The sequence below is a fragment of the Mesorhizobium sp. M0189 genome (assembly GCF_040322135.1).
GTDB lineage: Bacteria > Pseudomonadota > Alphaproteobacteria > Rhizobiales > Rhizobiaceae > Mesorhizobium.
The window spans coordinates 1-57008 of the sequence record NZ_JAMYSW010000023.1; the positions used below are offsets into that span (position 1 = coordinate 1).

Annotated in this window: 48 protein-coding genes, 10 pseudogenes and 2 riboswitches (1 of these 60 running past the window's edge); of the genes and pseudogenes, 38 read left to right on the top strand and 20 right to left on the bottom strand. The window is 60.0% G+C overall.

From position 1 onward, the window contains the following. From NKJ09_RS28245 to NKJ09_RS28260, 4 genes and pseudogenes are all read left to right on the top strand, one after another. Positions 1–473, top strand: a 473-nt coding sequence (locus tag NKJ09_RS28245) for a TCP-1/cpn60 chaperonin family protein (RefSeq protein WP_352764172.1), incomplete at its 5' end; no start/stop codon positions are given. 167 nt (positions 474–640) lie between these two features. Continuing rightward, positions 641–916, top strand: a pseudogene (locus tag NKJ09_RS28250) (ABC transporter permease subunit); the annotation flags it as partial. Beyond that, the gene (locus NKJ09_RS28255) at positions 913–1173 is read left to right on the top strand and encodes a hypothetical protein (protein ID WP_023721400.1); all 261 of its coding nucleotides are present in this window, start codon (positions 913–915) and stop codon (positions 1171–1173) included. The pseudogene NKJ09_RS28250 and the gene NKJ09_RS28255, both read left to right, overlap by 4 nt. Before the next feature lie 724 nt (positions 1174–1897). After that, positions 1898–2980, top strand: a complete 1083-nt coding sequence (locus tag NKJ09_RS28260) for an HPP family protein (RefSeq protein ID WP_352764173.1) — start codon at positions 1898–1900, stop codon at positions 2978–2980. 116 nt (positions 2981–3096) lie between these two features. On the opposite strand, the gene NKJ09_RS28265 is transcribed toward NKJ09_RS28260, so the two are convergent. Beyond that, the gene (locus tag NKJ09_RS28265) at positions 3097–3696 is read right to left on the bottom strand and encodes a cold-shock protein (RefSeq protein ID WP_352484135.1); all 600 of its coding nucleotides are present in this window, start codon (positions 3694–3696) and stop codon (positions 3097–3099) included. Between the two features lie 639 nt (positions 3697–4335). Here NKJ09_RS28265 and NKJ09_RS28275 point away from each other — a divergent pair. Continuing rightward, positions 4336–5298 carry an NUDIX hydrolase gene (locus NKJ09_RS28275; protein ID WP_023721404.1) on the top strand — a complete coding sequence of 321 codons (963 nt, stop codon included), beginning with the start codon at positions 4336–4338 and terminating at the stop codon, positions 5296–5298. Between the two features lie 4 nt (positions 5299–5302). Here NKJ09_RS28275 and NKJ09_RS28280 read toward each other — a convergent pair. After that, positions 5303–5622 (bottom strand): annotated as a pseudogene (locus NKJ09_RS28280) (transposase); the annotation flags it as partial. A 5-nt stretch (positions 5623–5627) separates the two neighbouring features. Between NKJ09_RS28280 and NKJ09_RS28285 the strand changes: the two are divergent. Then, a pseudogene (locus NKJ09_RS28285) lies at positions 5628–5855 on the top strand (PIN domain-containing protein); the annotation flags it as partial. A gap of 227 nt (positions 5856–6082) precedes the next feature. Here the strand turns inward: NKJ09_RS28285 and hemN are convergent. Next, positions 6083–7423 (bottom strand): oxygen-independent coproporphyrinogen III oxidase, encoded by a 1341-nt coding sequence (hemN, locus tag NKJ09_RS28290; RefSeq protein WP_352764175.1) that lies wholly within the window; start codon positions 7421–7423, stop codon positions 6083–6085. Positions 7424–8491: 1068 nt separating this feature from the next. Between hemN and NKJ09_RS28295 the strand changes: the two genes are divergently transcribed. From NKJ09_RS28295 to NKJ09_RS28320, 7 genes and pseudogenes are all read left to right on the top strand, one after another. Continuing rightward, complete coding sequence (locus tag NKJ09_RS28295) at positions 8492–9649, top strand: porin (protein WP_352764178.1); 1158 nt, start codon at positions 8492–8494, stop codon at positions 9647–9649. Between the two features lie 501 nt (positions 9650–10150). Then, positions 10151–10266, top strand: a riboswitch (TPP riboswitch). A gap of 105 nt (positions 10267–10371) precedes the next feature. After that, a pseudogene (locus tag NKJ09_RS32560) lies at positions 10372–10563 on the top strand (phosphomethylpyrimidine synthase ThiC); the annotation flags it as partial. A 112-nt stretch (positions 10564–10675) separates the two neighbouring features. Beyond that, positions 10676–11044: pseudogene (locus NKJ09_RS32565) on the top strand (phosphomethylpyrimidine synthase ThiC); the annotation flags it as partial. A 3-nt stretch (positions 11045–11047) separates the two neighbouring features. Beyond that, on the top strand, positions 11048–11566 hold the full coding sequence (locus tag NKJ09_RS28305; protein ID WP_348633247.1) for an FAD-dependent oxidoreductase: 519 nt from the start codon (positions 11048–11050) through the stop codon (positions 11564–11566). Beyond that, positions 11506–11745 carry a hypothetical protein gene (locus NKJ09_RS28310; RefSeq protein WP_023721411.1) on the top strand — a complete coding sequence of 80 codons (240 nt, stop codon included), beginning with the start codon at positions 11506–11508 and terminating at the stop codon, positions 11743–11745. The genes NKJ09_RS28305 and NKJ09_RS28310 overlap by 61 nt, the downstream gene beginning before the upstream one ends. A 355-nt stretch (positions 11746–12100) precedes the next feature. Continuing rightward, positions 12101–13231, top strand: a complete 1131-nt coding sequence (locus NKJ09_RS28315; protein ID WP_352764180.1) for a Fic family protein — start codon at positions 12101–12103, stop codon at positions 13229–13231. After that, on the top strand, positions 13228–13632 hold the full coding sequence (locus NKJ09_RS28320; RefSeq protein WP_352764183.1) for a Fic family protein: 405 nt from the start codon (positions 13228–13230) through the stop codon (positions 13630–13632). The genes NKJ09_RS28315 and NKJ09_RS28320 overlap by 4 nt, the downstream gene beginning before the upstream one ends. Positions 13633–13704: 72 nt before the next feature. Here NKJ09_RS28320 and NKJ09_RS28325 read toward each other — a convergent pair whose 3' ends face one another. Beyond that, the gene (locus NKJ09_RS28325) at positions 13705–13926 is read right to left on the bottom strand and encodes a hypothetical protein (RefSeq protein ID WP_352764186.1); all 222 of its coding nucleotides are present in this window, start codon (positions 13924–13926) and stop codon (positions 13705–13707) included. 172 nt (positions 13927–14098) lie between these two features. On the opposite strand from NKJ09_RS28325, the gene NKJ09_RS28330 reads away from it, so the two are divergent. The 8 genes and pseudogenes from NKJ09_RS28330 (at position 14099) to NKJ09_RS28365 (ending at position 20141) form a co-directional block, all read left to right on the top strand. Then, positions 14099–15004, top strand: a complete 906-nt coding sequence (locus NKJ09_RS28330) for a prenyltransferase/squalene oxidase repeat-containing protein (protein WP_352764187.1) — start codon at positions 14099–14101, stop codon at positions 15002–15004. After that, positions 14974–15219 carry a hypothetical protein gene (locus NKJ09_RS28335; RefSeq protein ID WP_352764189.1) on the top strand — a complete coding sequence of 82 codons (246 nt, stop codon included), beginning with the start codon at positions 14974–14976 and terminating at the stop codon, positions 15217–15219. Before NKJ09_RS28330 ends, NKJ09_RS28335 begins: the two co-directional genes overlap by 31 nt. Before the next feature lie 103 nt (positions 15220–15322). Then, entirely contained in the window at positions 15323–15481 is a 159-nt protein-coding gene (locus tag NKJ09_RS28340; protein ID WP_023721414.1) for a hypothetical protein, read from the top strand. After that, positions 15471–15797 (top strand): hypothetical protein, encoded by a 327-nt coding sequence (locus NKJ09_RS28345; RefSeq protein WP_352764192.1) that lies wholly within the window; start codon positions 15471–15473, stop codon positions 15795–15797. The genes NKJ09_RS28340 and NKJ09_RS28345 overlap by 11 nt, the downstream gene beginning before the upstream one ends. Next, positions 15748–16539: a type I restriction enzyme subunit R domain-containing protein gene (locus tag NKJ09_RS28350; RefSeq protein WP_023721416.1), complete on the top strand. Its 792-nt coding sequence runs from the start codon at positions 15748–15750 to the stop codon at positions 16537–16539. Before NKJ09_RS28345 ends, NKJ09_RS28350 begins: the two co-directional genes overlap by 50 nt. A gap of 891 nt (positions 16540–17430) precedes the next feature. Further along, a pseudogene (glyA, locus tag NKJ09_RS28355) lies at positions 17431–17812 on the top strand (serine hydroxymethyltransferase); the annotation flags it as partial. 54 nt (positions 17813–17866) lie between these two features. Then, positions 17867–19042, top strand: coding sequence for a methionine adenosyltransferase (metK, locus tag NKJ09_RS28360; RefSeq protein ID WP_352764194.1), 1176 nt, complete (start codon positions 17867–17869; stop codon positions 19040–19042). Between the two features lie 106 nt (positions 19043–19148). Then, complete coding sequence (locus tag NKJ09_RS28365; protein WP_352764196.1) at positions 19149–20141, top strand: adenosine kinase; 993 nt, start codon at positions 19149–19151, stop codon at positions 20139–20141. A 32-nt stretch (positions 20142–20173) separates the two neighbouring features. Here NKJ09_RS28365 and NKJ09_RS28370 read toward each other — a convergent pair whose 3' ends face one another. Beyond that, positions 20174–20851 (bottom strand): transposase, encoded by a 678-nt coding sequence (locus tag NKJ09_RS28370; protein WP_352458262.1) that lies wholly within the window; start codon positions 20849–20851, stop codon positions 20174–20176. 289 nt (positions 20852–21140) lie between these two features. On the opposite strand from NKJ09_RS28370, the pseudogene NKJ09_RS28375 reads away from it, so the two are divergent. Further along, positions 21141–22764: pseudogene (locus tag NKJ09_RS28375) on the top strand (MFS transporter). Positions 22765–23258: 494 nt separating this feature from the next. Next, positions 23259–23458: riboswitch (cobalamin riboswitch) on the top strand. 95 nt (positions 23459–23553) lie between these two features. Continuing rightward, entirely contained in the window at positions 23554–25899 is a 2346-nt protein-coding gene (gene metE, locus NKJ09_RS28380) for a 5-methyltetrahydropteroyltriglutamate--homocysteine S-methyltransferase (protein WP_352764198.1), read from the top strand. 98 nt (positions 25900–25997) lie between these two features. On the opposite strand, the gene NKJ09_RS28385 is transcribed toward metE, so the two are convergent. From NKJ09_RS28385 to NKJ09_RS28395, 3 genes are read right to left on the bottom strand one after another with little or no spacing between them, the layout of a single operon-like run. Further along, positions 25998–26216 carry an FMN-binding negative transcriptional regulator gene (locus NKJ09_RS28385; RefSeq protein WP_352517525.1) on the bottom strand — a complete coding sequence of 73 codons (219 nt, stop codon included), beginning with the start codon at positions 26214–26216 and terminating at the stop codon, positions 25998–26000. Between the two features lie 34 nt (positions 26217–26250). Continuing rightward, the gene (locus NKJ09_RS28390; RefSeq protein ID WP_352764200.1) at positions 26251–27153 is read right to left on the bottom strand and encodes a dihydrodipicolinate synthase family protein; all 903 of its coding nucleotides are present in this window, start codon (positions 27151–27153) and stop codon (positions 26251–26253) included. A 52-nt stretch (positions 27154–27205) separates the two neighbouring features. Then, the gene (locus NKJ09_RS28395) at positions 27206–28438 is read right to left on the bottom strand and encodes a trans-sulfuration enzyme family protein (RefSeq protein ID WP_352764201.1); all 1233 of its coding nucleotides are present in this window, start codon (positions 28436–28438) and stop codon (positions 27206–27208) included. Positions 28439–28511: 73 nt separating this feature from the next. On the opposite strand from NKJ09_RS28395, the gene pdxR reads away from it, so the two are divergent. The 4 genes from pdxR to NKJ09_RS28420 all read left to right on the top strand — a co-directional run bounded on the left by pdxR (position 28512) and on the right by NKJ09_RS28420 (position 31945). Beyond that, positions 28512–30017, top strand: a complete 1506-nt coding sequence (pdxR, locus tag NKJ09_RS28400) for a MocR-like pyridoxine biosynthesis transcription factor PdxR (RefSeq protein WP_352764244.1) — start codon at positions 28512–28514, stop codon at positions 30015–30017. A 455-nt stretch (positions 30018–30472) separates the two neighbouring features. Further along, positions 30473–30778, top strand: a complete 306-nt coding sequence (locus tag NKJ09_RS28410; RefSeq protein ID WP_352764202.1) for a hypothetical protein — start codon at positions 30473–30475, stop codon at positions 30776–30778. After that, positions 30735–31181: a B3/B4 domain-containing protein gene (locus NKJ09_RS28415; RefSeq protein WP_352764204.1), complete on the top strand. Its 447-nt coding sequence runs from the start codon at positions 30735–30737 to the stop codon at positions 31179–31181. The genes NKJ09_RS28410 and NKJ09_RS28415 overlap by 44 nt, the downstream gene beginning before the upstream one ends. 242 nt (positions 31182–31423) lie before the next feature. After that, positions 31424–31945 (top strand): helix-turn-helix domain-containing protein, encoded by a 522-nt coding sequence (locus tag NKJ09_RS28420; protein ID WP_352764205.1) that lies wholly within the window; start codon positions 31424–31426, stop codon positions 31943–31945. A gap of 268 nt (positions 31946–32213) precedes the next feature. On the opposite strand, the gene NKJ09_RS28425 is transcribed toward NKJ09_RS28420, so the two are convergent. Together NKJ09_RS28425 and NKJ09_RS28430 are read right to left on the bottom strand one after the other, a co-directional pair. Further along, entirely contained in the window at positions 32214–33269 is a 1056-nt protein-coding gene (locus tag NKJ09_RS28425; RefSeq protein WP_352764207.1) for a cytochrome-c peroxidase, read from the bottom strand. Between the two features lie 793 nt (positions 33270–34062). Beyond that, complete coding sequence (locus NKJ09_RS28430; RefSeq protein WP_352764210.1) at positions 34063–34383, bottom strand: DUF982 domain-containing protein; 321 nt, start codon at positions 34381–34383, stop codon at positions 34063–34065. A 559-nt stretch (positions 34384–34942) separates the two neighbouring features. Here NKJ09_RS28430 and NKJ09_RS28435 point away from each other — a divergent pair. Next, positions 34943–35413, top strand: a complete 471-nt coding sequence (locus NKJ09_RS28435) for a Ros/MucR family transcriptional regulator (RefSeq protein WP_023679671.1) — start codon at positions 34943–34945, stop codon at positions 35411–35413. A 219-nt stretch (positions 35414–35632) separates the two neighbouring features. On the opposite strand, the gene NKJ09_RS28440 is transcribed toward NKJ09_RS28435, so the two are convergent. After that, on the bottom strand, positions 35633–35845 hold the full coding sequence (locus tag NKJ09_RS28440; protein WP_023679670.1) for a cold-shock protein: 213 nt from the start codon (positions 35843–35845) through the stop codon (positions 35633–35635). Between the two features lie 372 nt (positions 35846–36217). Here NKJ09_RS28440 and NKJ09_RS28445 point away from each other — a divergent pair, with 372 nt between their 5' ends. From NKJ09_RS28445 to NKJ09_RS28455, 3 genes are all read left to right on the top strand, one after another. Next, positions 36218–36445 carry a hypothetical protein gene (locus NKJ09_RS28445; RefSeq protein ID WP_352764212.1) on the top strand — a complete coding sequence of 76 codons (228 nt, stop codon included), beginning with the start codon at positions 36218–36220 and terminating at the stop codon, positions 36443–36445. A 951-nt stretch (positions 36446–37396) separates the two neighbouring features. Then, the gene (locus NKJ09_RS28450; protein ID WP_352764214.1) at positions 37397–38818 is read left to right on the top strand and encodes a M16 family metallopeptidase; all 1422 of its coding nucleotides are present in this window, start codon (positions 37397–37399) and stop codon (positions 38816–38818) included. Positions 38819–39326: 508 nt separating this feature from the next. Beyond that, positions 39327–40784 (top strand): NAD-dependent succinate-semialdehyde dehydrogenase, encoded by a 1458-nt coding sequence (locus tag NKJ09_RS28455; RefSeq protein WP_502901824.1) that lies wholly within the window; start codon positions 39327–39329, stop codon positions 40782–40784. Between the two features lie 829 nt (positions 40785–41613). Here the strand turns inward: NKJ09_RS28455 and NKJ09_RS28460 are convergent. The 4 genes from NKJ09_RS28460 to NKJ09_RS28475 all read right to left on the bottom strand — a co-directional run bounded on the left by NKJ09_RS28460 (position 41614) and on the right by NKJ09_RS28475 (position 46938). Continuing rightward, positions 41614–43563 (bottom strand): class I tRNA ligase family protein, encoded by a 1950-nt coding sequence (locus NKJ09_RS28460; RefSeq protein WP_352764215.1) that lies wholly within the window; start codon positions 43561–43563, stop codon positions 41614–41616. 389 nt (positions 43564–43952) lie between these two features. Further along, a complete protein-coding gene (locus tag NKJ09_RS28465; RefSeq protein ID WP_352764216.1) occupies positions 43953–44732 on the bottom strand; it encodes a phytanoyl-CoA dioxygenase family protein in 780 nt (259 codons plus the stop codon). A 506-nt stretch (positions 44733–45238) separates the two neighbouring features. Continuing rightward, the gene (locus NKJ09_RS28470) at positions 45239–46543 is read right to left on the bottom strand and encodes a lysine N(6)-hydroxylase/L-ornithine N(5)-oxygenase family protein (RefSeq protein ID WP_352764218.1); all 1305 of its coding nucleotides are present in this window, start codon (positions 46541–46543) and stop codon (positions 45239–45241) included. 245 nt (positions 46544–46788) lie between these two features. After that, a complete protein-coding gene (locus tag NKJ09_RS28475; protein ID WP_352672529.1) occupies positions 46789–46938 on the bottom strand; it encodes an iron-sulfur cluster assembly accessory protein in 150 nt (49 codons plus the stop codon). A gap of 728 nt (positions 46939–47666) precedes the next feature. Here NKJ09_RS28475 and NKJ09_RS28480 point away from each other — a divergent pair. From NKJ09_RS28480 to proB, 5 genes and pseudogenes are all read left to right on the top strand, one after another. After that, a complete protein-coding gene (locus NKJ09_RS28480; protein WP_352764220.1) occupies positions 47667–47900 on the top strand; it encodes a hypothetical protein in 234 nt (77 codons plus the stop codon). Between the two features lie 193 nt (positions 47901–48093). Continuing rightward, complete coding sequence (locus NKJ09_RS32570; protein ID WP_502901822.1) at positions 48094–50019, top strand: prolyl oligopeptidase family serine peptidase; 1926 nt, start codon at positions 48094–48096, stop codon at positions 50017–50019. Continuing rightward, entirely contained in the window at positions 49919–50185 is a 267-nt protein-coding gene (locus NKJ09_RS28500; RefSeq protein WP_352764250.1) for a prolyl oligopeptidase family serine peptidase, read from the top strand. Before NKJ09_RS32570 ends, NKJ09_RS28500 begins: the two co-directional genes overlap by 101 nt. 188 nt (positions 50186–50373) lie before the next feature. Beyond that, the gene (locus NKJ09_RS28505; protein ID WP_352764252.1) at positions 50374–51054 is read left to right on the top strand and encodes an OmpW/AlkL family protein; all 681 of its coding nucleotides are present in this window, start codon (positions 50374–50376) and stop codon (positions 51052–51054) included. A 189-nt stretch (positions 51055–51243) separates the two neighbouring features. After that, positions 51244–52020 (top strand): annotated as a pseudogene (gene proB, locus NKJ09_RS28510) (glutamate 5-kinase). Positions 52021–52139: 119 nt separating this feature from the next. Here proB and NKJ09_RS28515 read toward each other — a convergent pair. Further along, a pseudogene (locus NKJ09_RS28515) lies at positions 52140–52271 on the bottom strand (helix-turn-helix domain-containing protein); the annotation flags it as partial. A 300-nt stretch (positions 52272–52571) separates the two neighbouring features. Between NKJ09_RS28515 and NKJ09_RS28520 the strand changes: the two are divergent. Then, the gene (locus NKJ09_RS28520; protein WP_352764221.1) at positions 52572–52730 is read left to right on the top strand and encodes a hypothetical protein; all 159 of its coding nucleotides are present in this window, start codon (positions 52572–52574) and stop codon (positions 52728–52730) included. Positions 52731–53134: 404 nt separating this feature from the next. Here NKJ09_RS28520 and NKJ09_RS28525 read toward each other — a convergent pair whose 3' ends face one another. Continuing rightward, on the bottom strand, positions 53135–53287 hold the full coding sequence (locus NKJ09_RS28525) for a hypothetical protein (RefSeq protein ID WP_352764223.1): 153 nt from the start codon (positions 53285–53287) through the stop codon (positions 53135–53137). 38 nt (positions 53288–53325) lie between these two features. Between NKJ09_RS28525 and NKJ09_RS28530 the strand changes: the two genes are divergently transcribed. Further along, positions 53326–53574, top strand: a complete 249-nt coding sequence (locus tag NKJ09_RS28530; protein ID WP_352764224.1) for a hypothetical protein — start codon at positions 53326–53328, stop codon at positions 53572–53574. Between the two features lie 100 nt (positions 53575–53674). On the opposite strand, the gene NKJ09_RS28535 is transcribed toward NKJ09_RS28530, so the two are convergent. The 3 genes and pseudogenes from NKJ09_RS28535 to NKJ09_RS28545 all read right to left on the bottom strand — a co-directional run. Then, positions 53675–54190, bottom strand: coding sequence for a hypothetical protein (locus tag NKJ09_RS28535; RefSeq protein ID WP_352764226.1), 516 nt, complete (start codon positions 54188–54190; stop codon positions 53675–53677). 842 nt (positions 54191–55032) lie between these two features. Beyond that, a complete protein-coding gene (locus NKJ09_RS28540) occupies positions 55033–56445 on the bottom strand; it encodes a CapA family protein (protein WP_352764228.1) in 1413 nt (470 codons plus the stop codon). A 223-nt stretch (positions 56446–56668) separates the two neighbouring features. Then, positions 56669–57008, bottom strand: a pseudogene (locus NKJ09_RS28545) (ABC transporter substrate-binding protein) (it continues 744 nt past the right edge of the window).

Below are 57008 nucleotides of genomic sequence, written 5' to 3' on the forward strand. Positions count from 1 at the left end.
GCGTCGATGACGCCCTCAACGCGACCCGCGCGGCCGTCGAAGAAGGCATCGTTCCCGGCGGCGGCGTCGCCCTGCTGCGCGCTTCGCTGGCCATCACCGTCACTGGCGCCAACTCCGACCAGACCGCCGGCATCGCCATCGTGCGCCGCGCGCTGCAGGCTCCGGCTCGCCAGATCGCGGCCAACGCGGGTGCGGAAGCATCGATCGTTGCCGGCAAGATCCTCGAGAACAAGGGCCCGACCTTCGGCTACAACGCCCAGACCGGCGAATATGGCGACATGATCGCCATGGGTATCGTCGATCCGGTCAAGGTCGTGCGCACGGCTCTGCAGGACGCGGCCTCGGTCGCCGGCCTGCTGGTCACCACCGAAGCCATGATCGCGGAGGCTCCGAAGAAGGAGTCGGTTGGCGGCGGCATGCCGGCTGGTATGCCCGGCGGTGGCATGGGCGGCATGGGCGGTATGGATTTCTAATCCAGCCCCCTATCAACCTACAGCGGAAAGGGCGGCAGCAATGCCGCCCTTTTTTGTGTGCCGAGCATGATCGACAGCTTTAGACGTGCAAGTCCTCTACCCAGCCTGATGGCGGCGAAGCGCAACGGCGTCATCGTGAGACGGGGTCTGGCCGTGTCCTTTCGTTCAGCCGCTGGTCGAAACTCGTGCTGCCTTCCGCCGTGCCGTCGATCTTTACAGGGCTGCGAGAAGGCCTTGCCAACGGCTGGCAGACCCTGGTTGCGGTAGAACTCATCGCATCGTTCGAAAGGCTCCGATACCTGATCGCCTATGGTCGTCAGCTCTTTCAATTGGAACTCGTTCTTTCGGCCATGATCGTGGTCGGCCTGACCGGATTGGGATCCACGGCCTGCTCACGTTTGCCTAAAACCATCTGCAACGCTGGCGTCCGGAGACCCAGATGAGCCTGATCACGATTACAGGTCTGGATAGGCTGTCGCACGGCGCTTCCATCGCACCGCCGCCCTTCCGCTTCATCGGCCGACATCTGCGGCCGCTTGAGCCGATGGCGCTGCTCGCGATTTGGGAGTTGCTCGCCCATGCCGGCGCTGCTGACCCACGTTTTCTACCGCCGCTGGAAGAGGTGGCGGCCGCGGCATGGCAGAGTTCAGCCGAGGTGGCCTTGGCTCCAATCTTCTGGCGAGCCTGGAACGTGACCTGATCGGTTTCGTGTGTGGCAGTGTGGCGGAAACGCGTTTGGTCTGGTGATCGGATTTTCCCGCCTCATCGAACGCCTGAGAGGCTCGTGGTCGCGGTTGTATTACCGCTATTACGTGACCTGATCACGTTGACGATGCCAGCACCTTCATTGGCCACTTTCTGGACCATGTACGTCACATCAGGCTCCCCCGCCCGATCGACACGAGCCGGCTCTGTAACCAAGCCGCCGTCATATAGCGGTTCCACAACGGCACTGGCGGCAGTCGTCTTCTCAGCGGCTACGGGTGGACGTTTCAGCATGACGCCAACGAATCCGATGGTGGCAAGGACAGGCAGACCAAGCACCGCGTAGAAGCTGTACTCCGCTGGAGTTCGCCTCGGAAGTGGAGCGACAAGGGCCCGATTTGTCTTGCCATGCCGACATTGTCAGCACGCTTTTCGAAGCCTCTGAATTCCTTAGTGTCCATCCCAGCTCGACCTCCGACCATCCCCATTTCCGGCTGCCCGCGGCACGGCAGCCCTCGGCCTCTAGCTGCGCTCGAGCGGATCAGCGTGCCGTCTGCCTTCTCTGGCCGATCAAAATGTCTGCACCCATTTGGCAATGGCCGTTTCGCGCAAAAGTATTCCCCCGTGAGCCGACTTTCCGAATTGGCTTAACTTCCAAATCTGTGGCTTTGCCTGCATTGCGGAGCGCGGAGTTCCGACCACTCGCCCAAGGGTATGCCATGGCGTTTCGTCTCTTTGTTCCGATCCTTGCCGGTGCAACGCTGCGCGAGCGGCTGCTCGCCTGCATCGGGGCCATGATCGGCATCGCATTGACTGGCGTGATCAGTGCGCTGGCGAACGGGTCTGGCCCACATGTCGCACTGCTAGTTGCTCCAATGGGAGCATCGGCCGTGCTGCTCTTTGCCGTGCCTTCAAGCCCGCTGGCGCAACCTTGGTCGATTATCGGTGGCAATACGATTTCGGCGCTGGTCAGGGTGATCGTGGCGCATTTCGTGCGTGAACCCGTTCTTGCTACCGGCATTGCGGTGGCGCTGGCCATCGCCGCCATGTCGTTCACGCGCTGCCTGCATCCGCCGGGTGGCGCCGCCGCCTTAACTGCGGTGTTCGGCGGACCGGCCGTCTTCAGTTCCGGCTTGCTGTTTCCCTTCGTTCCGGTAGCGCTGAACTCGATCGTGCTGGTCGCACTCGGCTACGGCATCCATAAACTGTCGCGGCGCAACTATCCACATGTGGCGGCCCCCGCCCTTAAAAGCGCGCATGGAACCATCGATCCGCCGGCGCGGGAGCGGGTCGGCTTCCAGCCCGAGGATATCGATGCCGCGCTCGGCGCGCTGGAGGAAACCTTCGATATCGACCGCAACGATCTTGAGCGGCTGCTGCGGCAGGTCGAGTTGCAGGCGATGGTGCGCTCCCACCGCACCCTGCTGTGCGAGGACATCATGTCGCGCGATGTGATTTCGGTCGATGAACATGCGCCTGCCGACCAGGCGCGTCATTTGCTGCTCGATCACAACATCCGGACGCTGCCGGTGACCGACGCCGAGGGCGGGCTGGTCGGTGTAGTTGGCCTGCGCGAGCTGACGAAGGCGACCGACGCGGTGAGGGCTGTGATGTCGAAGGCTGGCACCGCCTCTCCCGATACGCGGGCCATGAGCCTGCTGCCGGTGCTCACCGACGGCCGCAGCCATGCCGTGGTCATCGTCGATGCCGAGCGACGCATTATTGGGCTGATCACCCAGACCGACCTGCTGGCAGCGGCAGCGCGCGTGCACATGGCGGACACAACGCTGGCAGCGGCATAGAATAGGGATCCGGACTTGCTCAATCCGGGAACCCGATGGGGCGCCAATAGGATAGCAGTATGGCGGCCGCCCGACGCTCTCCGGCATCTCCTTCGAGGCGAGCAATGCATCGCCGTCTAGGCAAGGCGAATGCTCCGGACTTCCCAGCCTTTCTTGCCTTGCCCGCCTTCGACAAACACCTTCTGTCCCGCCACCAGCACGCTGAGCCCTGAGCGCGTCAGGGCGCTGGCATGAACGAAGACGTCCTTCTCACCGTTGTCAGGAGCAATGAAGCCGAAGCCCTTTTCGGGTTTGTACCACTTGACCGTGCCCCCCCTCTCCAGCTGCGCACCGGTTTCAACGAAGGTCCCTCCAGCGACGCGCGTATGTGACGGAGTTTTCGAGCGGTGATCGCCGATCTCCAGCACCTGCGCGACTTGATGACCTTTTGGACTTTTTTCGACCGTGATCTTGAGAGGCGTCCCCGCGGCAACATCCCGGCTTCCGGCCGCCTCTAACACTCGCACGTGCAGATAGGCCTCCGTGCCGTCCGACAGTTTGACGAAGCCAAAACCCTTGCTGACTGTGAACCACAATACCTCCGCATCGACAGGATCTGCCGTCACGGGCGGCGGGCGCTGAAAATAGCTTGGCTCGGAAGTCCGTTCCGAAAAGGAAACGGGGTCATCGTCATAGCGATGCCGGCGTGGCTCGCGATGGTCTCGATATTTGCCCATGATCATCTCGACTGGCATGGATGGCGCACTGCGCTACCGTCAAGATAATCTCAATCGGGCGACGCGTTTATGTCAAAAAGGCCGTGAAGGCCGCAGCTGTGCCCGGCCTATCGGCCGAACCCTTTGAAACTAGATTCATTTCCCCTGAAACAATAGTGCCGGCGAGTCGATTTACTGACTCGCATAGGTTGTGTTGGAGTGCGAGTGCGATGATGCTGGCGCGGGCGCACTGGAAGGGCTTTATCAGGCATTGCGGAAAGCCTGCTCCGGGTTTCTTCAAAAGGAACCGAACGGCGGGTCGACGACCATTTGCGCCGGCTCCAGGAGCGCAGGCCTGACCGTGCATGATTATCATCTCCAGCGTCACGCCCAGCGTCGACGCCAAGCCATGGAGAACCATGCCGCGCTGTCGCCGAAGAGAACAACGTCGGAATGTCGATCGACGAGCTTTGAATCGGCGCACTCAATGGGCCTCCTTCCCCAAGCACGGATGTCGCGTTGGCACTTTTTGTGCAGCTGCGAAGAGCTAAAATCGCCACGACGGGTGGTGTTGACGCGCCGACAATTATCAGACAAAAACGGAATTCAATCGGTTCAGCCGCTTAGGCGGCGGGGCTCTGCTCAACAACCTCGGGGACCATGGACGAACGCGCAAAAGGGACTAGGAAAGGCGGAGCTGGAGGCAAGGCCAACGACGTCAATGCGGACTTGATCGCCGTTGTGGTCGCCATGGACAGCAGCGCCCCCTGCGTTCTGACCATCCCGCAGGCAAACGCCCTGCCCTCGGGCCCGTTCGAGCTTGCTCACCGTTCGCTGCAGTCGGGCCTCAGGGGATGGGTGGAACAACAGACCGGCCAGCCGCTCGGCTATATCGAACAGCTCTACACCTTCGCCGATCGCGACAGGGTTGGCGCTGACGACCGCGTGGTCTCTATCAGCTATCTGGCGCTCACCCACCAAGACGAAGCTGGCGACCCGGCCGGGCGACACTGGGGAAGCTGGTACGACTATTTCCCGTGGGAGGATCACCGCTCCGGCACACCGGCGGTCGTGTTGGACGAATTGCGGCCGCGCCTGATGGAATGGGCGGATGGCACTGACGACAGTACGACACGCCTCGACCGACGACGGCGGGCGGCGATCGCCTTCGGCTTTGACGACCGCCATTGGAACGAGGAACTCGCGCTTCAACGTTATGAGCTGCTCTACGAAGCCGCCCTGGTGGAGGAAGCAATACGCGCCGGACATTCCGCTGCGCCCACCTCGGTCTCGGGCAGATCGATGATCGCCGATCATCGTCGCATCCTGGCGACCGGCATTGCGCGGCTGCGCTCCAAGATCAAATACCGGCCGGTCGTATTCGAACTGATGCCGCCGGTCTTCACGCTTTTGCAGCTGCAGCGCACCGTGGAGGCGCTTGCCGGCAGGCTCGTACGAAAGCCGAACTTTCGCCGGCTAATCGAGCAGCAGGAGCTGGTCGAGGAAACCGGTGAGACAACCGCGGAAACCGGCGGCCGGCCGGCGCAACTTTATCGCTTCCGTCACGCCGTTCTCGACGAGAGGGTGATAGCCGGAACAAAATTGCCGCTCTCGCGGGCTTGACCCGCCTTGCGCCAGCAGCCCTGACGATGTCGCGGACGGCTTGGCCCTTGTGAGAACCGGGATTGTCGAGAATGACGATGTCGCCCGGCTTCAGTGTTTTGTTGAGTTCGGTTTCGACATAGACGCGAAAGGCCTGCGTATTGATGGGTCCGTCAATGACCCAAGGCGCCTCCACCCGATCCTGCCGCAGCGCGGTGATGAAGGTCATCGTCTTCCAATGGCCATATGGTGCGTGGGCCATCAGCCGCTTGCCGCGCGCAACGGCGCCATGTTGGTCTTGACCCATGTTTCATCCAGGAAGACCAGCCGCGTAGGGTCAATGCGGGTCTGTGTCGATCGCCGAGATCCGGCGCGGCGCTGCCCTCATGGACAAAGGTCGGAAACGTGACGCACTGGCCGAATGGCTCGCCCGGGACCTGCCGCAGCGCTTCGAGTCGAGAGTCCTGCCGGTGGACGAACTGGTTGCCTTGGCCTGGGGCGACCTGACGGGCCTCGCGAAGCGGCGTGGCCGCGGTCTGTCATCGATGGACGGGCTGATCGCAGCCACCGCGATCTCCTGACCCATCACATGGCGGGGATCTTCATGCGCTGACGGCGAAACACCGAGATATCCCGCACCTACCACGATCAATATGGAAACGCCTCGGTGGCAGCCACGAGGTCGATGTCATTGAAGATGAGATGAAATAGGCGGATCAACTCTGCTTTTCGCATCCTTGACGCGCGCTTCATGACAGGCCTCGGCCAAGGGCGTCGAGTTTAGCTTCCGGTTGGATGCTTGCCCTCACCTGGGGCTATGCTTACGGCCATCCCGATCGAGAAAAGCATCGAACGCGGCAGCGACAGCACGAATCACAAAGCGATGCTCCCGCCGTACGCGGACAAAACCGTTTTCGAAGTCCACTATCCCGTCCTCGGCCAGCATCGCCAAGCGTTCAGCTGAATCGAGAAGACGGATCGGATCAGATCCGTGGGCGGCACAGATTGCCTGCACATCGGCCTCGAGATCGCACATTAGTTGCTCGATAATTGCGGCTCGCACGCGGTCGTCGTCGGTGAGGCGATAGCCCTTTGACGTCGCCAGACGGCCAGCTGCGATATGCTGGATGTAGGAATCCCGTGTAACTTCGTTTTGAACGTACCCTTGGCCGATGCGGCCGATAGCCGACGCTCCGAAACCGATCAGGGTTCTGCAGGTGTCGGCCGAGTAGCCCAACGAGTTACGCCGCAGGCGACCGGTTTTCTGTGCCAGCGCGAGCTCGTCGTCCGGCAAGGCGAAATGGTCGAGCCCGATCTCTCGGTAGCCGGCGGCAATCAGCGTCACGGCCACAGCCGCATGCTGTTCAGCGCGGGCAGCGCTGTCCGGCAGAAATTCCTCCTCGATGAGGCGCTGATTCTTTATCTGGGATGGAATGTGCGAGTACCCGAACACCGCAAGCCGGTCGGGGCGCATGGCGACCACCGCCCTCGCTGTCTCGACGCAGGATTGCACCGTTTGATGCGGGAGACCAAAGATGAGATCGAAGTTGATGCGGCTCACGCCGTGCCGACGCAGCATTTCCACGGCAGCCGACGTCTGGGCCTCGCTCTGGATCCGGTTGATCGCTTTTTGAACGATTGGATCGAAGCTCTGCACGCCGAGGCTCGCGCGGTTCACGCCGGCCGCTCCTAAGGCCTCGGCCATCTCGACCGTGAACGTGCGTGGATCGATCTCGATGGCGACCGCAGCTGTTTTCGACAGAGCGAAGCGGCGTCGCAGGAACTCTATCAGAGCGAGGAACTCGGGTGGTCCTATGAGAGACGGAGTTCCGCCGCCGAAATGTATGTCGCTCACGGGCAACGTCTGCGGCACTCGCTCCGCAACCAGACGGATCTCTTCACGCACGGTCGCCAGATAGTTGAGGATCGGCGCATCATGGCGGGTGATGGTGGTGGGAAAGCCGCAATACCAGCACGCTGATCGGCAGAACGGAACGTGCAGATAGAGTGACACCGGACCGTCAGCCGGCAGGTTCTTGAGCCATTCCTCATAAGCCTCGGCGCCGACCGCCCCAGAGAACTCCGACACAGTCGGATAGATAGTGTACCAAGGCAGCCGGGCCTCTCGATATTTCGTGGTCTGCAACAGTTACCGTCCCATGCTGATAACCACCAACCTTACCGCTGCGCTCGCCTGTGTCTTTGCGCTATGTCAGTCCGTTCCGCTTTGGGCTCGAAACTTGTATTTCGCAGCAATAGCGGCCGTTCAATCTTGGCTGGACGGTCAGCGACTGGCCATGGCTGTTCCCGCCGCGACCCTCACGCGTGACCGTTTGGTTCCACCATCCCTTCCCTTCAGCCAGCGCCTGGTCGCGTAGATTCTGCTGAGCGGCTGCCGCATCCAACGAGATAACACCGCGTTGGGACCAGACTTTGCTCGCCAGCTAGCGCAGCCCCATGGTGATCTCTGGCATCTCGATGAGCTCGTTTTGTGAATTGCTGGCAAGAAGCATTAGCTGTGGCGCGCCGTCTATCAGGACGAGAGCCTGCTCGACGCGACCGTCAGGTCCGCCGCAATGCCAAGGCTGGCGCGCCTACTGACTCCCTGGTGAAGGCAAGGCTGCCTGGTGAAGGCAAGGCTGCGCGTTCAGCGCGTGATTACCGACCATCGCGCTCGCCAAAATGACGGCGTCGTACCGAGCGGCGCCCGCCGCATGATGTCTCAACGTCGGGACTCACAGCAAACAAAGCTGTCGCCATTGAACGAAACTGTCGCGAAGCGAACAGACGAACCGTAGCCGAAACGTTTGCCGTTCGTGCTTGGATTGATCCGCAAGGCAGAAAGGAAGGAAGAGCCAAGCAAGGTCCGCCGGCACACTTGAGCTTCAAGCCGCAGCTGCGTCGTCAGGATGGCACGTCATTTGCAATAGAAGCCTTTGTGACGGCCCGCCCACAACTAGCGGAGATGACCGGTGATGGTTTGTACAGAAATGTTGAATGGCGTCGTTTCGGCAATAATTATATTTGTAATAACAATTGCATATCTGTAACAATAATACCCAATAGTATTCTCAATTTCTCATGAACATCTGGCATGACGAGAGCATCAAAACTGCTCAAAAATTCACTCAATGCGCATCGTTATCGAATGGTTCCTTAGCAAAAATTCATTCACTGACGTCCATCCCTTTTACTGTTTGAACGGAGATCAACAATGAACATTAGGAGCCTCCTCCTCGGCTCAACTGCGGCACTGATTGCCGTTTCCGACGCTCGCGCCGTGACCGCCGTTGCCGAGCCTGACCCGACTGAGTACGTTAAAATCTGCGACGTTTACGGCTCGGGCTACGTCTACATTTCAGGCACTGAGACCTGCCTGCGCATCGGCGGCTATGTCCGTTACGACATCGGCTTGCGCCATGTCGGATTGTTTGACCACGCAAGAACCTCCGATGTGAGGACTGGTGAGCATCAGGACACATGGCAAAACAACACGCGCTTCACATTGAAAACTTGGACCGGCCAGGAGACCGAACTCGGCACGTTGAAGACCTACACCGAAACCCGCATGAACTTCGGTAACCGCCACACTTCGGTTTCGGACAGTTCTCGGTCCTATGCCTTCAACGGAGACAGCACCTTGACTTTCGCCTGGATTCAGCTTGGTGGCCTCCGACTTGGTAAGGACTGGTCGGCCTTCGACATGTTTATTGGCGGCGCGGTTGACGTACTCAACCAGACGCCGGTTCCGTACGGCGCTTTCGATACCAATGTGGTTCAGTACTACTTCGACGCGGGGGCCGGCTTTTCGGCCGTGGTTTCGCTCGAAGAAGGCTCGGGCGTGGTCGGCACAATCGACAGCTACTCTCCGCACGTAGTCGGCGGCTTGAAATACACACATGGCTGGGGCGCGATCACCGGCGTTGCCGCTTATGATAGCAACTACGAATCGGTGGCCGCCAAGGTCCGTGTCGACATCAATGTCACCAACGAACTGTTGCTGTTCGGAATGCTCGGCTACGGTTCCAACGGCAAGCTCAACGACGACTCCACGAACGCCATCGACGCTCATGGTCGCGGCTTCTATAAGAGTTGGGGTGGGAACTGGGCTTTCTGGGCTGGCGCCACTTACAAGCTCAACGAGACAACTTCGTTCAACCTTCAGCTCTCCGGTGATCAGCTCAAGAACCATGGTGTCGCTGCAAACGTCGCCTATGCGTTTCTTCCAGATTTCACAGTTACGGCGGAACTCGACTATAGCCGCTACGGCAACTTCGCCGTCGGCAAGGTGGACGCTTCCAACGTGAACTGGACCAACGCCAACAAGAAGAGCGGTGTCGCCGGAATCCTGCGTTTCGAACGCTCATTCTAACGGGATGAAAGGGTTGAGCTCGAGATCCGGTTGAGCGGACCAATCCCGCAACACTCCAAGAGAACGTCGTATGGAAGCTATACGAGATTGGAGCCTCGATCTCGGGGCCGGACGATGTTTCATATCAGATCTGGTCCGGATGATCGCGCAGGCGATATTCATCGCTCGATTATGCGTTTTGATCTGCAACTCTTTCATTTCCTCATTCCTTCCGCCCGCTTGACGGACCCTGCCATCCAGCACTACCCGGCCAGGTTTTCCGAACTGGGGTGCGGCCCGACGCACTTGAAAATCGCAAATGGATCGCCTCCGTTCAGCCATCCCCGCGGAAATTCGGGCGCGAGAGAACAAGCTCCAGAGCATAAGCGAGGCTGATCGAGGAACAGACGATTCTCAGGCGATGCTCCATCCGATCTTGCGCCTGGCCGAGACGATCGCCCGACGATCACCGCCGCGGCCCGAATGCGCTTGGCAAGATACCGCTCGCCCGTTCAACCTGAAGCATTCACCCAGGGGAGTCCCGGCAAGGGGCTGAGATACTGCTGGCTTTCGCGGCGCAGTGACCCGTTGAACCTGATCCAGTTCATACTGGCGTAGGGACGGTGCAAGCGCTTTGCGGGAGTTCACGCCCGAGGTCCTGTTTCGAGCAGGTCGACCAAAGCGTCTTTTCATTCTTCCGGCACAGAACTGGGTCTCCAATGCACGAGCAAAGGAGCCTCATGATGAATGCCCCCACCCCCGCCGTCCCGACGGGACCGCTGCCCGCCTCACGCAAGATCCACAAGCATGGCAGCATTCACCCTCAGATCAGGGTGCCGATGCGCGAAATTGCAGTCCATCCAACGGCCGGCGAACCGCCAGTCACCGTCTACGATCCGTCCGGCCCCTACACCGATCCGGCCATCAAAACCAGGATCGAAAAAGGCCTTGCCCGGCTTCGCCACGAATGGATTACCGCGCGTGGCGATGTCGAAGCCTGTGACGGCCGCCATGTCCGGCCGGAAGACAACGGATTTGTGACTGGCGAGCGCCCATGCCGCCGACCTGGCCAAGGGTCACGCGGCGGCGAACATCCGCGGCGACGCGCTGTCGCGGGCCGGATTCGAGTTCCGCTGGGAGGCCTAGTTCAACCTGTCGCTCGATCCGGAAACCGCGCGGTCCTTCCACGACCAGACCTTGCCCAAGGAAGCGCACAAGCTGGCACATTTCTGCTCGATATGCGGGCCGAAATTCTGCTCGATGCGCATCTCTCACGACATTCGCGCCGAAGCGCAGAAGGAGGGCATGGCGGCGATGGCGGCGAAATACCGCGAGGGCGGCGATCTCTATATGCCGGTCGAAACGCCCGAGGTGGAAAAACAGGCCTCAGCGCAGGAAGATCAGAGGGCGCGCTGAGCCATGCGCCGCATTCTTGTCAAAGGCGCGGGTGTGGCAGGCCTCACCGTTGCCCATGAATTGGCCGCGCCGGGTGCATCCGTCACGGTTGCTGAAATTCGCAGCCAGATCGGCGGCAATGCCTCCTGGCTCGCCGGCGGCATGCTCGCCGCTTGGTGCGAACGCGAAGGCGCCGAGGAGGCGGTCGTCACTTTCGGCAACGTTGCAGCCGACTGGTGGGAAAGGGCGCTGCCCGCGCTGGTGACGAGGGCCGGCACTCTCGTCGTCGCCCATCAGCGCGATGCCTTCGAGCTTGCCCGTTTTGCAGCTCGTTCGCGCAACTATGAGTGCGTCGACGAAAAGGTTGTTGCCGCCCTCGAGCCCGATCTTGCCGGCCGCTTTCATCAGAGCCTGTTTTTTTGTAGCGAAGCTCATCTCGATCCCCGTCGGGCTCTCGAAGCCCTCGCCGGCAACTGCGTGCGATGGGCGTCGTTTTCCTTTTCGAGACGGGCGAGGTTGGCTTTTCCGGCTTTGATCAGGTGATCGACTGCACGGGCATCGCGCGGGCCGACGACGATTTACGCGGCATGCGCGGTGAAATGCTGATCCTCCATACGCGTGATGTCTCGCTCGGGGCGATTGCCGAGAAGCCGATCTCGCGGGCGTCGCGGCGTAGTGAGCGCGGGCGCGGCCGTGATGATCGTGGCGGGAGGGAGAGGTAAGGAGCGTCTTTTCTTTGAGAATTCGCGTTTACAGGTACCCACGATGCACAACGGGCGAGTTTTTCAAAGAGGCGCGTCCTCCTTCGAAGCGCTTCGGAGGGCCAGGCTGTAGGCTCGCCCCGAGCCCCTGCGTAGCCTGCTGGGGAGCTGGTCTCGGCCCATCCGGGTGACGATCCTTCGCGCAGACGAGCTATGGAAACGATCAAAACTGTGATTTCACTTGCCGATTATCGCATAAAAAGCTTGTTATTGCACGACTTAAAAAACTTGCAACTCCACAGCATCATTGACTTGTCTCCTATCAGCAATATATACTTGTAATCGCACAGCTCTAAAAAGTTGCAAAGGTACGGCCATGGCCAAGCCCCATGAAAAACTCGCTGTATCATTGGCCGTCCTCAAAGAGCTGCAGAAGGGTGGGCGGCGCATATTCAAATCAGATGAGCTGACCCGCGTCCACCGGGAGCGGCTGCTGCAGAACGGGTTCCTGCGCGATGTTATGAAAGGCTGGCTCATGTCGACCAGCCCGCAGGCACAGCAGCAAGACACCACCCCCTGGTACGCGAGCTTCTGGGAGTTCTGCTCCCTTTACTGCAATGACCGGTTCGGCAAGGACTGGTTCGTGTCACCGGAGCACTCGCTGCTTCTGCACGCGGAAGCGCCCACTATTCCGCCTCAGGTGGTGGTGAACACCCCCAAAGGCACGAATAACAAAATCGACCTGCTGTTCGGCACTTCGCTCTATGACCTCAAGGTCAAGGAGATGCCGGCCGAACTGACAGAGAAAAACGGCCAGCGCGTGTTCACTGTCGAGGCCGCCCTTACCCGGGTGCCGCAAGCGTTCTTCCAGCGCGCGCCTATCGAGATGCAGATCGCTATGGCGTCGGTGCGCGACGTATCAACCGTTCTGGTCCTGCTGCTTGATGGCGGCCATTCCGCCGTGGCGGGACGGCTTGCGGGGGCCTTCCGTCGCGTAGGACGCGACTCCTTTGCCGATGAAATCGTGGCCGCCTTCAAAGCCGCCGGCTATGACGTGCGCGAATCCGATCCGTTCGCGGGACAAATTGGAGTGACAACCATTGCGGCGGGCGTACCGCCGTTGGTCGCCCGCCTGCGCGCGATCTGGCAATCGCAGCGCGAAGCCATCATCGAGATATTCCCGAAGGCACCCGGACTGCCGTCCGACAAAGACGCCTATATGAAGTTCGTCGAGGATATCTACGAAAGCGACGCCTACCATTCGCTGTCGATAGAAGGGTACAGCGTCACCCCGGAACTCATCGACCGGGTGCGCGAGGGGAGCTGGAATCCGGAGATTGATGAAGAGGACCGCAAGAACCGGGATGCGCTTGCCGCGCGTGGCTACTACCTCGCATTCCAGAAGGTCAAAGACTCTGTTGCCGCGATCATCAACGGCAAGCCAGCCGGCGCGTTGACCGGGACACTCACCGGGAGTGGTACCGGGAGCTGTTCGCGCCGTCAGTGACCGCCGGCATCCTCAAAGCCAGCGCGCTGGCGGGATATCGCAACCACCTTGTGTACCTGCGCGGCTCGCAGCACGTGCCGCCGCGTACCGAAGCGGTGGCCGATGGTATGCATGAGCTGTTCGACCTGCTGGAGGCGGAGAAGGAGGCCTCCGTGCGTGCCGTGCTGGGGCATTGGCTTGTGGGCTATGTGCACCCCTATCCGGACGGCAACGGACGAATGGCGCGGTTCCTCATGAACGCGATGCTGGCTTCAGGCGGTTACCCCTGGACAGTCGTCAGAGTCGATGACCGGAAGGCCTACCTCGCAGGGCTGGAGGAGGCGAGCGTCAATATGAATGTGAAAACGTTCGCCGCCTTTCTCGCCGAACGGGTGAAGTGGTCTATGGAGAAGGCGGCGTGAGGTCGGTGGTGTGCCATGTTTAACTTGCTTGTCTCGGGCCACGGCGAGTGGTGGGAAACGCCGCCGTTCACGTCAACCATTGACCGTTTCAAGGAATAGAGCGGCGCCGAGGCCGAGGCTATCGGCCTCGCGCGCCCTGAAACATTGCGCCGGCTGGAGGAAATCCCGGCGCTGTTGATGTACGAAGTTGGGGAGGGAGGCCCGCTCGCGCGCGTGGTCCGGCACGGCCGCATACGCAATATCGTTCGGCGCGGACACGAACTGGCCTTCACCTTCGAGCCCGATCCGGAACATGCCTTTCTCGACCGGTCAGCGGTGTTGAGAATTGCGGACCGGCTGCGCATTCAACAGTTCGAACAGCACCGTACGCACTGGGCGATCAAGGATGGTGACATTCCGGCCGAGCTGATTGCCACCGGCACCGCTGAACGGGCGCAGCGCACCGTTGCCGTGGTTGCGGCAGAATATGTTAGAAGCGCGCCGCGAGGGACGAAGGAGAGAAGCTGCCGAACTGGCCGAAGAACTGGAGGATTTTCCTCCCTCGCTGGAGAAAGCACTGTCGCTCGTGCCGGCGCGTATCCTTCAGCAGCCGACACCCGAATTATACCCGATCCTTGGGATAGAGCCCCGCACGCCCCAAGGCCGCAACGCCGTCGTGGCCGTCGTCGCAAGGGATCACAATGGGCAGGACTTGCCTGCCGACTGGTCTTATTCGCTGGCGTGGTTCCTGGACCTTTACGGCAGCGCGACGGAAGCGGGGCGCCTTGACGGCGCGCTGGCCGAATGCGCAACGCATATGATCGCGCTCGGCACTGGCGAGGGAGAAGCGGCCGCCCCGGTTGAAGATATCGGCTACCCACTCTGGCGCTGTTCGCGAAGCCCGAAACTTATCGGCGATCTGCGCCGGGAAATTGCGGTCCTGACTGATCGCCTCGTGCGCCGCCAGGAGGGTGGGGGCTGCTGGAATGAAACTAGAGAAGGGGTTCCCCGGCCCGGCCTGCGCGCCACGGCCCTTGCGACAGTCGCCCTTCAGCGGCTTGGCGATGACCGCTACCACGACGCAATTCGGAAAGCCGTGTCATGGCTGATCACACAAGTTATTCCTGACACAGGCGCGCTTCCGCGCGACGCGGGCGAAGAGGATCCCGAGGTCATCGCCACGACACTCGCGATGGAGGCTATTCGCCGGTCTGATTTTGTCGATGACGTGCCCACGTGCTGGCGGCTGGAGATGCCTGGCTGGTCTCCGGTCAGACCGTGCTGGGAGGCTGGCAGGCAGAGCCGTGGGCAGAGGATTTTGTCGCGGCCTTGGTGCTTGAATATCTCGCGCGCCAAAACGAGATGCTGCGGCAGGTCGATGGCTTTCTCCTGATGGCGCGCGACTTCTTCCGCAAGGCAGAAGAGCTGCAGCTGGAAGGCGGCGCCGATAATCGGCGGCTTGCTGCCATAGCGACCGTGCATGCTGTGGAAATGTTCCTTTATGGGCTGTTTGAGCGGCGGGAAGATTTGGCGCTGTCAGCCTTCCGCGAAAACGGCACTGAGACGCTCGGCCCCCGGACAGCGCCTGGGTTCAGAGGACAAAATTGATCAGTGGTTCGATGCCAAAACCAAGGCCCTGAATGACTGGCAAAGGGATGAGCTAAAAAAGAAATGGGGCACGATGTAAAACGTGCTCAGCTCGCGATCCCGCATGGATCGTGTCGTCAGCGACATCGTCTTCGATTTCAGCGTGAAGCCCCGCCTGTCAAGCGAACGCGGCAACGCAATCCTCGTGGCCTCCAGCATCTACGAAGCCTGCAAGTACTTCGAGCTTTTTCAAAAGACCCGTTCCGCAACAAGTGCGCCCTGATCAAATCGTACAATCCGAATGCGCAGGACATCACAAAGGAAGGACGGGCGCCAACACCGATACCGACCGGCAGGTCATTTACAACACCTACACCGAGTTGCTGAAGCGCGTTGAGGCCAAGGGCGGTTTGTCCAAAACCGAGGTGTACGAGGAGGCGGCCAAGGCTCTTTTCACCAAGGAGCCGGCGAACTTGAAGCTGCTGGTGGTCGTCGACAAGCTGCTCACAGCTTTCGATGCGCTGCACCTATGTCTACATAGACACGTCTATGCAGGACCACGGCCTGTTCCAAGCGATTTGCCGGACCAATCGGCTTGACGGCGAGGACAAGGATTTGGGTTATATCGTCGCCTACAAGGGCCTGTTCAAGAAGGTTGAGAATGCGATCGCGGTCTATACGTCGGAACTTGATCATTCCGACGACGGGCCGGCTCCGGATGTGCTGCTCAAGGAAAGTCTGAAAAAAGGAAAAGAATGTCTCGATCAAGCCCTGGAACGCATTGTCCTGCTTTGCGAGCGAGTGGAGCCGCCGAAAGGAGAACTAGAATACATCCACTTCTTCTGCGGCAACACCGAAATCGCGTCAGACCTTAAATCGCGCGAACCTCAGCGCGCGGCCCTGTACAAGGCAACCGCAGGGCTGCTGCGGGCGTATGCTAATATCGCGGATGAAATGGATGCCGCAGGCTACAACAACTCCCACGTTGCCCGCATCAAGAAACAGGTCGAGCATTACCTGAATGCGCGGGACACTGTGCGTCTGGCCAGCAACGAAAGCCTCGATCTGAAGGCCTACGAGGCTGATATGCGGCACTTGATCGACACATATTTCAAAGCCGATGAGCCCCGCAAAATCTCACCATTCGACGGCATGAGCCTCCTTGAGCTCAGCTCGTTTGGGAGGACGTGCTGGACGATAGGGTCACCATTCCCCGCAAAATCAAGCAGTCCAGCGAGCGTAAAATCCAGGATCAAGCTGACCGCACATGGAATCTTCTCACTACGCTTTACTACAAGGGGACAGGCCGTATCCCTTGGCGCCGGAAGAAGATCGGATTGAAAGGGAACCTTCTTTGTCATCTTTGCATCACGGTCAGTCTGCTCGAGATTGACCGCTGCAAACCGGGAGCACGAGCGGGCTGGGCAAACGTTGCAACAGATCCTTCAAGGAAATTCATTGACTCTTAGCAACTCCGGTTCGCTGTGAATGGTAGGCTTATTGCAACGTCTGAGGTCAGTGGGGTCCAAACCGTGGCGCCGCTTATTCTCCGACCCGCCGAACTGCGTGCAATTTCGGCTAAAGGCAATGGCAAGAAGAGCGCCCATCTTGTTTGTTCGACACAGCCATATCGGCTCAAAACAGTATCTTCACGGCCACCGACATTGTCCGGTCGGTGGACAATCAACCATATAATTTGGTTCGAAAGCCGCAACATCTGTGGAGAACGCGAAATGACAAATTCAGTAGGACGAGTGCCTAGGCTTTCCAAGTGGCTTGGTCCTGACCAATGCTGACACTGGTCAGTCGCCTACGGACGGCAGCGCAGTTAGATCGCCTTCGAATCCTAGGTCTTTGCGCGCACGCGGACCTAACTGTCTGCCAGCTAGCGGAGATTCTGGGTCTGCGTCGTGAGCACGTTGTACGACACGTCCGGCTACTGGCCAGAGCCGACTTTCTTTACTGCAACGAACAACGCCCGTGGTGCTCGTACCATCTCAAAGCAGCAGGTAAGGACGGCGGGCTGGTTCAGTTTGTTGGTTGATCTCCTGCCCCACGGCGATGGCTATCACAAACGAGACCTTCAACGGCTCGAAGCGACACAAGACGCGCCGTCGAAGGGGATCGCATGCTTGACCGTGAAATAGATCCAATTGGAGCGCGAAACCACCATGGACAACTCCGCCGACGGCGCCATCGCGCCGCCCGACACTTGCGGACGGTCTCGCTTGGCGGCCTCTGGCCCACGCGCTTCTGGACCGAGGTTATGACCTGGTCACCGGGGGCACTGACAATCACATGCTGATCCTTGATCTTCCCGATCGACCACTATCCGGCAAGGCTTATGCCGAGCGGTTAGCGAAGGCAGGCATCATTACGAACTTTAATATGGTGCCGGGGGACTCGCGCCATCCTGAGGTCACAAGCGGAATTCGCCTGGGGGCGCCAGCAGTGACGTCAATGGGCTTGCGCGATGTGGAAACCGTGCAAATTGCTGGCTTCATGGACTCCGTCCTCCGGCGAGCCAGAAGACGAAGATCTCCATGCCTGCTTGCGAAGAGACGTTGCCGACCTGTGCGCTGCGTTCGAGGTCCCGGGCCTCACCGACAGGTAAGGTGGGCTAAGCAAAATGCCCCATACAACTCCAACACCCGAAGCGAGGCATTTCATGGCTAGGCAGTTCGTGTTCTCTTCCGAATCGGTTGGCGCGGGACACCCGGATAAGTTGGCCGACAACATCTCGGATGCCATCCTCGATGCCATCCTCCGCACCGATCCCAAGGCGCGCGTCGCCTGTGAAGCGTTGGTAAAATCAGGGATGGTCGTTCTGGCTGGCGAGATTACCAGCGATGCGCAGGTGGATTATAGCCAAGTTGCGCGCGATACGATTCTCGATATTGGATACGACGACGAGGCCGTCGGCTTTGACGGCCGGCGTTGCTCCGTCGTTCATGCACTCACCGAGCAGTCGCCCGACATCAGCCAGGGCGTTGACGAGGGACGAGGGCAGGACCTCCAACAGGGAGCGGGAGATCAGGGCCTCATGTTCGGCTACGCATGCCGCGAAACCGATACTCTGATGCCTTTGCCGATCCAGCTCGCTCATCGCTTGACGAAACGACAGGCAGATGTCCGGAAAGCACGACAGCTTGGCTGGTTGCGTCCTGACATGAAATCCCAAGTCTCAGTGCGCTATGAGGGGTTGCGCCCTGTCGCCCTGGATACCATCGTCGTATCGACCCAACATGACGAGCAGGTCTCGCAAGAGACGGTCCGCGAGGGCGTCATTGAGGAAATCATAAAGCCTGTCCTGCCGACCCACCTGGAGACGGAAGGCATCAGAATTCTGGTCAACCCGACGGGGAGGTTCGTAGTCGGCGGGCCGCGCGGCGACTGCGGTCTCACTGGACGCAAGATCATCGTCGATTCTTATGGTGGGATGGGTCGTCACGGCGGCGGCGCCTTTTCGGGCAAGGACCCGTCCAAGGTTGACCGCTCAGCTGCCTATGCGGCCCGGTATGTGGCAAAGAATATCGTCGCAAGCGGACTTGCGGACGTCTGCGAGGTGCAGCTTGCTTACGCAATCGGCGTGGCCAGTCCGGTTTCTGCCATGGTCAACACGTTCGGGACAGCGAGGGTTGAGGAAAGAAGGATCGAGCGCCTCATTTTTGAGTTGTTCGATCTCAGACCGAAAGGCATTATCAAGATGCTTGATCTCCTACGCCCTATATACCGCAAGACCGCGACCTATGGCCATTTCGGCCGTGAAGAGCCTGATTTCACCTCGGAGAAGACAGACAGGGCCGACGAATTGCGTCGCGAGGCAGGACTCGCCGCCCCGTGAGGGCCGACGCCGAATGGATTGGCATCCGGAAAGCCCATTCCAACTCGCCAGACCCGCCGGCCGGCCGGCGTGGCAAGAAGCCGTCGGGATTTTCGCGGAGACATTGATGCCGGACTATGACGTGCTTTGTATAGGAAATGCCATCGTCGACATCATCGCCCAGTGCGACGAGGCGTTCCTGGAGACCAACGGCATCATCAAGGGCGCAATGAATTTGATCGACACGAGGCGCGCCGAACTGCTCTACAGCCGCATGGGCCCGGCCATCGAAGCCTCGGGCGGCAGCGCCGGCAACACGGCGGCGGGCGTCGCCTCCTTCGGCGGCCGCGCCGCTTTCTTCGGCAAGGTCTCCAACGACGCGCTCGGCAAAATCTACGCGCATGACATCCATGCCCAGGGTGTCGCCTTCGACACCAGGCCGCTTAACGGCGAACCGCCGACAGCGCGCTCTATGATCTTCGTCACGCCGGACGGCGAGCGCTCGATGAACACCTATCTCGGCGCCTGCGTCGAGCTCGGCCCGGAGGACGTCGAGGCCGACAAGGCCTCGGGCGTGGCGGTCACCTATTTCGAGGGCTATCTGTGGGACCCGCCGCGCGCCAAGGAGGCGATCAGGCAGACGGCTAAGCTCGCCCACGCCGCCGGGCGCGAAGTGTCGATGACATTGTCGGACTCGTTCTGCGTCGATCGCTACCGCGACGAATTCCTCGATCTGATGCGCTCCGGCACCGTCGACATCGTCTTTGCCAACAGTCACGAGATCAAGTCGCTCTACCAGACCGCGTCTTTCGACGAGGCGCTGGCCCAGATCCGCAAGGATTGCAAGATCGCCGCCGTTACCCGCTCGGAAAAGGGCTCGGTGATCGTGCGCGGCGACGAGACCGTGACCATCAATGCGACCAGGATCCGCGAGCTGGTCGACACCACCGGCGCCGGCGACCTCTACGCCGCCGGCTTCCTCTACGGCTACACGCAAGGCCGCAGCCTCAAGGATTGCGGCGATCTCGGCTCGCTGGCAGCCGGGCTGGTCATCCAGCAAATCGGCCCAAGGCCACGCCAGAATTTGCGCAGAGAGGCGGAGCAGGCGGGATTGCTGTAGGTGGCGAGCCAAGAACCAGCTGCCCACCCTCCTTAATCCAGCCCGAGCCTTTTCTTCAGTTCCGCATTCTCCTTGCGGAGACGATCGGCAAGCAGGCTCTTTAGCCGCTTGTTTTCTTCCTCGAGCGCGACGAGATCCTTCAGCCCGTCACTGTCCGCCGCCGGCGCCGCCGCCTTCTTCCAAAGATAATATGTCTGTTCCGAGATGCCGGCTTGCTTCACCGCGCTCTTGAGAGTAGCGCCGCCGCCGATCGAGGTCTCGATCTGCGCCAGCTTCTGGGCACGATCCTTCGCGGAGTAGCTCTTTCGGCCTGTTCGCGCTGACGGCGGTGCTTCAGTGGTCGCGGATATCGGCTTGGCGCCCTCCTTGCGGGCAGGCGCGCTCGCCTCAGCTTCTGGCTTCCTCGACCGCCGCGCTCTCGTCTTCGGTTTTGGCGTTTCCGCTTTGTCTGCCGGTTCGCTATGAACTACTGCTGACTCGGTTTCCAGGGGATTGGCCATGAAATGCTCCACTCGAGGTTTGTGCAAAGGTTCAGCATCAAGGGCCACTACAGTAGAGTCAACAAGCTGACGATTTAACGGCTCGACTTCGTTTGTTGTTTCGGCCATCGCCGCGGCGATGTCGAAATTGCCCCAGATGGAACGTGCGGATTTTTCATAATTGCGCTTTTGTTTGACTTCCACGGTGAATGGTCGCGTCTGCCGCCTCATAGTTCCTTCCTGAATAGGAGAATGAAGTCGCCGCTCGAATTTTTGGCGCTTCCTGCTTAGCGCGGAGCATTATCGTATAGCCGCTCAACGGGCAAGTGATGCCGGTCTTCGATGGCTGACCCATCTGGGGAGATTTGAGCGGCTTCGCGCGTCCTGCGCATGCCTGTAAGGCCGCCAAGTTTTCTGGGTTAGCAGGCGCGCCACTGTGGCAGCTTGGCTTGTACGGCGAGGCCATGGTCGAGTGAGGCGAACCAAATCCAGCCCCGCGGTCGATCCCGAAGCTTCCACAATGGCGAAGAGAACATCTTCACTCGTTCCTTTTCAGCACAAGACCTTCCGTTCGCTATGGTCGGCTGCACTCGTTTCGAACCTTGGCACCCTGGTGGAAGGTGTGGCGGCGGCTTGGCTGATGACCAGCATCGCCACCTCCCATGGAATGGTGGCGCTCGTCCAGTCATCGACCACCCTCCCCTACATGATCTTCTCCCTCGCGGCGGGAGCGCTCGCGGACAACTTTGACCGTCGCCGGATCATGTTGACTGCGCAACTGCTGATGGTCTGCGTATCCGCCTTCCTGGCGTTCCTGACCTATGCGGGGGAAATGACACCCTGGATCCTTCTGGGTCTCACCTTCCTGATCGGCTGTGGTTGGGCACGATCCCTCTTGGCAAGCCTCGATGGGGGATATCCTGCCTCGCGAACACCTGCCTAGCGCGGTTGCGCTCAACGGCATGAGCTACAATCTCATGCGCAGCATCGGGCCGGCGATTGGCGGCCTAATCGTGGCCACAGCCGGTGCGGCCTTCGCGTTCCTCTTTAACGTCTTTTGCTACTTCGCTCTGATCGCTGCGCTGTTGCGGTGGAAAGCGGTACGGGCACGACAAGCGCTGCCGCGGGAGGCTTTCGGCAGTGCGATGGCGGCGGGCTTCCGTTACGTGCTCTTGTCGCCGAACCTTCTCAAGGTGATGTGCCGGAGTTTCATTTTCGGCCTCACCGCCGTTGTCATTTTGGCTCTCCTGCCGTTGGTCGCTCGCGAACAGATCAAAGGGACCGCAGTCACCTACGGCGTGATGCTCGGCTTCTTCGGCCTGGGAGCGATTTGCGGCGCGCTCCTCATTGGGCGGGTCCGAGAAGTTCTCTCCAACGAATGGGTCATTCGCGGTGCGTTCTTTATACTGGCGATCAGCTGCTTCTTTCTGGCATGGAGTGAGCACGTTTGGCTGAACTGTCTCCTCCTCATGCCGGCCGGTGCGGCCTGGATTCAATCATTCTCGCTGTTTAACGTCACAGTGCAGCTTTCGGCGCCGCGGTGGGTGGTTGGACGCGCCCTGTCTCTCTATCAGACGGCCACATACGGCGGCATGGCGGCGGGAAGCTGGCTTTGGGGCGAACTGGCGGATGTCCAAGGTGTTTCGGGAGCCTTCCTCGTCGCCAGCGTGGTTCTTGTGATTGGTGGACTGATGGGCATCGTTCTGCGTCAGCCGGATTTCGAAACGCTCAATCTGGATCCGACCAACAAGTTCAGCGAACCGACGCTGCAACTTGATCTGCGGCCACGAAGCGGTCCGATCATGGTGATGGTCGATTATCGTATCGATCAGAGAGATGTCCCAGAATTTCTCAGTGTGATGACATCGTGGCGAAAAGCCCGGCTGCGAGATGGCGCCAGACAATGGGCGTTGCTGCGTGACCTGGAAAAGCCCGAACTATGGACCGAGTGCTATCATGTGCCAACCTGGGTCGAGTATGTTCGCCACAACAACAGGCAGACCCAGGATGACGCCGAAATCGTTGCGCGCCGGGAAGCGCTGCACCGTGGCGATTGCCCGCCCAAGACGCATCACAAGATCGAACGCCAAACCGTGCGCGTGCACGACGATTTGCCGCTCAGGCCTCATTTGGACAGGACTTGAGCTGGCCCGTTGGTTTGAGCCGGTTACCTTCAGCCGGTGGGCTGCGAACAAGCAGGTCGAGACATTGGCCTCGATCACTTCGCAACACGCCGCTGCGCCGGGCCTCGGGTGCTCCCCTCGAAATCATTGTGTCGTATCACCGAGGGCATCACGGCCAACAGCTTCCTAGGCAACAGCCTCGCCATTGAGCCGAATATGGTCGCGAGCAGATCACCGACGAAGCGGTCGGAACCTCGGAGCCGAAGTTCGATGCCGAGGTGGCGTTCGCATGATGCGCGAAGCAGCACCACGGCGCTTGCCGGTATGTTTGCGCCCGGCAGCCGACGAACTCCTATCCTCCCGGACCGCTGTGCGTCATTGCTTTGATTTACCGGCCGCTCAAGGCTTCCACAGTTTTCGCTTTCGAGGCGACCTTTGGCAACATGCCAACCGAAATTTAACATAACGACATAAACATTTCTTTATGCGGCATTGACAAAGAAGCGAGCTGCTGTAATTGTCTCCCGTGTCGTGGTTCTCCGTACGGCGGTGCCGCAGCGGAGCTAAGAGGGAAGCCGGTGCGATGCCGGCGCTGCCCCCGCAACTGTTAGCGGCAAGCTAACCCCACTCATGTCACTGAGGCGAATAGCCTTGGGAAGACGGGTAGAGGCTATGACCCGCGAGCCAGGAGACCTGCCACGGCGAATTACGTCCATGGGCGGGGTGTCTCGGTGGCCGCTGCAGCCTGGCGTTCGTGCCGGCCTGCTAGCGCCTTCCTTGTCACCGACGCCCCAACCATCGGGGTATGGCATGACTGTCTCTCAGCAAATTCCTGTAGCAACGCTCGGCGTGCCGCGCTTCGGTCGTCGGCGAGAACTGAAGTTCGCGCTTGAAAGTTACTGGTCCGGAAAATCTTCCGCCGCCGACCTTCTCACGACGGCGAAGGCGCTCCGTGCCGCTAGCTGGGAAGAGCAGCACGATCGCGGCGTGTCGAAAATCCCGTCGAACGACTTCTCGCTTTACGACCATGTGCTCGACACCGCAGCCATGGTCGGCGCCCTTCCGTCTCGTTACGCCTGGAATGGCGGCGAGGTCCCACTCGACATCTACTTCGCTATGGCGCGCGGCAACCAAGGTCAGACGGAGGATTGTGGGCACGGTGGTCACCAGCATGCGGCTCATCGGCCTGGTGTAACCGCGATGGAAATGACCAAGTGGTTTGACACCAACTATCACTACATTGTGCCGGAACTAAACGATGATCAAACGTTCGCTCTTTCGTCGACGAAGCCGGTTGATTACTTCCTCGAGGCTAAAGCCCTCGGCATTCACACACGCCCAGTCATCCTTGGACCGGTCACCTTCCTCAAGCTGGCGAAATCGCCTGCCGAGGGATTCGATCCCATCGCGCTCCTGCCGCGGCTGCTGCCCGTCTACGAGCAACTCCTGCAGAGGCTGAAGCTGTCGGGAGCCGATTGGGTGCAGATCGATGAGCCAGCGCTTGTCCTCGATCTGAACCCGAACGAACGAGCTGCGTTCGAATTCGCCTATGGCCAGCTGTCGAAAGCCGCGCCCGAGCTGAAGATCATGCTGGCTACCTATTTCGGGCCGCTGGGAGACAATCTCCAAACCGCGGTTTCTCTGCCCCTGGCCGGGCTGCATATTGATCTCGTGCGCGCTCCCGAGCAGCTGGAAACGGTGGGTCGGCTCGCTCCGAAAGATCTGGTGCTCTCGCTTGGCTTGATCGATGGCCGCAACGTCTGGCGTGCGAACCTGCCCGCCATTCTCGACCGCATCAAACCGATCGTCGCCGGCTGGCCCTTGGACCGCGTCGAAATCGCGCCTTCCTGCTCGATGCTGCATGTGCCGATCGACCTGCGCATGGAGACGGAACTCGACGCGGACATCAGGTCGTGGCTCGCCTTCGCGGCCCAGAAGACCGACGAGTTGGTGTTGCTGGCCCGGGCCCTGTCCCAAGGCAGGGATGCGGTGGCAGGCGCGTTGAAAGCGTCTGCCGAGGCTGCCGCCACTCGCGTGACATCCACGAAGATCCATGACCCGCTTGTTGAGGGGCGGATCGCCAGCATTGACGACAGCATGAAACGACGAGAGAGCGCTTTTGCCGAGCGCTGCAGAGTCCAGGCCGGCACGCTCGGGCTGCCGCCGTTCCCGACGACGACCATCGGGTCCTTCCCGCAGACGCCGCAGGTACGCAGGTCGCGGGCCGCTCATGCGAAGGGCCAACTGAGCTATGTCGACTACGAGAGCTTCCTGAAGAAGGAGATCGAGGCTGCAATTCGCTGGCAGGAAGAGATCGGGCTGGACGTGCTGGTGCACGGTGAGTTCGAACGAAACGACATGGTACAGCATTTCGGCGAGCAGCTGTCCGGCTTCGCCTTCACCCAGCATGCCTGGGTACAAAGCTATGGGTCTCGCTACGTGCGTCCCCCCATTATCTTCGGCGACGTATCGAGGCGCAATCCGATGACGGTGCGCTGGTGGCAATTCGCCCAGTCGCTTACGGAAAAGCCTGTGAAGGGAATGCTCACGGGCCCAGTGACCATTCTCAACTGGTCTTTTGTTCGCGACGACGTACCCCGCTCCGAAGCCTGCCGCCAGATCGCGCTCGCCATCCGCGACGAAGTGACGGATCTCGAAATGTCCGGCGCAAGGATGATCCAGATCGATGAGGCCGCCTTTCGCGAAGGATTGCCACTGCGCCAGTCTGACTGGAAAGTCTATCTCGACTGGGCTGTCGAATGCTTCCGGATCGCTTCAACGGGTGTAAAGGACGCGACTCAAATCCATACCCACATGTGCTATTCGGAGTTCAACGAGATCATCGACGCGATCGCTGGAATGGATGCGGATGTAATTTCGATTGAGACGTCGCGCTCGAAAATGGAGCTGCTGGACGCCTTCACGAGCTCCAAATATCCGAACGAAATCGGTCCCGGAGTCTATGACATTCACTCACCACGCGTCCCGGAAGTCGGCGAGATTTCGGATCTCGTCATGCTTGCCCGCGAGCGACTGTCGGATGCCCAACTGTGGGTAAACCCGGACTGTGGCCTCAAAACACGCAAATGGGAGGAGGTCCGCCCTGCCCTCATGAACATGGTTGCTGCAGCACGCGCGCTCCGGGAGAAAGTGTAGGCCGGAGGGTTTCCTGGTTGCTCACCATGTGGTGAGTTACCGGCTGCCGCATGTGGGCCGTGAATGTGCCAAAACGCGATCACATCCTTTGAAATAAGTCACTCGAGCGAGAATGTGCACTTTCCTTCGGCACGTGTATTAATCGCGCAGGAGTAAAGGGTACCGTTTTCTCCCTGTGACGTGTCGAGTTCGAAGGGGATGTGATTGGCGTCGAGACCGCTCCGGCCATGGGTTATCAGCATGCCAAGTGCACTGTTCTCGATCAGTTCGTAGAGGACTTCTCGGCTCGGTTCATCGAAATGCGCGGGTACATACATGACAGGTTCCTTCACTGGCCGCCGGGTTCGCTGTTCACCGGTTGACATCCGATGGCAAGCGTTCCAACGCGGCGGCGATCTGGCGCTTCGCTGCTGAGGGCAGAGGCAGGATGGGACGCGGGGGGTCGGCACGGCAAATGTCGAGCAATTCGGCAAGTGCATAGACGACGCGAAGGCTCGAGAACTCCTTGAAGAGGCTCCAGAGCGGCGCAAGCGTGGCATCGATCCGTCGCGCTTCGGCCGCATCGCCCTGTTGCGCCGCCGTGACGATCTTCACGCAGACCTCGGGCAGGATGCCGGCGAGGACGCTGTACCATGTGTCGGCGCCGGCGATCATGGCCTCTGCAGCGTTCCAGTCGCCGCTGTAGCCGATCGAGAACCCTTCCGGCACAGTGCGCCTCTGGTCGGCCAGATGGCTCTTGATCGCATCGCCCTTGTCTGTCGGATTCTTGATAGCGACAATCCCACCCACCTTTGCCAGGCGGCTGACGAGTGCTGGGGTGAAATGGAAATGCGTCGTTCCTGGATTGTCGTAGACGACGATCGGCAGGCCGCTCTCGCACGCCACCGTCGAGAAATGTTCGAACACCTCGTCATCAGTGAGCGGGGTGTAGGAGGCGGCCGCAAGCAGCCCCGCGGCAGCTCCAAGGGCCTTGGCGTCCTGCGCGAACCTCACTGCTTCATCGGTGCGCAGCGCGCCCACACCCACCAGGAGCGGCATTCGCCCGGCGATTTCGTCCAAGGTCTCGGCGAGCGTCCGTCGCCGTTCCTCGCGCGACAGATACATATAGGTGCCGGTGCTGCCGAGAAGACCGATGGAGTCGACCTGAGCGGCGCCAAGCCGAGCAATCAGCCTGCGCAGAGCAACGGTATCGACGCGGCCGTCACGATCGGCGGGCGTGATGGGAAACGCGGAAAGACCGCTCAGGAATGCCATGGCAAGGCTCCAGGTTTGTGCGTGAGCGCAGGACTGGCCGGACGACAGGTCATCACAAGGCGTCCAGAGCCCGCCGCAGGTCGGCGATCAGGTCATCGGCGTCTTCGAGCCCCACCGAGAGACGCATGAGGTCCTCGCCGACTCCGTCGGCCAAATGGGCATCCTTGCGGATCGGCTGCCGAGCACGTGTGAGGCTTGCTGGATGATAGATGAGGCTGTCGGCATCGCCGAGGCTGACAGCCCGGGTGATCAGGTTGAGCCGGTCCATCATCCGGCGCGCGCCTTCGTATCCAGCGCGAAGGCCAAAGGCCAACATGCCCGACCCGTTGGACATCTGCTTTCGCGCCGTCACCTGATCAGGGTGCGAGTCGAGGAAGGGATAACTCACCCATGCCACCGCCGGGTGCGCCTCGAGCGCCCGAGCCACCGCAAGGGCCGTGCCGCTGTGCCGTTCCATGCGCAGCGTGAGCGTCTTCAGACCGCGCAGGATCAGGAAGGCTGACATGGGCGAGAGCGCTGCGCCGGTGATGTAGCGCAGGCCCGTTTCGTGCAGCGTGCGGAGCGTTGGCGCGTCGCCCAGAAGCGCGCCCCCAAGGGCATCGCCATGACCGTTGATGTACTTGGTCAGCGAGTGGAGCACGATGTCGGCCCCATGTTCGAGTGGGCGCTGGAGCGCGGGCGAGGCGAAGGTGCTGTCCACGGCAACCTTCACACCGCGCGCGTGGGCGCGCTCGGCAATGGCAGAGATGTCGAGGATGCGGCTCAGCGGATTGACCGGCGTCTCGAAGAAAACCAGCCGCGTCCGCTGGGTGATCGCGGCATCGAGATTTTGGGGATCGGACAGGTCGACCGCGACGACCTTGATGCCGAAGCGGGGGACCGCCTGTTCGACCATGGCTAGCGTGTTCGCATAAAGCGTCCTGTGGACGATGAGTTCATCGCCTTGGGACAGGAGCGACAGGATCAGCGTCCCGAAAGCCGCCATCCCCGAGGCAACGACCAGACCTGCCTCGGCTCCTTCCAGATTGGCGAGCCGTTGCTCGAGGATCTCCGTCGTCGGATTGTATTCGCGCGCATAGAGCCGTCCACCAAGGGTGGCGGCCGCCTCGTTTGCTGCCACGCTTTCGAATCCATAGGTTGACGTCAGGAACACTGGCGGCTGGACGGCATTGGAAAAGCGGGCCGGATCGTAGCCATGATGGATCGCCCGGGTGGCAAATCCGGGACCGGTATGGTTGAGCGACCCAGTTGGAGCATCGGTTTCCGATTGATGGGAGCGGGTCATTCGGCCTCTGAGATCTTTCTTGGGTTCCGAAAGATTGACGGCAAACTGGCCAATGTGAAATATCCAGTTGGCGATGAAAGAGATGGTCCAGTCTTCAAGTGCCGGTTCTGCAGCGCGCTCGCACGCGATGGGTGCACGCCAGATATACGAAGCCCTTCGCGAGCAAATCCTCGGCGGCGTCTACGAAACCGGCAGTCAGCTGCCATCCTCCCGGGCCCTGGCAAATGACCTCGGCGTTTCGCGAACCACGGTGACGGTCGCCTATGAGCAACTGGCTGCGGAAGGTTTCATCGAAGCCCGTCAAGGCGCGCGACCTCGCGTTGCATCTTCGTTGATCGGCCCTGAGACACGCCGCATGTCCGCGAAACGGTTCGGCCCGGTTCTTCTGTCCGCCTATGGGCGACGACTGCGCGCTACACCGCCCTGGCCAGATTATCTGCCGAATGCGCTAAAGGTCGATTTCCGCTATGGCGACCTGGCGCCGTCAGATTTCCCTGCATTGATCTGGAAACGCGCGATGAACGAGGCAATGGCGCAGCGCCCGTTGCGTCTTGCCTATGACGACCCTCGCGGCTCGCGCCGGCTGCGTCAGGCGCTCCAGGGCTATCTCTGGCGCGCCCGAACCCTGAGCTGCGACCTCGAGCAGATCATCATCGTCAACGGTTCGCAGCAGGGCCTCGACCTATGCGCGCGCCTGCTTCTCGATCCCGCCGACCGCTTTGTCATCGAGGACCCGTGCTACAGGATGGCGCGTCAGGTCTTTGCCAGCACAGGCGCCTCGCCCATTCCGGTCACCGTCGACGAGGACGGGATGAAGACGGAGTTGCTGGCGGGGATTGGTGCACGACTGGCCTATGTCACGCCATCGCATCAGTTTCCGCTGGGCGGCGTCATGCCGATCACACGCCGCCACCAGCTTCTGGAATGGGCGCGGAACAACAGCGCCTATGTGATTGAGGACGACTACGACAGCGAATATCGCTACGACATCAATCCGGTCCCTCCGCTGCACAGCCTCCAGGACCAGGGGGCTGTCATCTACCTCGGCACGATCTCCAAAACGCTCTCGCCGATGCTGCGCATAGGCTACCTCGTCGTCCCGCCGGAATTGCAGGAGGTCTTCGCAACCGCCAAACAATTCTCGGACCGGCATTCGCCGGTGGCTGAACAGGAGGCTCTGGCTTGTTTGATCGAAAGTGGCGGCTACGAAAGCCATGTGCGGCGCGTGCGCAGGCTGAACGGCGAGCGTCGGGAGACGTTGTTGGGCGCCTTGCGGCACAGCTTCGGCGATCGCATCGCTGTCCAGGGAGCAGAGGCCGGACTGCACGTCGCCGTCTGGTTCAACGACCTGCCACGATCGCAGGAAACGGCACTGGTCGAAGCCGCCCGACGTGCGGGTTTGGGGCTACACCTGATCTCGCCCCTTTACGAGCGGCAGTCGGACGAAGGCCACATCGATCGCGTGGGGCTTGTCATGGGCTATGCCGCTTTGAGCATTCGGCAGATCGAGAAGGGCGTTGAGGTCCTGCGAGCGGTTGTCAGGCAGGTGCAAGACGCGTTGCCGGGACACGGTGGCTAAAACGGCGGGGACGTGGCGTGCTGGCGAGGAAACCGACCCTTGGGCTGAACCGCATTTCGTTGCAAAGCCAACTGGACTGGGAATACGCCATGCAACTGGTGCTGTTGATCAGGCCAGTTTGGCGGCAGATTTTTCGTGCGAGACGAATTTCCGAGAGCGATGCATGCGGCAAGGAAAACTGCTTCACATCCATATCGCGCCCGCTGCCTTTTATGAAATGGAGGATCTGGCGGAGGCGTAGCTTGTTGCCGGCCGAGCGGGCTCGAGCACCCGCAAGACATAATCGACGATCTCTACCAGGCCTTGTCCACGGCCGAATGATGGAATTATCCAGCGCATGGTGCGGCATGCACCATGCCGATGCCAGAAGATCTGGACGCTCGACAAGCACCTTTCTTCAAACATTTCCCGAACGACCCGCAGCGCAAAGCCTCCCCATGAGAAAAGAGCATCCCATGTCTTTCACGCCATTGATTGCCCCCGAGATCAAGGCCCGCTACCCGGATTTTCATCTGATCAGCATTGTGGTGCGGAACGCTGAAATCGACGTGCCGGACGCACAGGCGTTGAACGACACGATTGCGGCGGCGGAACAGGCGGCGCTTCGCGATGATGCCCAAAGGGACGCGCATCTTGCGGCGTGGGCCGTTGCCTACGAAGGCTTTCGGCACAAAGGCCAATCGAACGCCGTGCTCGGCCGCCGCGCTTCTCAAGCGGGTGCGGAAAGATGGCTCTCTCCCGCGGATTTCCCCACTGGTTGATGCCTACAATGCCCTCAGCGTGTTGTATGGCGTTCCGATTGGCGGGGAGGATCTCGATCTCTACCAGAGGGTCCCGAGACTTTTAATTGCGAAGGGAGCGGAGCCATTCGACACGATCCAGCAAGGTGAAATGGTAACCGAGCATCCCGAACCGGGCGAAGTCATCTGGTGCGATGATGCCGGTGTCACGTGCCGCCGCTGGAACTGGCGGCAGGGGCGGCGCACCATGGTCACGGTCGATACCCGCGCCATGTGGCTCGTGCTGGAAGCCCTCGGCCCAATGTCAGCTAAACAGATGACGGCCACCGGAGAGCATCTGATGGGACTTATCCAAGCGTTGTGCCCGGGTGCGCGAATCGAAACAGCGCGGATCGACGAATCCACTACATCTCGTGTCCCTTAGGGCATGGCCCCACCGAGAAACACCCCACTCAGCCCTGTCCGGATCTGGCGCTCCTTGCTCGCTCCGCTGGCCTACACAGTTGATTGCGAACGACCCAGAACGGCTCTCGAAAACGAGCGTCGAACGAAATCAGATCACTGCTTGTTCTCCCTTAGCGTTGTTTGGCGTACTTTTATCGCGATGCCTCCAGTGGGGATGGTCCAAATTGCGCAAGCTCGGTCGAGTGATCGCGGAGAAGCTTAATGTCGACTAAATCGAAATTCATGGAGCGGTACGGACAACGGGTGCGAACCCGGGACGTCGTCCCGGTGTCGTCAGGCTCTCCCGTCCGACTGAGCCTCAGTTTTCTTCACGGCGCGAATACTCCTGAGGCCGCCCGGATTCTCGTTAAGAGACAGCTGCCGCTCAGGACGGCCCACGCGATACTCACGGAGATGGTCGATCACGGCAAGGCGTTCGTGACGGTTCCTTGCGTCGACGACCTATTGGCACTGAAGAATGAACTGTCGTCCGCAGGCGTGATCGCGAAGGTTCATGCGCCGCGGCCGATAAGTGTTCGCGAAGTCCGGGATCGCACGAAGCTCTCTCAGGAGGCATTCTCCGTGAGGTATGGCCTCGATCTGGCAACGCTTCGAAACTGGGAGCAAGGTCGCTCGAAACCGGATGTAGCGGCGAATACTCTCCTTTGGACCATCGCCCGGAATCCGGAAGCAGTCGAAGAATCGCTGGACATGGAGGACGGAGTGGCTGCCCCTTCGCCCTAAGGGGGCCGATCACTTCGGCGCGCGGCAATTCGGCCGCCAGCGCGATGGCCGGCCGCCGCGCGGTATCGCCAGCGCGCGAGCCTCATGCGTCAGACGCCTTCTCGCACGCCAGATCCCAAACATGATTCCATCGCAACGAGCTGGTGACGGAAGCAGTGTCTGCACTTTGGAAACGAGCCATTTGCGTTCTCATGGACGTCGCGACTCGTCTCGTCCAGTAAAAGTCGCAATCATTGTCAATTGCGATGTTCCGCAGTCAGCTGGCCGTTTATTTTCCTAAGATCTGCGTTATAGGCCGGGGTGTTGTCGCTGTTTCGGCGGGTAAGATGGGATAGGCGACCTCGGGTGCCTTTCCGGTCAGCGAGTTGAGGAAGGCAACAAGCAGGTCGACTTCTTCGTCCGCCAGTACCACGCCAAGCTGGGTGGTTCCCATGATGGCAACGGCCTGTTTCAGATCCCAAACCTTGCCCGAATGAAAGTATGGCGCGGTGAGTGCAACGTTGCGCAGCGGCGCCACGCGGAAAACATAGGAATCGTCGGCAGTATTAGTGACCGCAAATCGGCCCTTGTCTTTTTCCGGCAGGACCTCGGCGCTGGGCTGTTCCACGAGGCCGAATGGGTAATAGGCTTCCCCACCAACGTTGATACCGCCATGGCAGGACGAGCAGCCTTTGTCCATGAAAAGCGCCAGGCCCTGTTTCTGTTCGGAAGTCATGGCAAGCTCATCACCATTCAGGAAGCTGTCGAAGGGGGCCGGCGTGACCAGTGTCGCCTCGAAGGCTTCGATTGCCTTGGCGAAGTTGTCGAAGGTGACCCGATCGGCTTCAGCCGGAAAAGCTGCATCGAACCAATCGACATATTGCGGCATCGACTTGAGGGTGGCGATGACTTGACCCGGTGTATTGGCCATTTCGACGCCGGCTTGGACCGGTCCCTTCGCCTGAGCCTTCAGGTCTTCGGCACGACCGTCCCAGAACTGGGCGATGTTGAAGACAGCGTTCAGTACAGTCGGCGCGTTGCGCGGTCCCTTCTGCCAACCATGGCCGATCGAGGTTTCTTGATTGTCGTCGCCGCCGGTGGCCAGGTTGTGGCACGAGTTGCACGACAAGACGCCTGACGCCGAGACGCGTGGATCGAAGAACAGTGCCTTGCCGAGAGCGATCTTCTCCGGGGTGATCGGGTTATTGGCGACTGCCGGCGTGGTGGATGGCAGAGCCCTGAAGGTGGCCAGTGCCGTTTCTCTGAGGTCTGTGGGGATCGAATCCGCAGCAAAGGCGGTGGCTGTCAGCAAGGGGACAGCCATCGTACTGAATAGGATTTTCATAAATGATCTCGCTGCGTCGTGCACGCAGCCACTCTGGGATATGCGGCTCATGAACGCCCTGCGCTAGATCAGTTGCGGGAGAGGACCGGGTGGTCTGACACCTGTTTTTGCGGCAGAGCTTGGACCGTCCCGGAATTGAACGCTCTTCTCGATTGGAATTTGGGAGGCGGAGGATCGCTGCTCGGCAAGCGGCGGCGCCGGAGCCGTGCTCCGGTTCTCTCTGCGCCTTCTACCATGAAGAAATCGGGTCCGCCGCTGTCTCAGATTTCGGTTCGGGGCCGGTGATCTGTTCCGCTGCAGGTCCTGCTCGACTTCCGCCTGCCTTCGCCAGATCGACGTGGGCCCAAATCGATCCGCGATAGGTGTCTTGTAGCACCTTTGCGGGACAATCTTATTTCGACTGTAGAGGACCGTTCGGGTGAGCGAAATTAAACGAAATTTCAAAGGGCGCCCGAGTAGCTGTTTTGATTGGCTTGTGACGCCTATAGCCTCCATCGAGCGAATATTGGCAGACGACGGAGCACAATTTTGGCCTCGTTTATCAGCTTCAATGGGACAACTGCTTTGCGATAATAACAGGGCAATTTACCGTCATGAATTCGAGAGAACCAAGTCCCACCCAGTGATTTTCACACCGGAAGCGTTGCAGTCCTGTCGCGAGAAGCTGATTTACAAATACAACAAGATGATTAACATCGCCATAGCGCGCAAAATATTGTTTGTTCGCTATAGTACGCTCCAGATGCCGGCGAAATCTCGATACAATAACCTCGTCGGCGTTCCCGCTCCGGCTTCAGATACGACTGCGACGCCTATACTTGCGCTTTTCCACTGTCCGACATGCAGGCAGCGAGCCATTGCATCGCGGAGGTTGCATCTTCCAATATGACGACCTGTTTCGCAAAGCGGAAAAACTCTTGCGCGCTGCGCTCGCAGGTTTTCGTCCGTTGTATGCATCAAAGCACGCCCTGAGGGCGGCTTCGTGGATCCGGTCTCTGCGATCTTCTGGCCATTCGTTGAGAAAATCGATAGCATCCGCAGGACGGGCAATCTCTTGCACGATGTGCGCTGCCCGCCTTACGAAAAGTGGGCTGCTGAAAGTCCCTGAGCTCATTCGTTCCTCCCGACCTGCTGAACCGCTAGTTTGCGTGAACAGGCGCCTCCTCTACACCCGCCCACCATTGCGGAATGTGTTGTCACAGCGATAGCGGTTCAATAGCAAAGCAGCGGCGTGATGTCCTCGGTTTACCAGCGGGCCAATCCCTAACATCCTGCTGCGAGAGCGGCTCACCGGATGAATCTACATCGTTTCGACCATTGCGAATCAACGCTTGATAGTTCCTCCACGCGCCACCAGGAAGCGGCCACTGCTCTGCCACCGACTTCACAGCCAAAGAGAGGATGGCGAACAGAAACAGCCCGCTTCGTTTCGAGATTACTGGTCGTCTGGCGCAAAGCTTACGGCCGAGACGCGCCTGAAAATGCGCAAGCACCGCGGCAGGTCGCCAACAACGGAACGCATCAACGGTCATGACGGCGCGATACCGCGCTATAGATCTCGCTGCTGGACGAGCATCGCAATAATCCTGTCGAGACCTTGGTTGCTTTCAGCGGCGACCGCCACTATGAAGCGACGCTTCGCCGACTGTGTTTCACGCCGCCTGGAGAGTTTCATGACAGAAGAAGCCGAAAAAAACATCGACACCCTCATCGAGCTCACGGCCGATGTCGTCTCAGCCTATGTCTCCAACAATCCGATCCCGGTGGGGGATCTCCCTGCCCTCATCGGCCAAGTGCACGCGGCTCTGAAAGGGACGGCGGAAGGTGTCTCTGCAAAAGAGCCGGTTGCCCTTACGCCTGCAGTCCCGATCAGGAAGTCGGTGACACCGGACTACATCATCTCCCTTGAAGACGGGAAGAAATTCAAATCGCTAAAGCGCCATCTGTCGACCCACTATGGGCTGACGCCGGATGGATATCGGGCCAAATGGGGCCTACCGGCGGATTATCCCATGGTCGCGCCGAACTACGCCGCGGCGCGCTCGTCATTGGCCAAGACAATGGGGCTCGGCCGCAAACCGAAAGCGCCGGAAGCGCCGGAGCCGGCGCCGACGAAGCGAACCCGCAAGAAGGTCGCGGCTTGATTTCGGCAATCGAGATTCGTTCTGGAGCGTTGCAGCCATCGGCTTAATCTGCGCGTCATATAAAAAGGCGGGGCCAACCCCGCCTTCCTTTTTTAGTGTCATGAGGAATTCGCGACGCCTGCAGCAATCTGCTGCCCTCAGTTTTGCTCGCTCCTATCGAGCGGCCGTGAGGACCTCCGGACCTACGCGCCCACTCTTGCCAGGACGCAGGAGAAAATTTCAACCAGCTTTGCTGAGGCTGCCAGCGGAGGATTTGCCGGTGCGGCGATCCTGCTCGATCTCATAGTTGATCTTCTGGCCGTCAGCGAGGGTCGAGAGGCCCGCGCGTTCGACAGCGGAAATGTGGACGAAAACATCCGGACCGCCATTGTCGGGCTGGATAAATCCAAACCCCTTGGTGCTGTTGAACCACTTTACCGTTCCAGTCGGCATATACGTGTTCCTCCTTAACAATTGCAACGTGGGCAGGCCATCAGGCCTGCCCGACTCATAGCCGAGACTTGGGCGCAGCAAAAAGCGAAAAATTGTTAAACCCCGATCAGCTGGCGCACTCCATTTTGGCCGAAGTCGCCAGCAAGCACTGTCCTACACTACCGCTCGAGCATGGCCGGAAGCGCCCGATCCTTCCAACGCTCCTCAGCCCCACGTCTACGGCCGGTGCTTGGAGGCACGGGACGTAAGGCCGACCGCTGCTCGTGCCGCCAGGTCAAAGGCCGGGTAGTTCACGGAGCTACCTTCGTGCATAACGGCTTGCCAAGCGCTTGAAGGAGTTTCGAATTGGATTGTTTCAAGAGGGTCGAGGGGTTGATCGATGCCACCAGCGTGGAAGCGATCGATAACGCGCGCGTTTTGCTGGACCAGTTCAAGGGCAAGTCAGAAACAATCGCCCAAGCGATCGACGACTTCCTACTTGATTTCATGACCTTGCTGTTTGTGGTAGAAGCTACCCGCGAGCGGTTCCACAGTCCGGCGAGGCGGTTGGCGCGCATCAGATTGAGCAGGATCAGGCTGTTACTCACCCGATGCTCTTGACCTTAGGGACCACGCCGCCAGGGATGCGTTTGCAGCCGCAAAGAAGGCAATCTGTTCGCCGGCAAACCGAGCACAGCCAGGCGGTATTTACGCAGATGAATTCGATCGCGACCGCCAACTTCTCCTGTTTGGTACCCAGCGACGACGGCAAGCGCGGACAGCTTCCGTGCTGCTGTCCTCCAGCGACAAACGTGCCTGCATGCCCCCATCCACGGCGAGCTCGACGGTTGTTGCTTACGTTTGACCAAGGTCCCGCGCAAACACTCCCCTTTCCCGCAGCAACTCATCAGGCTCGACGGCCTCGCGGCAGGCGCATTACGCCAGAAGCGCGCCACCGCATCCTTCTTTCCCGCCCGAGTCCTACGATCTTCGTTTTCCAGCGCCCCGCGGATATCGCCCAACTCGCCGATCTTTGATCAGATCCGTCTGCGCGCGCGAGCAGGCTCCGCGCTCGAGTTCGCTACGCTCCTCGCGCCTCTGCCGTTCAGCATCGACCCGGTCTGGCTGTCGAGGAGAGGGTTCCGCTGGGGCGACCAACATCTCCATTCTCACCGTCAGTGCAGCGGCCTTCGAAGCGCATCCTATGCCCCTCCCGGCAGCGCGCCCATCGTCTTCCGAACGAAGAAGATATCCAGCCGCGCGCGTCGCGTTCGGCCCTGTCCGATGTCCGACAATGTCGGATGCGCAACATGGCAGAGCCCGACTTGTCCACTGCCTCGAAAGGTTTTCTGATGTGGCACGGTGCATGCTTGGTCATCCGCAAGGCGTCTCGGACCAAGGAGAATCCGTCCCATGATCACCTCACCAAGAAATACCGCCGCACGTCTCCTGGGTCCATCCAAAGATGACGCTCGAGTAAGGCTTGGCCCCATGAAGAGCTTATTCATCTGGCTCGGCGCTGCCCGCCGATCCTCCCACGCGGGGAGACGGGGACGCAGCGCCTTCATCAAAATGAGGAACAAATCACTTTGCCTCGAACCTTGCCTTTCGACCAGCCACCACAACCGCAGCCATCGATCGTCCCCCTGGGTGCGCAGGGCGTTCATTGCCACCGCGCTGGCCCTGGTGACGACCGCTCCGGCTCTGGCCGCCACCGACGGCGGCAAGGTAACGGATTTCCTGCTCGACAACGGCATGGAAGTGGTCGTAATCCCCGATCACCGCGCGCCGATCGTCACTCATATGGTCTGGTACAAGATCGGCAGCGCCGACGAGCCACCCGGCAAATCCGGCCTTGCCCATTTCCTCAAGCATCTGATGTTCAAGGCGACGACCAACCACGCCGCCGGCGAGTTCGACCGAGCCGTCTCAGCCATCGGCGGCTACAATAACGCCTTCACCGCGTATGACTACACCACCTTCCTCGAGACGGTGGCGCCCTCGGCGTTGGGTGAAATGATGGGCTTCGAGGCCGATCGCATGTTCAACCTCATCCTCAACGACGATGATATCAAGACCGAGCGCGACGTGATCGTGGAGGAGCGCCGTTGGCACAGAGAGACGAACCCGCATGCTCTGCTGGACGAGGAGGTCAACGCGACGTTGCGGCAGAACCAGCCCTACCGCATTCCGGTCATCGGCTGGATGCAGGAGATGGAGAAGCTGAACGGCACCGACGCATTCACCATCTACAACAAATACTACCGACCGAACAACGCCGTGCTGGTGGTGGCCGGCGACGTAGAGCCTGAGACGGTGAAGGCGCTGGCCGAGAAGACCTATGGCAAGGTTGTGCGCGGGCCGGACCTGCCCCCGCGCAACCGTCCGGTCGAGCCGGAGCAGAACACCAGGCGCACAGTGACGCTGACCGATGCGCGCGTTTCGGTGCCGAGCTTTTCCACTCAATGGGTGGTGCCGTCCTATCATACGGCAGAGCCCGGCGAGGCCGAGGCGCTCGACCTGCTGGCCGAGATCCTCGGCGGCGGTAACCGCAGCCGGCTATATCAGGAGCTTGTCGTCAAGCAAGGCATAGCCTCGGCGGCCGGCGCCTCCTTCCAGGGCACCATGCTAGACGACACCAATTTCACCATCTCCGGCTCGTCGCGCGGCGATGCAAAGATCGTCGATCTCGAAGCGGCGGCCGTTGCCGAAGTCGCCCGGATCGCCAAGGATGGCGTCACCAGCGACGAGCTGGACAAGGCCAAAGACCGCTATATCCGCTCGGTGATTTTTGCCCATGACGAGCTGGACCACATCGCCAACATTTATGGCAAGACGCTCACCACCGGTGGCAATGTGAAGGACGTGCTCGAGAGGCCGGACCGCGTCCGCAAGGTCACCACCGACGAGGTCAAGGCGGTCGCCGCGCGTTATCTGGTGCTCGACCATTCGACCACAGGCTATCTTTTGTCGCAGCAACAGGCGGGGAAATGATCATGAGCTCCATCCCCCTGCAAATGCGCCGGCCGGTCTTCCCTCGGCGCGCCTTCGCCACCCTGTTCCTCTCCATCCTCTTTCTCATCTTGCGGGCGCTCGCCGGGTAAACGGGATCTGTTTAAAGCCGCGAGGAGCGGTTTTCGCGGGCCTTGCCAGGCATTTGCCGGTTCAGGCGTCATTATTGGGGTGCGCTCCTCCTCAGGCCAGCCTCTCTTCGAGTGGATAGAGTCGCCGATTCGTGGTCCGCAGATTGTAGGGGCAGGCCACCAGCATCCACTCCGCGCGGCTGGCGAAGCCGATGTCCGTTGTTCAATCGTTCGATTAGTAGAACCGCGAGGCATCTTCTAGCGTATTCAGGTATTCTCCCTTTCCATTTGGGTCCGTGGTCTACCAGCTGTCTGGCCGAGGCCCTATAAGGAACCCGGACGTCGCGGAGTACACACTGCACCTGCTATATATACCTGCTGCGTTGAGGAGGAATCCGGTATTGCCCCTGTGCCTGCCGATGATCCGTCACCTGAGATCCCCTGACCTGTTTGGACCCATTGATCGCCTGCCGGCACTTGGCACGCGGACTAGCGAGCGGACATTCGAGGTCCTCAACCCGTCGACTGGTGAAGTGCTGGCAGAACTACCCGACATGGGTGTCGAGGAGACATGCGCTGCGATCGACAAGGCCTATGTCGCTCAGCCTGGATGGGCAGGGTTGACCGCACGTGAGCGCAGCGACGTTCTATGGCGATGGCATCAGTTGATCATCGACCACGCCGACGATCTTGCCGCGATTCTCACCGCGGAGATGGGCAAGCCGCTTGCCGAAGCCAAGTCGGAGATATCGCATGCTGCGGCGTATCTGCAATGGTACGCCGAGGAGGCCAATCGCGTCTATGGCGAGACGATCTCCGCACCATCGATGGACCGCCGAATGCTGGTAATCAAGCAGCCCATCGGAGTTGTTGGCATGATAACGCCATGGAATTTCCCGGCCTCGATGGTGGCGCGCAAAATCTCGCCAGCCTTGGCGGCGGGCTGCACGATCGTCCTCAAGCCCGCTGAACAGACGCCGCTCGTGGCGGGAGCAATGTTCGCCCTCGCCCATCAGGCTGGCTTTCCCGAAGGCGTCGTCAACCTGATCTATGCGTCCGAAGGTGAAGCGGTCGGCCGCGAACTTTGTACCAATCCCAAGGTCCGCAAGATCAGCTTCACCGGGTCGACTGAGATCGGGCGCCTGCTCATGCGCCAGTGCTCGGACCAGATCAAAAAAGTCAGCCTTGAGCTCGGCGGCAATGCACCTTTCATCGTCTTCGATGATGCCGATATCGATGCCGCGGTTGACGGTGCGATCCAGGCGAAGTTCCGCAATGCCGGCCAGACCTGCGTTTCGGCGAACCGCCTTTACGTCCAGTCGGGCGTTCACGACGAGTTCGTCGAGAAATTCGTGCATCGGGCTCGCCAACTTCAAGTTGGTGACGGTTTCGCTCCCGGAGTGGACATCGGACCGCTCATCGACAAGCACGCTTTGGCCAAGATCGAATCCCATATTGCCGATGCCGTCGCCAAAGGCGGCGCAATTCGATGCGGGGGCAAACGCATCGGCACGAATGGCACGTTTTTCCAACCGACAGTCCTGACCGGTGTCTCCAGCGAGATGACCGTCGCGCAAGAAGAGACATTCGGGCCGCTGGCACCGATTATTCGCTTCAAAGATGCGGATCAGGTCGTGCGTGAGGCCAACGACACGATCTACGGCCTCGCGGCCTACTTTTATGCCTCCAACCTGAAGCGTGTCTGGCGTGTGGCCGAGGCCTTGGAATATGGAATGGTCGGGGTAAATACCGGCCGGATGTCTTCAGAAGCGGCGCCGTTCGGTGGGATAAAACAGTCCGGCATCGGGCGGGAGGGATCCCGCCATGGCCTCGAGGACTACCTAGAAATGAAATATCTCTGCATGGGCGGCATCTGAATTTTCGGCTTGCAGGGTTCACAGCCGGGTAACCTAGCGAGCGATCTCCAAATATGTGAATTGTAGGATCGCTCCTCGATTGGGAACTGAGGGGCGGCTCCGTACCCGAACAAACACGCAATCCTGAAGGAGCACCTGGCTGGACTTATCTCTCGACGAGACAAGCGTCTGGATTGTCGGCGAAGACGGCGTGCATGTGACGGAGGATACGCTTGCGAGGGATTTGGCGGCCCTCGCCGACTATCTTCAGGCGACGGGCTGTCTTTGCGCGGGTCTGGTTGGAAGCTTCTGCACCATCGCGATCGCGAACGCTGGTTGTGCGCAATGTCCGGTTTGTGGGGCAGAATTTTGAACCTGCTACCTTCCGATTGTCAGTAGCTCAGTTGTTCTTCGGCCGACTGCCGCGCCAGTACAGGCTCGGACAGAATCGAAGATACCATCAGGCAGGCATTCGCATTCGACATTTCCGGTGATCGGCGCACGATCCAGGGCGCGCCAGGTTGACCAAGCGCCTCGAACCGCATGACAGTCTTGACCGTCTGGAGGACGGAAATCCCGCGATGCCGAAGAGGTTGGTCAGCGCAGTCGAGCCCACAGGGCATTTGCGGCACGAAACAGCAAGGGCTGGGAAGCGATCGGCCGCGCGGTCCTCGAAGGCGCGGGCCAGGGTGTCGATGATGCGCTGGTTCAGGTCCGCCAATCTGGTCTCTGCCGTCTGATAGCGGCTTCGGTCGCCAGTGACAGCGAGTAAAGATATTTGGCATCATCGGCTTTGATTACCGCGCAGATCTGGTCGAGATTGAGATAGCTCACTGGTGCACCTTTGGGCTTATAGTGCTTCCTCCTCATCGAGATGAGCATTGCCGGATTTGGCGTAGAACACCAACACGGGTCCGAGATCAAAGCGCGTCCCGGGCGCAAGGCGCTGGACGGACCGGGGCCATGTTTCGGTTGAGACGCCATCGATGCCTCGCGCCAGCGTTCTGGCGAATCGGGGCATCAGCGGAGCGAGTGTCGGCGCCAGGATCGCAGCGGCCGTCGTCTGAAGGGCTAGCGAAGTCCGATTGCGGGCGGGATAGAAACGTCGCGCCGCCGCATAGTCTTGCGCCCGACGGTAGATCACGCAATCGCGCACGAAATCGCAGACCTGAGCGGCCGCGCGCCGGACCGAGAAGCCTTCGTCCGAATAGGCGCGCTCCATCGCCGCGCGATAGATCTCTATCCGAGCAAAGAAGGCGCGGTCGACCGGGCTCCAGTCGCCTGCATCGGGTACACGGCCGGCAAAATCCTGCTTGATTTCCTGGTTCAACGCGTCAAGCCAGTTCAGCCAAATCCCTTGGAACACCTCGTTCTCGGTGCGGCGCAGCGCGTCCAGCGTGAAATCCGTCCGCTCACCTTCCGGGCGTGTCAGGCCCAAATGGAGGCGCACGACGTCGACTGTCTTTGGGCTCAGAACCTCCTTGCCCCAGACCGCATGGCGGCAGCTGGTTGAGAACTTTTTGCCGTCGAGCAGGTAGAATTCGTTGACGTGATAGTGGATGCGTGGCGTCCAGTGGGAGAAGACCTCGGCGTAAAGAGCGGGGTAGAGTAGCGCGTGGTAGAACGAATTGTCGAAGCCGAAGAAATGGACTATCTGCCAGTCGTTGCCGGGCATCTCCGCCTTCCAGTCGCGACCCAGCAAGCGGCCGAGCGCCTGGATGTTGTAAAGAAAACCGAAGGCCATTTCCGGCCAGACCCAGATCACTTGCCCCGGGAACCCTTCGGCCGGCAGGCCCCAGTCCGAGGGGTGGGTAATGGGCACTGAAAAGTCGCCGCGTTGGCGTAGGCGCGCGAAGAGATCCAAGATCCGTAGCGGGACGCCCGACGCCCTTAGATGCCGGTCGATATTGTCGTAGCATCGGTCCAAGGCAAGTTCCGGGCGGCGGACGGAGCCGACCAGCGGCGCCTCGGCAGAGTGCCGTGACCGGGCTGCACCCAAGTCGTGGCAAAGGTTTGGGGCGCCGCATTCCTCGCAGATGTTGCCACCGGCGGAGCCGCCGCAATCGGGGCAGAGGCCGCTAACATCCGGCTCGTAAAGATAGTGGCCTGTCACAGCATCGAAAAGCGCAGGGCTCTGGCGCAGATCTACCGCCGTGCTGCTCAGAAGACTGCGGAAACACGCGGCTTGAAACTCGCCGTAGCCGTCATCGCCCATTGTGGGTTGGAAGCTGTGGACGTCACAATCGAGGAGTGCAAGCGTGGCGCGAATCTCGTCGGCGTAGTAGCGCGCCACGTTTGCAGGCGTCGATTGATCGGCATCGGCGCGTGTCGTGACGTAGCTCTGGTTGTCATCGCTTCCAGTGAGGTGATATGCTTCGACTCCTTTCATGCGCAGGAAACGAGTATAGACGTCGGCGCCGAAATAGGGGCCAGAAAGATGCCCCAGATGCAGATCGCCATTTGGCGTTGGCGGCGTGGAGAAGACGAAGATCGGCCCGCGTGGAGCCGTGGTCTTTGCAGCGGCATCAAGGGCGGCCTCGCCGTCTCGCCAGTAGACATCGACGAAATCTAGGTCTTCGTTTCCGTCGTTGCGCAGCACATGCGCTTCAAAAGGGTGGAACAGAACGACATCGCCCGCCTCGACCGAGATTTCCCCAAGGTCGGTCCTGACCTTGCCCGCGCCAGACAGGACCACGAAGGCCTCGATTTCGTCGTGCCGATGGGGCTCGGATGTAGCGCCCGGTGCCAGCCTACCGAACGAAAAACCCGTGCCGACGCTTCCCGTTCCGAGCGTGGCCATGTCGATACCGAACGCCCGCGACAGCTCCGTTCGAGAAAACGTGTGTTTGCGCATGACAACGAACCTAAGCTGTTGAAGCCGTGGGATCTTCGGCTGCCAACGCAACAGCCTCCCGTGCAATTCGTGGAGAGAAACGGCCCGACCCGTTGGCGGCCCCGGCCAGGATAATGCAGCTCTGGGCCGCCAGGCGGGCGACGAGGGGGGCGCCAGTCGGGCTGTAGGCGTCATAGAAGACCGCCCTGCGACCACCTCCATAATCCACGTGCCGAAGCGTCGTAACGGGCTGCGGTCGATGCTCCGCGAGCCCGCAAATCAGAACGCCATACTCTCCGCGCATTTTTGAGCGGTCGATCAGTTTCGTGTGCATGCCTCCGCCTGGCTGCGTGAGCTCAATCGCGATAGAAAATGCCATTTGGGGGCTTGAGTTTGTCGAGATCGGCCACTTTGCCCTCGGGCGGGTTGAGGGCGCGCTTAAGCACGTTATATTCAGCACGGGTCGGTCCTCCTGTTGAAGCACGCTGGAACACCAAGTAGAGTGTCCGCCGCGAACGATTGCTTTTGTTCGGTCGTGAGTAGTGCGGTGCGTAATCGTCGAAGATGAAGATGTCGCCAGCCTTCCATACTACGGGTTCCCAGGAGAACATTTCGGCGACTTGAGGATTGATCACCCCACCGGCATCCATGGGAAACACCCCCTTCTTGTGGTTGCCGGGGCTGAAGAAAAGCCCGCCGTTTTCCGGGTCGGAGTCGTCGATGCCTATGGCAACCACCGCATGGACCATCCGGTCGGGGAGTTTGTGTGGAATGTGATAAATGTCCTGATGCGGGAGATAGCCGCCGCTGTCGGGGTAGTGGAAAATCAGCAACTCCTTGAGCCTGCGCGAATCTTCGCCAAGCAAATCATCGACCGCTGACTTTATGCGCTGATCTTCTAAGAGCAAACGACGCAATGGATCATGGAAGTCGAGAAAATTCTCGATCTTGGAGATGATCTTTCGATTGTCCGTCGTCTTCTCGAACCACATGAGCCATTTATCATCGCTGACATCCCAGCGTGACATATCTTCGACAAAAGTAGAGATATCTTCCTGGGCCGCTGGAGCGAAGAACCTTTCGAGCCTGACGTATCCGTCTTTCTGCCACTTTTCTCTTTGTGCATCAGTCAACATGCGAAAAGCCTCCTGTTGGAAAGACTGGTTGGTCGGACATCCCAATTAGGGCAGTCGGGCGCTGGTCAAGTTGCGGGTCCACGGAGACGGACTCACGTCATGTGGGACGGCGATGCCAAGTGCGTTCCGCTCCGGCGGATATTGTCCGCAGAAGCTCGGCGCGAGACTGCCTATGTCAGGCTCAGCCGGGTCCAGGGGTTCCGTAAACTGGGCCGGATCAATCGCTTCACCCGATCCAGCCACGACACGCATCGCTAAAGGCCGGCACCATCCGCTGACCGCCGACCCAGCGATGGCCGCCAAGACCACGGCGCTCTTTCCAGTGAGCGCCCTGGTACGGTCTTGACAACCGTAGGGGAAATGCACGCCCCCAGAATAATGCGATGCGCCGCTTGGTCCAAGGGCTTGTTCGGTCACGGTGATATCGGAGAAGCCTCCGGCCCTCGCCGCAGCGGAGGCGGACATCATTCCTAGGATGCCACCGCCGATGATCAAAAGTGTACGAGTCATATCCCGCTGCCCATTTCTTCGGCTGCGGGGGCGGGCCAGCTCTCGATCGACGTATGGCTGATGAAGCCAGGATGCTCGGGGTTCGCGCATGGCGCGCGCCCAAGAAGGCTATCGAGGATGCGGCGCGCGCGCCAGGCCAGCAGGCTTAGGTTCGGATCGGCCAGGCCGCGCTGCCCGAGGCTCGCGTTTTGTACGAAGATGCGTCTGTCACGCGGTCCGTCCCAGCTCACCGAAAAATCCTCGCGAATAGCTAATTCATTGTCGATCTGCTCCAGCCGGTGCGCGATGGGTGCCAAGAAGTCTGGCACCGCGTTCTCGTAACCGGTGGCCAGGATGACGATGTCAGCCGTGACTTCTTCGACCTCGACCATGCCGTGCTGCAGGGTCAGCCTATGACCCGCGCCGGCGTTGATGCAGTGCGAAACGGTGCAGCCCGGCCGCAGTGTGATGTCGGATCGGTTTGGCTCGAAAAATGCGTGGCGGTACAGCGCCTGATAGATCGCGCGCAACGTGCTTTCCGAAATGCCGTCCGAGGCAAGCACGAAACGCCGCAGGAGCAGCTTACGCTGCGACTCGCTCATCGCCGCGAAACGATCCGAAAAGCAGGGCATGAACAACTCGTTTGTGAACGGGCTGTTGTCCAGAGGCAGATAGTTTTCGCGCTGCGAGACCCAGGTGATCGAGGCAGGCCGCCGTTCTTTCGGCAGGCCGACAAGATGCAACATCACCTCGGCTCCCGACTGGCCTCCGCCAACCACGCAGACATGCTTTCTCCGCACCTCAGGGTGGATGTGCAGTAAAACAGATGAGTGGAACAGGTTGCGTCCAATCCAGCCCTGAAACTGAGGCGGGATTTGCGCCTGCTTGCCAATGCCAACCACGACGTTTCTGGCGCCGAGAACCGCGTTATCGGTCCGCACCCGAAACGCGCCGTCAAAGCGGATTTCGTGCACGGTCTCGCCGCCATGGACAAGTGGGTTCCTGTGGAAGGCCCAGTTCAGGTACTGCTCAAACTCAGCTCTGAACACAGCTTCGAACTGTGCGTTCAGGAAGTGGTACAAACGCCCGTTCTCGTGCAGGAAGTTTACGAAAGTGTAGGCTGATCGCGGATTCACCAGTGTGACCAGATCCTTGAAGTGACTGACCTGGAGCTCCGAGGAATCGAATGCGATGCCTGGATGCCAGCGGAAGTCGACCTGCCTATCCAGGAACAGTGCCCCTTGCCCAACTTGCTCGTGTATCTGACACGCAAGGCTCAAATTAGACGGCCCAGCACCGACCCCAACGCAAGATAACTCCACTGCTTCCTCCTATAGAGTCTTCCCACTAGGCGGCTTGTTCGCGGCGAATATCGGCCATAGCCACTGGGCCCCCTCGCGGACGTTTCGAGCCCCGGTGCCGACCGGGTTTGCGAGAATTTGTCCAGCGCGTTCGGGTTGACGAATGTAGACCCGAGCATTCCAGCGCGGTGACAATCGACGTGTCATGCCGGCGACGTGGGGCAACGACGTATGTCCTTTCCGCCCGTCTGGATGCCGCGTCGCCGTCACGCGAGGAGCTTTCCAGGCCCATTAAGGTGTTTGAAGCCGGCGCAATCGCCCGCCTCGACCATGACGCGCCGGCCTTTCGGCGGCTTGATGGCAGGCGAGAGCGCGGTTTTCACTGCGGCGACGGCATTTTCGGTGCGCATGATCATGGACGACCTCTCTCTGATGCATTCGCAGAATGCCGTGCATGGGCCGTGCCAGAGAAGGAAGCCCTGATTAAACAATGGGTTGGCGGATTTGCGATCTTGTCGGAAATCCGACATTGAGGGGGACGCGTACCGGCCGCGCCCGATTTGCACGTCGATGTCGCCTTTCCGAATAGCTAATCGGGCACCTTCTCCACCAGAATATTTCTCTTATGGAGACCAGCACGAAGCCTTCATGAACGGACAGTACATAATCTGGTGTCTCTGCCGGACAGATCGCGATTTGCCTTCTCCCATCGAGGTCGGCAGTTGAAAGAGCTGCCAGATCCTCGCCCTATCGTGCCGTTGCACTGGCTCGATCCCGACATCCTCGGAGGCCGCGATCATGAAGAGTGACGCAATCTCATGTCCGCCGCGACGCCTCTCTCATGAGGAAGCATTCTCTACGTTGGGGCGGATCGATGCTCTTGATGAGATGGTTGCGGATGGGCGCATGCCCATACCTAAGCACATCAATGATTGGGCGATATGGGACCTTCACCAACTGGATTGTCGAATCTCTGGAAAGATAGCCGGAAGACAATTGCGTTATGGCCACTCTGCCGTGCGCCATTCGGTCCCTGCGACTTGATCCAACTAAAGGGCTGAGGCGGTAAAGCAGTCTTTTGCGCGCCCACGGGTGGGCCAGGATAGAGGCAACGTAAACGCAGTTATTCGATGATCGCGCCGCGGTGTCCTCAGGCTGTGCCGCGCCCGACCCCGGCGACGAAGTGGTCGTCGATCGCCGCGTCGCCGATGTCGACCCGAAGTTCGGCCAGTTTCGCGGTGAGCCTTCACTGCATCCGCAGTGCCCACCGATCTGGCACGGGAGGTTCTATCAGGCGGTCACGGCTGCACTCGTTGTCGGATGTTCGACGATGTCGGACATGAGACACAGCGTCATCAGGATGATCGCATTGCTTTGAAACGATTTTCTTATTTGGCACGACTCCTGCGAGGCTGTCCGCAAAACGCGCTGCGGCACGGACAGAGGAGAAATCATCGCATGATCATGCCCGCCGAACATGCGGTCGCAGCCGCGAAAGCGGAGCTTTCCCGGGCCGACGGAAGACTTTGCGCCTGTTTTCCAGGCGACTTCACTCTTCGGGTTAGCCGGACATGACCGCATTCGATTGCCGCCCAACGCTGAATGCTCCCGACGATGATCCTTATCTTTGGCTCGAAGATGTAGAAGGCGAGCGGGCACTTGACTGGGCCGCCAGCCAGTCTGCCAGGACCCTGGAGCAGTTCGGTGGACCGCAATTCGAGCGGGACCATGACGCCCTGACAGCGATTTTCGATCGCCCTGACCGGATTCCCTTGAGCAGGCGCCACGGCCAGTACCTCTACAATTTCTGGCAAGATGCCCGAAATCCGCGCGGACTGTGGCGCCGGACCACCCTTGCCGCCTACATGAAAGTTGATCCCCAGTGGGAGCTACTGCTCGATCTGGACGCCCTCGCCGCTAGTGACGGAGAGGACTGGATCTGGGGCGGCGCGTCCCTTGAGCCGGAGAGACGGGAAAGAGCCGTTCTGCGCCTGTCGCGCGGCGGCAGCGACGCGGCCGTGCATCGCGAATTCGATCTGGGATCTCTTAGCTTTGTCGCCGATGGTTTCAACCTCGCGGAGGCCAAGGGCGAGCTTAACTGGCTCGACCCTGCCACGCTGCTGCTTTCCAGTGCGCTTGGTGATGGCATGGCCACCCGCTCCGGCTACGCGCGCACCGTGCGGCTGTGGAAGCGTGGCGCGGATCCGCTCGCCGCGCCGGTAATATTCGAAACCGGTTTCGACTCCATAGGCGTGTCCGGCCATCTGGACAGCCCCGCCGAGGGCGAGCGTCTATGGTTCACCGAGCGGCCGGCCTACTTCGAGAAGATCGTCAGAATCGGCGACAGGAGCGGGCCCAAGATGCGGATCGACCTTCCTCGGGACGCCTGGTGGAGCGGTTTCGGCGACTGGCTGGCGGTAAAGCCGCGCAAGCCATGGACAGTGGGAGGGATGACCCATGCCGCGGACGCGCTGATCGGCATCTCGCTTTCCTCCTTCATCGCCGGCGAGCGCAGTTTTGCCATCCTGTTTGAACCAGGCGACAGGCGCTCCCTGCAATCAATCTTCTGGAATAACGGGAAGCTCGTTATCTCCTACCTCGTCAACCTCGATTCACGTTTCGAGATGTTCACCCCCGAAGGCCAGGAATGGACCCGCCGAGCGCTGGACACCGTGCCCACCGAAGGGACTGTTGATCTTTGGTCGCTCGATGCTGAACGTCACGAGACCAACGGAGAGGTCCTCATTTCGGCTCAGGACCCGATCACAGCGCCGAAGCTTCTCCTATTGGACCTCAATGCCGCAGCGCCTCTCGGCGCTCCAGTAATCCTGAAGCGCGACCCGGAGAATTTCGACGCATCCGGGCTGGTGGTGACGCGCCACGAGGCAGTCTCGACCGATGGTGAGATGATCCCCTATACGCAGGTCGGTCCCGTGAATGGGAACGGGGATGCCCCGGTTCACCTCACCGCCTACGGCGGGTACCGCAGAATCGGTCCTGCCCCACTACAGCTCCTCGCTCGGCAAACTGTGGCTCGAACGCGGCGGCACGTGCGTGGTGGCGAACATCCGGGGCGGCGGCGAGTTCGGCACCCGTTGGCACGAGGCCGGGGCAGACAGGGCAAGCGTCTCACCCATGACGATTTCGCCGCCGTTGCCGCCGACCTCGTGCGAAGAGGCACTACGCTGCCGAGGCGGATTGCCGCCCAGGGCGGCTCGACTGGCGGCCTTCTGATCGCCAATATGCTTACCCGCTATCCTGAGCGTTTCGGCGCGCTCTTCTGCACAGTCCCGCTAATCGATATGCGCCGCTACACCAAGCTTTTGGCGGGCGCGAGCTGGATTGACCGAATATGGCGATCCCGACAAGCCGGAGGAATGGATTTTCCTAAAGGAAATCTCGGCCTATCACGCCGCGACACCAGGACAGCCCTATCCGCCGATCCTGCTAGCCACCACGAAGCGGGACGACCGCGTCCACCCGGGCCACGCGCGTAAGATGGCCGCAAAGCTGCAGGCTCTTGGCTATCCCGCTTACTTCTACGAGCCCGGCGCGGGCGGGCACGGCTACGGAAAGAACAATCGGGAGCGGGCCGCATTCATTGCCCTGGGTACCAATTTCCTTCGCAGTGCGATCGGCTGGCAAGCCGATGGCGTTCGATAGGTGGACGGAGACAAAGGGCAACGTCTCAACAAGTGATTACAGGTCGATGATTGCGAGCACGGCGCAAAGAATATGTGCGCTGTCCAACGCAAACTGCGCATGCAGCGCTCCGTCGTCCAGCAGGATTTTTCATAGTGCAATCCATCATTTCTGAAGAGCAAGGAGAGAATATCATGGCGAGAATGCGAATGGGCGTGGCGCGGGGAGTAACAGCGGCCGTCATCCTCATGGTGATGGAACATCAGGCCGTCGCGGCGGACCTTGCGCAACCGGCGAGCGTCCCGCTGGCAGGAGCCTCGGTCACGGAAGCGCCAAGCCCTTGGCAGATCCGCCTGCGTGCGTTGGGGGTCGTCACTGAGGATTCGGGCTACGTCAATGCAGTGCCCGGCTCCGGTCTTTCGTATTCAAACACGGTGACGCCGGAACTCGATATCTCCTATTTCTTCACGGACAACATCGCCGCCGAACTCATACTCGGCACCACCTATGCCAACATCGAGGGCCAAGGAGCGATCGGCGGCCTAGGCAATATCGGCAAGGTTTGGCTGCTGCCGCCCACGCTCACATTACAGTATCATTTTACCGATTTCGGCGCGTTCAAGCCCTATGTCGGTGCCGGCGTGAACTACACGATCTTCTATAACCAGGATGCCGGCAGTGCAGATGCTCTCCATGTTAAGAACACGTTCGGCACCGCGCTGCAGGTCGGGTTCGACTACATGGTGGATCAGCACTGGGGCGTCAACTTCGACGTGAAGAAGGTTTTCCTCAAGCCAGACTTCGACGTCACGGTGGACGGCGCGGAACTGACGGGGAAGGCGGACCTCGATCCCTGGTTGATAGGCGCAGGTGTCACCTACCGCTTCTGATCATGAAGGCGAGGACGGCCTGCTGACAGCCGATCTGAAATGAAGGGCGCCTCGTGCGCCCTTCAACCCTCCAAGCCCCCGACGCCAGGAAAGGCGAGATGGACAGACGTGTCTTCATTTCTAGTGCAGCAACGCTCAACGGCAGCATCAACAGGCCCGGTCCGATTGCTTTCGGCTCGCCGGCTGGTAGTGAAGATTGGCTCGGCACTGATCGCCAATCTAGAAACCGGAGAGATTCGGGGTCCTTGGCTTGAGACGCTAATAGAGGATGTCGCCCGAATTTTCGCACGCGGGCAGCAGGTGATCATCGTCACCTCTAGCGCTGTCGCGGTCGGCTCAAACCACTTCAATCGCCTGGGACGATCTCTGCCAGTTGAGGATAAACAAGCGGCCGCCGCCATCGGTCAGGTTCGACTCATGCGTGCCTATGAACGGGCTTTAAAACGCTATGGGTTTGGCGTTGGGTAAATACTATTGACCCGCGAAGATATAGACAACCAGCATCGTCGCCTCATGCGGCTTCAACCCTTCAACAGCTTCTCAAAGTTCGCGCCGTACCCATTATTAACGAGAACGACACCACCAGCAACCGCGGAGGTCTGTTTTGGCGACAATGATCGGCTAGCAGCTCGGGTCGCGCAGATGGTGAACGCCGACGTTGTCATTCTGCTTTCCAACGTAGATGGCCTTTTCTCGGAAGACCCACATGACAACCCCGCAGCCCGTCTGGTGACGGAGTTTCGATGCATCACTGCCGAGATAGAAGCCATGGCGGGTCATTCCTTCGCTCGCCACAGTTCGGGTGGCATGGTGACAAAGTTGCTGGCAGCAACGATTGCCACGGACCCGGGCTGTGAAATGGTCATTGCGAGGGGAAACAAATCTTACCCGCTGGCCGCCATCGAGAACGCTGGGCCATCAACGTGGTTTGTTCCGCTCGCTAAAGCCACCCAATGCACCATGTAGGCAAACTCCGCCGGGGACTGTTCGAGGAGATCGAGCGAGCCTTGAGGCAGTTGCCGGCAGTACCGTTCGAATAGCGCCAGATCGAAGGCGGCCAGCGAATCCCGATCACCACGCCGCATCGTCTGCCCGGAACGCAGAACCTTGCGGACCACCTTCCGAGAGACCTTCAATTCCCGGCAGATCTGCTTGATCGATTTGCCTTGACCCACCGAAAGCCGGCGTATCTTTGCAATCGTCTCCACAACCAACATCCAAAACAAATGCCTCCGATGAAACCGGAAGCAGTGTCACGCCCCTGCGTTAAGTCCCGTTTGGATGAAAACGACCCCTCAAGCAGGGTCCCTATTCCATGAAAAATCACAACGAACGACGAGGTGAGACTCGCCCGCATGGTCGCGCTTGAACCGCTTCCGTCAAGAGCGCATCCGGGCGCAGTCGATCTCAAGACCCCGACACTAGCGGCCCAAATTGGCGGCATCTACCGGCTAATAGCGAGCATCGCGAAGCGGCGGCCTCAGATTGAGCGCATGGAGGGGCCTTAGTCCGCGCACATGCGCCGGCTCGAAGCCTTGCGGTGGGCCGGCACTGTCGAGTGGATCGATGCCGACCACTGGAAGGTCCCCGGCAACTTGCCGAGCACGGTGCGGTCTGCGATAGCTCAACCGCGGCGAGGACTTCGCCGTCCGCAGACTTTCAATCGTCGACCTTGACCGCCAAGTGAGAAGCTTTGGCGCGACCTGCCTTAACCGGCAACTGGACGCGGCTTGCATAATTTTGGACCGGGCGGTTGCCGCAACCCCTGGACCAGCGCCCGCAGAGCCTCGTCGAAATGGGCTACGCCACCCGACTCTTCGCCCCAGCCGAATGTGCCAACTACTTGAAGCCGCAGGATATGAACCAGATTAAACAGGACGTGCTCTAGATCCTAGACGAAAGGACTACGGCGTCGCACCGCCGCGCGTCGGCGGAGCCACCATCGGGCGACCCCCATCGCTCCTAGGGCAACCGCGACCGCTATGTAGAGCATCTCGGTCGTACCGTCGCCTCCATCCGGAGCCACGCCGGAAGATCCGTTCGATGAAATCCATCTCTATCTCCTTCCTGGAATAAATGCTCACCGAACCGTATGTGTTTCGTCACAGCTCACCTGGGCCTTGCCGGTCCCGAGCAGCTCGACGCCTGCGCTCTTGAGCACGGCATTGAGCGCTGGGACCGCGTCCTTTACCAGCTCGTCCAGTTTTTTGATCTCGCCGTCAACCTTCGACACGATCTCGTCGGAAACCTGGCGCGCTTCCAGCGTCGGCGATGGCCATCACGTTGACGAGGTCGATCAGCTTGTCGCTCAAGCCGGTGGATTGCGTTCCAGGTCGCGCGACGTCTCCCGCGCCCCCCCTCGATCGCCTCGAGCTGCGTGACCAACGCTTGCGCGCGCTCGCCCAGCGATTTCTCACTGTCGTCGAGCCGTTTCTGCACATCCGCGAGCTGACGTTTCAGGAGCCGGATGCGATTCACCGTCCGATTGAGCGCCGAGAGCTTGCCGAAAAGCCTTTGTAAGAAATCGAACTGCTCGGTGAATTCCTTTTCGGTGGTAGCTATGCGGGGATCCTTGAGGATTGTGAAGCCGACCGTCTGGCTCTTTCCGCCGGCCTGCAGCTCAACTTTGTAGCTGCCAGGAGACACGATCGGGCCGCTCGGATCGCCCTCCTCCTGCGGCGAGAGGCTTGTACTTCCGGGTCACGAGAAACTGATCGAGCTTGGCCGGTCCCGGATGCCTGAGATCCCAGACAAAGCGGTGGAGCCCGGCCTTCGTGCCTAGCTTCTTGTGGAAGGGTACGTCCTTGTCGTCGCTCGAGAAGAAGATAATCGTCTTGTTAGCGGCGTCGCGGAACGTGAGCTTGACCGGACCCTGCAGATCATTGGGCAGCCAGTAGTAGATAATCGCCCCGTCGGGCGGATTCTCGCCGCAATCGAGATAACGGCGATCGCTCCGTCCGTCCTCTAGCTCGACGACCTCCGTGGCGGCGCCGATGCCCCAAAAAAGGCCATAGCTCATGCCGACCTTGGACAAACCCGGTCCAACAATCCAGTTAAGCTTGCTCCGGACTGTAGGGCGCGGGCCCACCAGTTTGGCTTCTTTCGGATCTGCGGTTAGCTCGCGCAGCGGCGTCACGTCATCGAGGATCCAGAAGGACCGGCCATGGGTGCCTGCGATGAGGTCGTTTCCCTGATCTTGAGATCGTAGATCGGGACCACGGGCAGGCTGCCGGCCATGCGCGACTAGTGTTCGCCGTCGTCGAGACTAAAGAAGACCCCAGTCTCGGTGCCGGCGAAGAGCAGCCCTGGCCGCACCGGGGACCTGTAGACGCTATCGCCATAAGAAACGTCGCCTCGGATCGTCGACTCACCCGTCTCGGCATAGATGACGTTCGAGTCGGAGCGGGCGACCGCGAGCGCGCCGACACTGGCGCTCGTGAAGAAACCGTCGGATACGCAGCGCCAATAAACGCCGCCGTCGATCGTCTTCCATACCCCACCCCCCGAAATAGAACACCATCGGGTCCCCGTAGTCGCCCGCGACCGCCACAACACGGCCGCCTCTAGTGGGTCCAATGCAGCGCCATTGTAGAGCCTCAAGGCCTTTCGGGTCGGTCAAACTAATCTGCGTCAACATCTGTTACCTGCCACTGCTCGTGTTGCTAGGTACTGAGTTCCTGATAGCGTCTCAAGACCTCCATCTGCTCGCTACTTCCGCATTTGATTTTGGCCGACGAAACGCCACCCCGCAATCCAGGCGCGTCGAAGTCGAACAACGTGTTGTGCTTCGCTCATTGTTGAGCCTTCCGTGATATAGAAATCTAACAACGCATCTGGTTTGGCGAAACTTGTCGCAAGTTATAGACAACCCGCGACATGTATTTCCGGCTCAATGGCATTGCGCTAACTACGTTGCCAGCAACCGATCAAAACGCTGGATTTTTGTGGAAGGCTACTGAGCCGCCCGTCCGGTCTAGTTCATAGTGACGGGCCGGCCTCCAGCCTTATGATTCCGACGCTGTTCTCGATGGCAATCTTAGTGCCAAACGGTTTCGAGAGCTTCTCTAGACGATGCAGAATGGCTGTCCCTTGCGACGCAGGGGCCAAACGCGGGATACCCCGGTTGGCAAACCTTTCCGAGCGACCGAGCTCAACGGGATAGAGCCGCACTTCGGCAAGCTGATTGTGCTCAAAGCAGCTGGCGGCGATAACACTCTCGTAGAAGGCCGGGCCAGTGACCGCGCCTATAAATTCACCTGCTGTGGGGTAGCCTTTTGCTTCCTCGTCGACTGTCACCTCGGCATCTGTGTCCACCCTCGGGTCCTTGCCGTAGGCGGCGAACATGTCAGCCCCCGCGGGTGTCCGAAGAGCGTCATAGAAGAAATTCCCTAGGCTATAAAAGATCGGCCGGCCCCTATAGATTTCGATGCCTCGCAGGAGATGCGGCCCGTGACCAATGTATGCGTCCGCTCCGGCGTCGATCATTTTGCGCGCAAAGGATTGCTCGTAATCCGGCGGTTCCTGGCTCACTTTATGGCTCCAATTAGGCTCGTGACCGTGGTTGGTGACGATGCAGAAATCGGAGAACTGCTTGCCCCGGCGAACATTTCGTAGGATGTCGGCGACATCGCCCGGGTCGGGTTCGTAGCTGTAGCCAGCCTTATCGCCCGCCTTGAACGTCGCTCCGGCGACCAAAACTCGGTCTGAGTCACCATGGCCGGACTCGTAACCGGGCAGAGCATCGCGCACTTGCCTTAAGTTTTCGAGCATCTCCGGCGGGACCACGATGCTTTCCGCCAAACGAAGGGGGTTGAGTCCTGGCCTACCGGGCGCCTCGCCGGCGGGATCGCAGGCACGAAACATGGTCGCAAACGTTGTAGCCAACGACACCAACCCCACGCGACCGCGTGGAGTTTCTAGAAAGCGAGCGGCGCCGGCTTGTGCCAGATTTTCGCCGGCACCTGCATGGACGATACCGCTCTCATCGAGTGCCCGGCTCGTTTCGCGCATGCCTTCAATGCCCCAATCAAGCGTATGGTTATTTGCGCGGCTCATTAGATTGAATCCCATCGCCTTCAGATCAGGGCCGAGCTCTGGCAGGCTGACGTGATAGCAACCGCCGTGCTCAGCCTGCGGACTACCTTGGAATGACCTGATATCGAATATGAGGGATTCCATATTGCCGAAGGTTACATCGGCTTTGCGCAGGATCTTGACGATGTCATCAAAGCCGGGATGTTGGTATTTCGTCAGCGGTCGGGAAAGGATGAGGTCACCAACTGCTACGATCGTGAAGCCATCCGCAACGTTCGTTGCAATCGAACCGACAGTGTCATAGTTCTCACCTTGCCGACCCACGTGTGAACCAATTTCGTTAGAGTGTTGCTCCATAGGTTTCTCCCTTACCTCTTCTTTGCGATACTTCACAGGATGGTCGGTGTTGGAGTTAGAGATAACGCTCGATATGTCCGATTGGGTGAACGCATCTCTGGTATGCCACTTGCTGGGCTAAGAAATCGCCGCCACAATCGGCTTTCCTGGAATCTCGCTTGCCGGAGCGCGCAAATGACATGCCACGACGCGCCCATCACGCATCGGGATTACCTCTGGCATGCTAATCAGCCCTGTGAGCGACTTTCGCCGCGCGATTGGCTGCAACGCTTGCCCATAAACACCGTGCCAACATTGTCCCAGTACACTTTCTGCATCTTGCGAGCGAGTTTTTGCCGCTGCTCGACCGTGTCGACATCCGGCCATTTGGCTCGAAGAGCCTCATATTCGTCAAATTTTGGCCAGCCGTACCAACCCTGTTCGCCATTGGCGGGCATACCGAGGTTGGCATGGGGCTGGCTGCGCATTGAATCGGAGTCGGACGTGCAGAAGAGGCTCCAGCCGCCTTCTTCGACGGAAACCTTTTTTCTCGTCGTGCGGCAACTCCGCCCCAGTCGCTCGCG

What these genes read in the sequence shown, in the direction of transcription:
- NKJ09_RS28255 (WP_023721400.1), top strand. Translation starts at nt 913, where the DNA reads ATGAGCCTGATCACGATTACAGGTCTGGATAGGCTGTCGCACGGCGCT.
- NKJ09_RS28260 (WP_352764173.1), top strand. Translation starts at nt 1,898, where the DNA reads ATGGCGTTTCGTCTCTTTGTTCCGATCCTTGCCGGTGCAACGCTGCGC.
- NKJ09_RS28265 (WP_352484135.1), bottom strand. Translation starts at nt 3,696, where the DNA reads ATGGGCAAATATCGAGACCATCGCGAGCCACGCCGGCATCGCTATGAC.
- NKJ09_RS28275 (WP_023721404.1), top strand. Translation starts at nt 4,336, where the DNA reads ATGGACGAACGCGCAAAAGGGACTAGGAAAGGCGGAGCTGGAGGCAAG.
- NKJ09_RS28295 (WP_352764178.1), top strand. Translation starts at nt 8,492, where the DNA reads ATGAACATTAGGAGCCTCCTCCTCGGCTCAACTGCGGCACTGATTGCC.
- NKJ09_RS28305 (WP_348633247.1), top strand. Translation starts at nt 11,048, where the DNA reads ATGCGCCGCATTCTTGTCAAAGGCGCGGGTGTGGCAGGCCTCACCGTT.
- NKJ09_RS28310 (WP_023721411.1), top strand. Translation starts at nt 11,506, where the DNA reads ATGGGCGTCGTTTTCCTTTTCGAGACGGGCGAGGTTGGCTTTTCCGGC.
- NKJ09_RS28315 (WP_352764180.1), top strand. Translation starts at nt 12,101, where the DNA reads ATGGCCAAGCCCCATGAAAAACTCGCTGTATCATTGGCCGTCCTCAAA.
- NKJ09_RS28325 (WP_352764186.1), bottom strand. Translation starts at nt 13,926, where the DNA reads ATGTTCCGGATCGGGCTCGAAGGTGAAGGCCAGTTCGTGTCCGCGCCG.
- NKJ09_RS28330 (WP_352764187.1), top strand. Translation starts at nt 14,099, where the DNA reads ATGTTAGAAGCGCGCCGCGAGGGACGAAGGAGAGAAGCTGCCGAACTG.
- NKJ09_RS28335 (WP_352764189.1), top strand. Translation starts at nt 14,974, where the DNA reads ATGCTGCGGCAGGTCGATGGCTTTCTCCTGATGGCGCGCGACTTCTTC.
- NKJ09_RS28340 (WP_023721414.1), top strand. Translation starts at nt 15,323, where the DNA reads ATGGATCGTGTCGTCAGCGACATCGTCTTCGATTTCAGCGTGAAGCCC.
- NKJ09_RS28350 (WP_023721416.1), top strand. Translation starts at nt 15,748, where the DNA reads ATGCAGGACCACGGCCTGTTCCAAGCGATTTGCCGGACCAATCGGCTT.
- metK (WP_352764194.1), top strand. Translation starts at nt 17,867, where the DNA reads ATGGCTAGGCAGTTCGTGTTCTCTTCCGAATCGGTTGGCGCGGGACAC.
- NKJ09_RS28365 (WP_352764196.1), top strand. Translation starts at nt 19,149, where the DNA reads ATGCCGGACTATGACGTGCTTTGTATAGGAAATGCCATCGTCGACATC.
- NKJ09_RS28370 (WP_352458262.1), bottom strand. Translation starts at nt 20,851, where the DNA reads ATGAGGCGGCAGACGCGACCATTCACCGTGGAAGTCAAACAAAAGCGC.
- metE (WP_352764198.1), top strand. Translation starts at nt 23,554, where the DNA reads ATGACTGTCTCTCAGCAAATTCCTGTAGCAACGCTCGGCGTGCCGCGC.
- NKJ09_RS28385 (WP_352517525.1), bottom strand. Translation starts at nt 26,216, where the DNA reads ATGTATGTACCCGCGCATTTCGATGAACCGAGCCGAGAAGTCCTCTAC.
- NKJ09_RS28390 (WP_352764200.1), bottom strand. Translation starts at nt 27,153, where the DNA reads ATGGCATTCCTGAGCGGTCTTTCCGCGTTTCCCATCACGCCCGCCGAT.
- NKJ09_RS28395 (WP_352764201.1), bottom strand. Translation starts at nt 28,438, where the DNA reads ATGACCCGCTCCCATCAATCGGAAACCGATGCTCCAACTGGGTCGCTC.
- pdxR (WP_352764244.1), top strand. Translation starts at nt 28,512, where the DNA reads ATGAAAGAGATGGTCCAGTCTTCAAGTGCCGGTTCTGCAGCGCGCTCG.
- NKJ09_RS28410 (WP_352764202.1), top strand. Translation starts at nt 30,473, where the DNA reads ATGTCTTTCACGCCATTGATTGCCCCCGAGATCAAGGCCCGCTACCCG.
- NKJ09_RS28420 (WP_352764205.1), top strand. Translation starts at nt 31,424, where the DNA reads ATGTCGACTAAATCGAAATTCATGGAGCGGTACGGACAACGGGTGCGA.
- NKJ09_RS28425 (WP_352764207.1), bottom strand. Translation starts at nt 33,269, where the DNA reads ATGAAAATCCTATTCAGTACGATGGCTGTCCCCTTGCTGACAGCCACC.
- NKJ09_RS28430 (WP_352764210.1), bottom strand. Translation starts at nt 34,383, where the DNA reads ATGAGCTCAGGGACTTTCAGCAGCCCACTTTTCGTAAGGCGGGCAGCG.
- NKJ09_RS28435 (WP_023679671.1), top strand. Translation starts at nt 34,943, where the DNA reads ATGACAGAAGAAGCCGAAAAAAACATCGACACCCTCATCGAGCTCACG.
- NKJ09_RS28440 (WP_023679670.1), bottom strand. Translation starts at nt 35,845, where the DNA reads ATGCCGACTGGAACGGTAAAGTGGTTCAACAGCACCAAGGGGTTTGGA.
- NKJ09_RS28450 (WP_352764214.1), top strand. Translation starts at nt 37,397, where the DNA reads ATGAGGAACAAATCACTTTGCCTCGAACCTTGCCTTTCGACCAGCCAC.
- NKJ09_RS28455 (WP_502901824.1), top strand. Translation starts at nt 39,327, where the DNA reads ATGATCCGTCACCTGAGATCCCCTGACCTGTTTGGACCCATTGATCGC.
- NKJ09_RS28460 (WP_352764215.1), bottom strand. Translation starts at nt 43,563, where the DNA reads ATGGCCACGCTCGGAACGGGAAGCGTCGGCACGGGTTTTTCGTTCGGT.
- NKJ09_RS28465 (WP_352764216.1), bottom strand. Translation starts at nt 44,732, where the DNA reads ATGTTGACTGATGCACAAAGAGAAAAGTGGCAGAAAGACGGATACGTC.
- NKJ09_RS28475 (WP_352672529.1), bottom strand. Translation starts at nt 46,938, where the DNA reads ATGATCATGCGCACCGAAAATGCCGTCGCCGCAGTGAAAACCGCGCTC.
- NKJ09_RS32570 (WP_502901822.1), top strand. Translation starts at nt 48,094, where the DNA reads ATGACCGCATTCGATTGCCGCCCAACGCTGAATGCTCCCGACGATGAT.
- NKJ09_RS28505 (WP_352764252.1), top strand. Translation starts at nt 50,374, where the DNA reads ATGGGCGTGGCGCGGGGAGTAACAGCGGCCGTCATCCTCATGGTGATG.
- NKJ09_RS28520 (WP_352764221.1), top strand. Translation starts at nt 52,572, where the DNA reads ATGCGCCGGCTCGAAGCCTTGCGGTGGGCCGGCACTGTCGAGTGGATC.
- NKJ09_RS28530 (WP_352764224.1), top strand. Translation starts at nt 53,326, where the DNA reads ATGGCCATCACGTTGACGAGGTCGATCAGCTTGTCGCTCAAGCCGGTG.
- NKJ09_RS28540 (WP_352764228.1), bottom strand. Translation starts at nt 56,445, where the DNA reads ATGGAGCAACACTCTAACGAAATTGGTTCACACGTGGGTCGGCAAGGT.